The following is a 57671-nucleotide window of genomic DNA, read 5'->3' as shown; positions in this document are numbered from 1 at the left end:
GGCTTGCTTTCTGGCTTAAAAGCTCAAGGTCGTTTGGTGGGGATTTTAAATGGTGTGGACGAAAATATTTGGCATCCGAACGTGGATCAATACATTCCGCACCATTACAAGCTGAAATATATGGCAGGTAAAAAGAAAAACAAAGCTGAACTGCAAGCCTATTTCAATTTGCCACAAGATGAATCTGCTTTGGCATTTGTGATGGTTACCCGTTTAACCGAGCAAAAAGGTGTTGATTTATTAATCGAAAGTGCAGACGAAATCGTCAAACAAGGCGGGCAGTTGATGATTTTAGGCTCTGGTGCACCGCACTTGGAACAAGGTATTCGTGAGCTTGCCGCCCAATATCCAGAAAATATTGCAGTAAAAATCGGCTATGATGAAGCCCTTTCGCATTTAATGGTGGCAGGTGGTGATGTGATTTTAGTGCCAAGCCGTTTTGAGCCTTGTGGCTTAACCCAACTTTATGGTTTGCAATATGGCACTCTGCCACTAGTTCGTAAAACGGGTGGTTTGGCGGATACGGTGGTGGATAGCGCTTCAGAAAGCATCAAAGCTCGCACCGCAACAGGTTTTGTGTTTGAAAATGCAACGCCTGAAGCTCTCCGCCATTGCTTGCAACGTGCCTTTGCCTTATGGCAAAAACCGCGTGCATGGACGATGGTTCGCACCGATGCAATGGAACAAGACTTCAGCTGGCGTAAGGCTGCAGAGCAATATAGAACACTTTATGAACGCTTGTAGTTTTATTCGTAAACTTTCTTAACAATCACACCGCTTGTGAAAGAATATTTTGCAAGCGGTGTGATTGTGCTTGTTTTTTACAAAGATAAGCATAAAATTCGAACTACTTTTGTCGGCTGTGTAAACAACATTCACGCACTCAAAGAGCGGTCAAATTTTGATTGATTTTTGCAAACGTGCGTGAATTTTGCAAATTCACACACCCTACGTTAATCATTTCTTAGCATTCTAATAGAGGTTTTACCTATGATAATGGATAACTTTGATTCTCCATTCCAATATAATCGTCCTGAAATGACCGTTGAAGCGATTAAAAAATCAATCGTTTACAAACTCATTTTCTTAATCGGTCGCTCTCCACGTGAAGCCAGCCAACGCGATTGGCTCAATGCAACACTTCACGCTGTGCGTGATTTAGTAACAGAGGGTTGGATCACTACTGCTCGCCAAACTCGATCAGAAGATTCTCGCCGTGTTTACTATCTTTCAATGGAATTTTTAATCGGGCGTACCCTTTCTAATGCGATGATTGCAGAAGGCATTTATGGATTAGCACAGGAAGCACTTTCTGAATTAAATGTGGATTTAGAAGAGGTTTTAGAAAAAGAAGTTGATCCTGGCTTGGGTAATGGTGGTTTAGGTCGTTTAGCCGCTTGTTTTATGGATTCTATTGCGACCCTTGGTTTACCGGGTATGGGCTACGGTATTCGTTATGAATATGGTATGTTCCGCCAAAAAATTGAAAATGGTCAGCAAGTCGAGCGTCCTGATGCATGGCTTGAAAAAGGGGCACCTTGGGAGTTCATTCGTCCATCTAAACGCTTTACCGTAGAATTTGGTGGAAACATTCATTTCGAGGGTAAAAAATGCATTTGGCAAGATACCGAAAAAGTGACCGCACTTGCTTACGACCAAATGATCCCGGGTTATCAAAATAATTCTGCTGCGACATTACGTTTATGGTCGGCACACGCAGGCGAAGTGTTTAACCTTGCTGACTTCAACCGTGGCGAACATTTAGCCGCATTAGAAGAGCACTCCGCAAATAAAAATTTATCACGTGTACTTTACCCTGATGATTCTACTTGGAATGGTCGCGAATTGCGTTTACGTCAAGAGTATTTCTTAGTCTCTGCATCGCTTCAAGATATTTTACGCCGTCACAAACGCACCCACGACAGCCTTGAAAACTTGGCGGATAAAGTGGCGATCCACTTAAATGATACCCACCCAGCGTTAGCGATTCCTGAATTAATGCGTATTTTAGTGGACGATGAAGGTTTCGAGTGGAAAAAAGCGTGGGAGATGACGCGTAACATTTTCTCTTACACCTGCCATACTTTAATGTCCGAAGCGTTAGAAACTTGGCCTGTGGAAATGATGGCAAAAATCTTGCCACGTCATTTACAGATGATTTTTGAAATTAACGATCACTTCTTAGAATATGTCCGCACTTATGTAACGACTGACAACAATTTTATCCGCCGTGTTTCTCTTATCGAAGAAGGCTACCAACGCAAAGTGCGTATGGGATGGCTATCCGTAGTAGGTTCACACAAAATCAACGGGGTTGCCGAAATTCATTCCGATTTAATGGTAACTTCAACCTTTGCAGATTTTGCTCGTATTTTCCCAGAACGCTTTACCAACGTAACAAACGGTATTACACCTCGTCGTTGGTTAGCCGTTGCGAATCCACAATTAGCAGACTTATTCGATAAATACATTGGCTCAGAATGGCGTTGCGATTTAAGCCAAATCGCAAAACTCAAACCGTTCGCACAAGAAAAAGCATTTAAAGAGGCTGTTGCTGACATTAAATTTGCTAATAAAGTGAAATTAGCGGAATACGTAAAACGCGAGTTAGGGGTAGAGCTTGATCCGCACGCCTTATTTGACGTGCAAGTAAAACGTATTCACGAATACAAACGCCAAATGTTAAACGTATTACATATTATCGCTCGCTACAATGAAATGCTTGCCAACCCTGAAAAAGATTGGCAACCTCGCGTATTTATTTTAGCAGGTAAAGCGGCTTCGGCTTACTATGCTGCGAAACAAACCCTTCACTTAATCAATGATGTGGCAAATGTAATCAACAATGATGAGCGTTTGAAAGACCGTTTAAAAGTTGTATTTATTCCAAATTACAGCGTGAGCCTTGCACAGCTTATCATCCCAGCAGCAGATATTTCTGAGCAAATATCCCTTGCCGGCACAGAGGCTTCTGGAACTAGTAATATGAAATTTGCCCTTAACGGTGCATTGACACTCGGTACACTTGACGGTGCGAATGTGGAGATCTTGGAAAACGTGGGAGAAGATAACATCTTTATTTTCGGCAATACTGTGGAACAAGTTGAGCAACTTCGTCGCGACGGATACCGATCATTTGAATACTATCAAAATGATGCTCAATTACGCACAGTCGTGGATCAAATTATTGAGGGTAAATTCTCACCAGAAGATCCTCAACGTTATCATCAACTATTACAAGGCTTGCAATATCACGATTATTATCAAGCTTTTGCTGATTTCCGCAGTTATGTAGAAACTCAAAAAGCCGTAGATGAAAAATACAAACAACGCGACCAATGGATTGCAAGTACTATTCAAAATATCGTGAATATGGGCTTCTTCTCATCTGACCGCACAATTAAAGAGTATGCGGAGAGAATTTGGAAAGTTGAGCCTGTTCAATTAGGTGATTAATAATAAAATTAAAAGCACCACAAGTTTTTTACTTGTGGTGTTTTTTTATGGAAAGTGCGGTACATTTTTGAGATGTTTTTATGTGGGATTTTTCGTGATCCCTATCACAATATCTTGTAAAACCACTTAAAAACGTTACCTATTTTCATTCAATTAATGATACATTTGCATCCGTTTGACTTTTTGTCATTTTAACGATGAATAGGCGAAGGTTTGTTCATTAATTTCATTAACCCAATCATCAATCAGAGGGAAACAGTATGTTAATTGGTGTACCTAGAGAGCTGCTTGAGAATGAGAGCCGTGTGGCGGCAACGCCGAAAACGGTTCAGCAAATATTGAAATTGGGCTTTGACGTGATCGTGGAACACGATGCAGGTTTTAAAGCTAGTTTTGAAGATCAAGCATTTTTAGAGGCAGGCGCGAAGATCGGTACGTCGGCTGAAATTTGGCAATCGGATATTATCTTCAAAGTAAATGCACCGACAGATGAAGAAATCGCTCAAATGAAGGAAGGGGCAACTCTCGTGAGCTTTATTTGGCGCATGCAAAATCCTGAGTTAATGAAAAAACTCACCGCGAAAAAAATTAATGTGTTAGCAATGGATGCGGTGCCTCGTATTTCTCGTGCGCAAGCATTGGATGCGCTTTCTTCTATGGCGAATATTTCTGGTTATCGTGCTGTCATTGAAGCTGCGCATGAATTCGGTAGCTTCTTTACTGGGCAAATTACTGCAGCAGGTAAAGTTCCACCAGCAAAAGTGTTGGTTATTGGTGCGGGTGTGGCTGGTTTGGCGGCAATTGGTGCAGCAAATAGCCTTGGGGCGATTGTTCGTGCTTTTGACTCTCGTCCTGAAGTGAAAGAGCAAGTTCAAAGTATGGGTGCGAGCTTCTTAGAAATTGATTTCAAAGAAGAAGGTGGCAGTGGCGATGGTTATGCGAAAGTGATGTCGGAAGAATTTAACCGTCGTGCGATGGAGCTTTACGCAGAACAAGCTAAAGAAGTCGATATTATTATTACTACGGCAGCCATTCCAGGTAAACCAGCGCCTCGTTTAATCACCAAAGAAATGGTAGATTCAATGAAACCAGGTTCGGTGATTGTGGATTTAGCCGCTGCAACTGGCGGTAACTGTGAATATACGCAAGCAGGGAAAGTTGTTACAACTGAAAACCAAGTGAAAGTGATTGGTTATACGGATTTCCCAAGCCGTTTACCAACGCAATCTTCTCAACTTTATGGCACAAACTTAGTCAATTTATTAAAACTTTTGTGCAAAGAGAAAGATGGCAATATCAATATTGATTTTGAAGATGTGGTTCTTCGTGGTGTAACCGTTGTTCGTGATGGGGAAGAAATTCCACCAGCACAAATTCAAGTGTCTGCACAACCAAAACAAGAAACCAAAGCTGCACCAGTGGCAGAGAAAAAAGAATCTAAACCAACAGATCCTCGTGTGAAATACGGTGTGATGGCTGGTGTTGGCGTGTTATTCCTTTGGTTAGCTTCTGTGGCGCCAGCTGCATTTTTATCACATTTCACCGTATTTGTTTTAGCTTGTGTGGTGGGTTATTACGTGGTTTGGAATGTTAGCCATGCACTTCACACACCATTAATGGCGGTAACAAATGCAATTTCAGGCATTATTATTGTAGGTGCGTTATTACAAATTCGTCAGCCAACAGGCAATCTATTTATTGATGCGTTAGCTTTTGTGGCGATTTTGGTGGCAAGCATCAATATTTTTGGTGGTTTCCGTGTCACACAACGTATGTTAGCAATGTTTAGAAAAGGTTAAGGAGCGCACAATGTCTGAAGGTTTAGTACAGGCTGCGTATATTTTAGCAGCATTACTTTTCATTATGAGCTTGGCAGGACTTTCTAAACATGAAACTGCTAAAGCAGGTTGTTGGTTTGGTATTGTTGGTATGACAATTGCCCTTATCGCAACAATTTTTGGCCCTCATTCTGAAGGAACATTTTGGATCATTATTGCGATGATCATTGGTGGAGCAATCGGTGTTCAACGTGCATTAAAAGTAGAAATGACTGAAATGCCAGAACTTGTGGCGATTCTTCACAGTTTTGTCGGTTTAGCAGCTGTACTCGTTGGCTTTAATAGCTATGGTTTACACCATGAGGCGTTAATGCCAGAAGGATTAGATGCAGCAGCACAAGCCGCATTTGTAGCAGAGCAAGCAGTATTAACGAATATTCATAATGTTGAAGTATTTTTAGGTATTTTTATCGGTGCCGTAACTTTCACTGGTTCTGTTGTTGCATTTGGTAAATTAAGCGGAAAAATTAATTCAAAAGCATTAATGTTACCGCATCGCCATAAATTAAATTTAGCCGCACTTGTGGTATCTGCATTATTGATGGTTGCATTCTTGAATAATCCAGAAAGCATTTTCCCTGTGTTATTAATGACAGCGATTGCGCTTGCATTTGGATGGCACTTAGTGGCTTCAATCGGTGGAGCAGATATGCCAGTTGTAGTATCAATGCTTAACTCTTATTCAGGTTGGGCTGCAGCTGCAGCAGGTTTTATGTTGAATAATGACTTGCTCATCGTAACTGGCGCACTTGTTGGTTCTTCTGGTGCAATCCTTTCTTACATTATGTGTAAAGCGATGAACCGTTCATTTGTGAGCGTCATTGCGGGTGGTTTTGGTAACGATGTTCAAGTTTCTTCAAGCGAAGAACAAGGCGAACACCGTGAAACTACAGCAGAAGAAGTGGCTGAATTGTTGAAAAATGCAAGTTCTGTGATTATCACGCCGGGATATGGTATGGCTGTTGCACAAGCACAATATCCAGTCGCTGATATTACGGCAAAATTGCGTGAACGTGGTGTGAACGTTCGTTTTGGTATTCACCCTGTTGCAGGACGTTTACCGGGCCACATGAACGTGCTTTTAGCTGAAGCGAAAGTACCTTACGATGTCGTACTTGAAATGGATGAAATCAATGATGATTTTGCTGATACCGATGTGGTATTGGTTATAGGTGCGAACGATACGGTAAACCCAGCGGCGATGGAAGATCCAAATAGCCCAATCGCGGGAATGCCTGTGTTAGAAGTATGGAAAGCACAAAATGTGATTGTGTTCAAACGTTCAATGGCAGTGGGTTACGCTGGCGTACAAAATCCATTATTCTTCAAAGAGAATACGCAAATGCTCTTTGGTGATGCAAAAGATCGCGTTGAAGATATCTTAAAAGCATTATAAAAAACACGTATAAAAATAACCGCACTTGGGGTTGCTTAAGTGCGGTATTTTTATTTATAGCATTTAAATATTATCTTCATGATTTTCCAAAATTTCTGAACACAAGCCTAAGCCAGATAAAAATTCAATAAATGCCCGTACTTTTATTGGTAAATGTCTTCTGTTTGGATAGACCACATGAATTTCTAATTTTTGTTGTTTATATTCTGGTAATATTTCAATAAGCTCGCCTTTTTCAAAGGCTCTACCTAAAATAAATTTTGGTAAATTAGCAATACCTAGTCCCGTTTTTGCCATATTTAATAAGGCAAAACCGCTATTGCTTACCACTTTGGATTGGATTTTGAAACGTTGGGTTTGATTTATACGTGAACCAACCCAATTTACCTGATTCATTGCATTTTTATAAAGTAAGCCATTGTGATGTTCTAAATCATCAGGCGTTTGTGGAATACCATTCGTTTCAAGATAATTAGGCGACGCTGCAAAATGAACAGTAGTAGTTCCTATTTTACGTGAAACTAACGAGCTATCTTCCATATAACCAATACGAAGAGCAAGATCATAGCCTTCGGATAATAAATCGATTTTCTTATCATTAAATTCAACTTCAATATGCAAATGAGGATGCTTAGCCATAAAAGTGGGTAAATTTGGTGCAATAAAAAGTAAACCAAAATCACGAGGAACGGAAATCAGTAAATTTCCTTGTAATGAACTGGTAAGGTGGGTGATGCTGGAATCTGCTTCATCTAAATCAAGTAAAATTCCTTGGCAGCGTTGATAATACATTATTCCAGCTTCAGTAGGCATAATTTTTCTGGTGGTACGTTGTAACAATCGTGTTTTTAAATGTTCTTCTAATTGTGAAACTAATTTGCTTGCCATCGCCACAGAAATATTTTGTTGCTTTGCTGCCAATGTAAAACTTTGGGTTTCAATGACTTTGCAGAAAATAGAAATCGCGTTGAGTTTATCCATTTATAGACCTTTTTTGAAAAAATGCTTGATTTTGCCAACATAACTTTGCACTATACCGCCAATTTTACAAAATTCTAGTGATATTAGGTAATCAAATGAGTAAATCCTTGGTGATTGTGGAGTCGCCAGCAAAAGCAAAAACTATTAATAAGTATTTAGGTAGCCAATATGTCGTGAAATCGAGCGTTGGACATATTCGTGATTTGCCGACGGTTGGTTCTAGTACAGGTGAAAAAGCTAAACCAATTTCAACCAAAGGTATGGATGCCGAAGAAAAAGCAAAAATTAAGGCAGAAAAGGAACGTAACGCCTTAGTTAAACGTATGGGGATTGATCCTTATCACGATTGGAAAGCAAATTATCAGATTTTGCCTGGTAAAGAAAAAGTGGTTTCCGAGTTAAAGTCGCTTGCTAAAAAAGCAGATCACATTTATCTCGCAACCGACTTGGATAGAGAAGGGGAAGCGATTGCATGGCATTTACGTGAAGTGATTGGTGGTAACAATGATCGTTTTAGTCGCGTGGTGTTTAACGAAATCACTAAAAATGCCATTAAACAGGCTTTTGAAAAGCCTGAACAATTAAATATGGATCGTGTTAATGCTCAACAAACTCGTCGTTTTTTAGATAGAGTAGTGGGCTTTATGGTGTCGCCATTACTTTGGAAAAAAGTGGCACGCGGGCTTTCTGCTGGTCGAGTTCAATCGGTTGCGGTTAAATTATTAGTAGAACGCGAACGTGAAATTAAAGCGTTCCAGCCTGAAGAATATTGGGAAGTTGCCGTCCTTACGAATAATCAAAATAAACAAGCTATACGCTTGGATGTTACGGATTATAAAGGCAAGAAATTTGATCCAAAAAATCAAAAAGAAGCACAAAGTGCGGTAGATTTTCTGAATGTTTCAGATTACGTTGTCACAGATTTGGAAACTAAGCCAACAAGTTCTCGCCCTCGAGCACCATTTATTACATCAACACTTCAACAAACGGCAAGTACTCGCTTGGGATTTGGCGTTAAGAAGACAATGATGTTAGCCCAACGTTTATATGAAGCGGGTTACATTACTTATATGCGTACGGATTCAACCAATTTGAGTCAAGATGCGCTGAATATGGCGCGTAGCTATATTGAAAATCATTTTGGTGCACAATATTTACCAGAAAAACCAAATTTTTATTCTAGTAAAGAAAATGCACAAGAGGCACATGAGGCTATTCGTCCATCGGATATTCGAGCATTGCCTGAATCCTTAGAGGGAATGGAAAAAGATGCGGTGCGCCTTTATGATTTAATTTGGCGTCAATTTTTAGCATGTCAAATGCCACCTGCACAATATGATAGTAGCACGCTGACCGTTTCCGCAGGCGATTATACCTTGAAAGCAAAAGGCAGAATTTTACGTTTTGATGGTTGGACAAAAGTATTGCCACAGATAGGTAAAAATCCTGAAGATCAAGAATTGCCTTCAGTTACTGTGTCAGAAAAACTTGCTTTAAAAGAAGTGCAACCAACACAACACTTTACCAAACCACCTGCTCGTTTTACTGAAGCGGCTTTAGTAAAAGAATTGGAAAAACGTGGTATTGGCAGACCTTCCACTTATGCGGCAATTATTTCCACTATTCAAGAACGTGGTTATGTTCGCACTGAAAATCGTCGTTTCTATGCAGAAAAGATGGGCGAAATTGTGACTGATCGCCTCAATGAGTCTTTTGGCGAATTAATGAATTACGATTTCACCGCGAATATGGAAGATACCTTAGATAAAATTGCCTCTGGTTCAGTAAATTGGAAAACTGAATTGAATCAATTCTTTAAGGATTTTTCTAGCCAGCTTTCTAAAGCTGAATTAGATGAACTTGAAGGTGGTATGCGCCCGAATAATCTCGTGGAAACCGATATTAAATGCCCAACCTGTGACAGAAATATGGCCATTCGCACGGCAAGTACGGGGGTATTTTTAGGATGCACGGGTTATGCATTGCCGCCAAAAGAGCGGTGTAAAACGACGATTAATTTAATTCCTGAAGCAGAATTATTGAATGTTTTAGATGAATCTTCAGAAACTAAAGCATTAATGGATCGTAAACGTTGCACAAAATGTGGAACGGCAATGGACAGCTATGTAATCGATGCCCATCGTAAAATCCATATTTGCGGTAATAATCCAAATTGTGATGGGTATTTAATTGAAGAAGGCTCATTCAAAATTAAAGGTTATGATGGCCCTGTTGTTGAGTGTGATAAATGCGGTGCCGATATGCATCTAAAACTTGGTCGTTTTGGCAAGTATATGGGATGTACAAATTGTGATAACACGCGCAAAATTTTGAAAAATGGCGAGGTCGCACCACCGAAAGAAGAGCCAGTACATTTCCCTGAGTTAAAATGCGAAAAATCTGATGCATATTTTGTATTGCGTGATGGTGCGAGTGGTGTATTTATGTCAGCCCATAACTTCCCTAAATCACGCGAAACACGCCCAGTTAAAATCGCTGAACTAGTGCAATATCGCGAGCGTTTACCTGAAAAATTAGCTTATTTAGCCGATGCTCCACAAAAAGACCCAGAAGAGAATGAAGCGATTGTTCGTTTTAGTCGCAAAGAGAAAAAACAATATGTCACTTCTGAAAAAGAGGGAAAAGCGACTAAATGGATTGTTGATTTCACCAATGGAAAATGGGTTGAACGAAAGAAATAAGAAGAAAAGTGCGGTAAAATTACCGCACTTTTTTGTTTTTAATACATTTTCTTATGTTTTGTAGATTATCTGAGGATTAAAGGTTTGCTACAATTTCATTAATTTTATTTTTTGCGGACGCTTGGGCTTTTTCAATCGCCTCTGGCCCGAATCCAATGCCTTGTGCATAAACAAATTGCACATCTGTGATACCGATAAAACCTAAAATTGATTTCATATATTGTGTCACTAGATTTTCTTCATCATACAATCCACCAAATGCACATAACACAATGGCTTTTTTGCCTTTTAATAAACCCTCAGAGCCGTTTGCTGTATATTGGAAAGTAACGCGCGGACGTGCGATAAAATCAAAATAGCTTTTTAATTGTGTTGGAACGTTTAAATTATACATCGGCGCACCAATTATCAATGTTTGTGCGTTTTTTAATTCTTCGATTAGTTTATCAGACAACGCTAGAAGTTGTTTTTCTTCTGTTGTTTTTGGTTCTCCACGCACAGCAATTGCGGCTGCGGTATCAAAATATGGAAGAGGTTGTTGGGATAAATCGCGTACTACAATGTTATTACCTTGTAATTTTTCGATAACATAATCAGCTAATTGATTAGTTTGCGAGTTATTTCCTGAAATGCTAGATTTTAATACTAATACGTTGTTCATTTTTATTCCTTGCTACCTAGTTAAAAGTGCGGTTATTCTAGTCTTTATTTTTAAGAGATAAAGCCTTTAGTCAGAAAAACATTATTTCCTTTTTGTAAAATATGGGCATTTATTTAACAATACCTTAAGAAAGTGATAGAATTCGCCACGCATTTTTTGCCTAATTTCGCTCGTTCAATGGTAGGAATGAAGCCAAGTTGGGCAAAAGTGCGGTTAATTTTTATAGAATTTTAAATGAACACGTCACCTTTCGTATGGGTGACCACTGTATAAGGAAAAAACAATGCCAATTATTACTTTACCTGACGGTTCCCAACGTCAATTCGATCGTCCTGTTTCTGTTCTTGAAGTCGCACAAGATATTGGTGCGGGTCTTGCTAAAGCCACTATCGCAGGCCGTGTAAACGGAGAACGTCGCAATGCGTGCGATGTTATTGAGCAAGATGCAACATTAGAAATTATTACTGCAAAAGATGAAGACGGTTTAGAGATTATCCGCCATTCTTGTGCTCACTTGCTCGGACACGCTATTAAACAATTATTCCCAGATGTAAAAATGGCAATTGGTCCAACTATTGAAAACGGCTTCTATTATGATGTAGATTTAGATCGCTCTTTAACCCAAGAAGATATTGATGCAATCGAAAAACGTATGTTGGAATTGGCAAAAACAAATTATGACGTCGTGAAAAAACGTGTTACTTGGCAAGAAGCGCGTGATACCTTTGAAAAACGCGGCGAGCCATACAAAATGGCAATTTTAGATGAAAACATTGAACGTACTGCAACGCCTGCGTTATATCATCACTTAGAATATATTGATATGTGCCGTGGACCACACGTGCCAAATATGCGTTTCTGTCAGCATTTCAAATTACAAAAAGTCGCTGGTGCGTACTGGCGTGGCGACAGCAAAAACAAAATGTTACAACGTATCTATGGTACAGCTTGGGCGGATAAAAAACAACTTGCTGAATATTTAACACGCTTAGAAGAAGCGGCAAAACGCGATCACCGTAAAATTGGTAAAGCATTAGATTTATATCATATGCAAGAAGAAGCACCAGGTATGGTGTTCTGGCACAATGATGGCTGGACAATTTTCCGTGAACTTGAAACCTTCGTGCGTACTAAATTAAAACAATACGATTACCAAGAAGTGAAAGGCCCATTTATGATGGATCGCGTATTATGGGAAAAAACAGGTCACTGGCAAAATTACGCAGATTTAATGTTTACCACTCAATCTGAAAACCGTGAATATGCAATTAAACCGATGAACTGCCCAGGTCACGTTCAAATTTTTAATCAAGGTTTAAAATCTTACCGTGATTTACCAATCCGTATGGCGGAATTTGGTTCTTGCCATCGTAATGAACCATCAGGTTCTTTGCACGGTTTAATGCGTGTTCGTGGCTTTACTCAAGATGATGCTCACATTTTCTGTACTGAAGATCAAATTGAGAGTGAAGTAACTAGCTGTATCAAAATGGTGTACGACATTTATAGCACCTTTGGTTTCACTAATATCGCAGTAAAACTTTCTACTCGCCCTGAAAATCGTATCGGTTCAGATGAAATGTGGGATCGTGCGGAAGCAGGTCTTGCAGCAGCATTAGCGCACAACGGTCTTGAATATGAAATTCAAGAAGGTGAAGGCGCATTCTATGGTCCGAAAATTGAGTTTGCACTACGAGATTGTTTAGGTCGTGAATGGCAATGTGGTACCGTTCAATTAGACTTCGCATTACCAGGCCGTTTAGATGCAACTTATGTGGCAGAAGATAATAGCCGTAAAACCCCTGTCATGATTCACCGTGCGATTTTAGGTTCTATTGAGCGTTTCATTGGTATCATTACTGAAGAATATGCAGGTTTCTTCCCTGCATGGTTAGCCCCAACCCAAGCAGTTGTAATGAATATCACTGATAGCCAAGCTGACTATGTACAAAAAGTCGCGAAACAACTTTCTGATGTAGGTTTACGCGTGAAAACCGATTTACGTAACGAAAAAGTGGGCTTTAAAATTCGTGAGCATACTTTACGCCGTGTGCCTTATATGCTCGTTTGTGGCGATAAAGAAATCGCAGAAGGCAAAGTTGCTGTACGTACCCGTAAAGGTGCTGATTTAGGCACATTTACAGTGGAAGAATTTGCGGAAATCTTGAAAAATCAAGTAAGAAGCCGTGAATTAAAGTTATTGAATGAAGAGTAATACTTTTCGAAAATAACCAATATAATTTATTGTTTCAACAGTGATTTTAATTTAACGGTGATCGTTTAAGCGATCACCGTTTTTTTATCTATTTCATATCTATTGAGATTTAATTTATTTTCTAATAAGAAGATGCTTTTAATATGCTGACAAATCTGCCTGATTTTTTTAGGGCTTTTTGCGCCAACGCATCTATTGTGGCTTTTGTCGCTAACTGATCTAAATGTTGATAGGTATAAATGGCATCTGGATTATCTTGTTGCCAGTAACTTTCTTCAATAATTGAAGCAATTGAAACTAAAGAATCAAATTCACGTCGAATCTGAGTATGTTGTTCCGCTAGTTTTTTACGTAATAAGTTTTCATCAATGCCATTTTTTACAATGTCATCTAGTACCTGATTTGTAAGATGCGTAAGTTCCTCTATGCGCTTAGGGTCGCAACTAAATTCAATTTTTCCCTCAATTTGTGGTGCATAAACATCTTGCATAAACCAACTATTTACAGAATAAATACCAGAAACTTTTTCACGTAGAATTAAGCGTAATTTTTCTTGCACAATATCCGCAAGAATATTGAATAAATATTTTTGTTCCGCTCGCCAAGTATTATCTGCGGTAAGGTATATTTCTACATCAGCTCTCGGTTCTTTCAAACCATTCATCATAAATGATTGAGTTGGTGTATGAATAATAGTCGGGACAAAATGGCGGATCTGAGTTTTTGATTCAATAGAAGCTAAATAACGTTCTGCCAATTTCTTTACTTGATTAAGTTCAATATCGCCAATAATAAAATAGGTAAAATCTGTTTTATCTAAAATATAACGTTGATAAGCGTTATTTAATTGGTTTTTATTAAATGCTAATTGCTGTGCTTGTTTTTGAGTATAGACGGTTTCAATATTTGGAAAACGTAGTTTTGAAACGGCTTGCATAAATTGTGTTTCTAAATCAATCTGTTTGAAATAATCACGGGTTTCACGTCGATATTTTTCTAAGGCAAGATCAGATATGGGGGATGAACGTAATTTTAAGCGGAACAATGTCAGTAAATTTTCCAAATCCTTAGGTTTAGATACACCAGTAAAGCCTTGTTTATCATCATCAATCACAGTTGCAATTACCAATGGATCGCGCGAAAAAATTTGATTAACCGCAGAAAGAGAAAGTTCTCCAACACCTGTTTCATCAACTACACTAACGGCAGCACGTAATAAGTGATAGTCCTTATTTGGGATAGAACGTAAACCACCTTGAGTAACAGCACGAAAATGTACTTGATTTGGAGTTTTGTCACTATAGTGATAGATCAATTTACTTCCATTACTTAAACGAAATTCATAAATATCGCCACGATCCCAATATTTTTCTTGAGAAAGTGAGCCTGTGTTAAATGTTAAGTGCGGTAATTTTTCGATTTGTTTTTTTTCATCCCATTGGTGTTGTTGCATTTCCATTGCATTGTTCCAACGAGTTTCTATTTCTGCAACATCAAAAGGCAAGGCTTTTTGTGGCAAAGGTTGAGTGATTAATAATAATTTTGCTTTTAATGCTAAGGTTTGATTTAACGTGCGTTGTAAATCAGCTAATGTAATTTGAGATAAAAAATGTTTATTGAGTTCATAACGATCATTTACGCTCAATACCACTTGCTTATTTGCCACAGAAGTAATGAGATCATCGGCAATTTTTAAGCTACCAGAACGAATATTTAATTGTTTTTCATTGAGTTGAGTTAAGCGTTTAATTTCGCCGTTTAATTCATTTTGAGTAAAACCTTGTTGTTTTATACTGGCAATAAAGGCAAATAATTTATCTATCGTTTTTGAATATTGTGTATCTATAAGCTGGAGAGAAAAAATGCTTTGTAGTGTTTCTTTACCTAAATGAGTGCGATAAAAATTTGCAGAATCTACGCCATTTTCTGTTTCCTTTTCCCATTGCTGTAAACGTAAGTTAAGCAATCGAGTGGTAATTTGCTGAATTAATTCCTGTTTATAACTCGCTAATGTATTGGTTTCAATTGTATTTTCAAAAAAACTTAATTCAATACTCGGAATTGTTGTGCCTTGTTCAGAAATAGAATCTAATCGCCATTTGTTGATAAGAGGAATATTAAAATCAATTTTTTCCAATGTTGTTTTAGTAATTGGGTTTTCTTGAGATAGGTTTTGTTTTAATAGTTTTACTACTTGTTTTGTATCAATATCGCCTACAATAATTACTGACATATTATCTGGTCGATACCATTTGTGGTAAAAATCAGCGACGCGTTTAGCTGAAATTGTTTTAATAATATCCATATCTCCAATAGGATCACGCAACACATAACGAGAACCCGCCATTTCAATAGCACTTTTCTTATTGCCAATACGTAGCATTGGGCTTAAACGTCTCCGCCATTCTTCTTGTACTACGCCACGTTCGCCATCCACATCTTTAGGCAAAAAAGTAATATTATTCATCCATTCATTGATGACATCAAACGCCAATTCTAATTTTTGCTGATTGTTGCTATCTAAATTTAAAGTATAGACTGTATTTTCAAAATCGGTGAAAGCATTAATATCTCGCGCAAATTTCATTCCAAGTTTTTCTAACGCATTAATAATTTGATTTTCTGGATATTTCTTTGAGCCATTAAATGCCATATGTTCAACTAAATGAGCAATGCCTTTTTGATCGTCATCTTCGTGCATAGATCCAGCATTGATCACTAATCGAATATAAACGCGTTCTTTAGGTTCAGTATTTTTTAATACAAAATATTGCAGACCATTTGATAGTTTACCGTGCTGAATATTTGGATCAAAAGGTAAATTATTATTGGGCGATAGTTCCAATGATTGACAAGCAATTAGTGAAAAGATAAGTAAAAAAAGTGCGGTTGTTTTTTTCATTATTTTACCTAGAAAAAAAGAAAACTCTACGCTAAGTAAAAATAAGCGTAGAGTAGGGCTGGAGGATGTTTCAAAAGCCCACAAGCCCTATACATTGAAGATAATTAGAATTGATAGCCAACTTCTAGCCAAAATTCACGCCCAGGCGTATAAACACCATATTCATCGCTAGTGGAAATAGTAGTGACTTTATTTTTACGTGTTTTATTGAGCACATTTAAAATATCTACTTGCAAATAGACACTATGTTTACCGCGAATGGTGGGTTGCCAACGGATACTACTGTCCCATTGTGTATGTCTGCCATAGTGATAGCTACGATAGCGTGGGGTGTCATCATCGTTATCGCTGTTAATCAAATCATAACGACGAATTGGTGCTTTCATATACACTTTATTTGACCAAGTAATATCGTAATCTGGTATCGTCATATCAATACCTAAACGAGCAATCCAATCTTCAGTGTTACTATTAACTTGTCGTAACATTTCACGATAAGTCATTAATTTACCATCTAAAGAAACAAGTTTATTTAGATCAAATTCTTCGCCATCGGCTCGTTTTGTATTTAACCAATCAAAACCGAGTGACGTAGTCCAATAAGTTTTACCTAATTTCCAAGGTTCAATATTATTAAGTTGGAAAGTATAAATATCAACACCAAAGTTATGACCATTAATATAGAAACTTTTTGTGCTTTCTTTCTTCAACATAATGCGATTCTTATTATCACGATGAATATAACCGAGTTTAAGTGCTAAATTACCCATATTTTGATCAAAACTTAAACTTAATTCATCTGCATAAGGGCTTTTTAGGGATGAAAAATTTTGATGCTGACGTGTTGAATCATCGTTAATCTTTAAGATTCTATTGGCTAATTTTAAAGAAGCAAAAGAACGACCGTAATAACGATTTAAACCTAGTGTAAATCCTGTATTATCCCAAGGGTGATAACGTGCAACAAAACGCGGAGCAATATTATTGTTTTTTAAATAATCATCACGTTCAATACGAATACCAGGACGCAATTCAAATTTATTCCATTTTATTAAATCTTCAGCATAAATAGCGATATTTTGATAACTGGTTTTAACACGACCTTTTGATGTTGTACTTTCTATCGGATTGAGACTCTCCATAGTCCCATCACTTTGCAAAGTAGATAATATTATTTTTGAATGAACATCTTGTGGACGATAGAATTGATATTTAGTTGCCTGATAAATTCCACCAATAGAAATAGAATGCTCCGTAGAAGCTAAATAAAAAGGATCCATTACATATTCAGTAGAAAAATGTAAATTATCCTGAATTAATTGACTATTGCCATATCCACCTTTTTCGAAATTATAAAGTGGATCATCATTTTCATCTGACACTGATGTTGTTTCAACACTATTCGAGGATGATTTACGTTTATCCTGAAAACGATCGTATGCTAAGGTATTTGTCCAAACGCCAGAGTTGAATGAATGTACCCAAGCAAGTGTTGATCCCAATGCTTGATGATAATCGCTTACGTTGTTATTTATATTTTCCTTGAAATATTTCAATTCCTTATAATTTGAATAACGTAAACCAAATTCAATACGTTCTTTTTCTTGCGGTGTCCAATTGAAATTTAATAAAAGATTATCGGAAAGTCGTTGATGATTTTGTTTGTCTAGTTGTGCTTTATTATTGGCATCTTTATCAAAGCCAATTAAACGATTTTGTTCAATAGATGATGTTCTACGGCTATAGCCAAAAACCATTCCTAAATTATCATTTAGCCTTTTTTCAGCCAAAATATTGAATGTTTGTTTATTGTATTTAGGTTGTAACTCTGCCACTCCGACATCATCTGGACGTACCAACTTCAGTATTTTTTGTACTGAGTCTCCAGCTTCCATTTTTGCCCAAGAGGAATTTGTCGTGCGATATTTAAGTTTTATGCTATCAGTGCCGCTATATTGTTTTGTTTTAGCGATAACGGCACCACCCATAAATCCCCCTAAGCTAGCAGAAATATTACTATCTTGTACTTCCACTTTAGAAAGCATAGTCGCATCAAAAAAATAAGCTTGAGTGTGACTAATTCCTGGCACAACTTGCATAGAACCGTCAAAAACACTGCTATCAATAGCAAGATCATTATTTATATTGACATTATCAACAAAGTAGGCGGTTTGATTTGGATCGGCGCCGTTAATTGAAATATTTTCAGGCTTGATTTCACCACGTTGAAAACCATTTTGGTCGCTATTTTCATAACGAATATGGGGATTGGAACGAAGATAATCAGTGATGTTACCGTTTGATGTAGGCGTTTTACTTATCTCGTCAGAAGAGAGTGTTTTAACGGAAGAAAGCGATTTATTATTGTCGCCATAAACAACGATTTCGGGCAATATATTTTTATTGGTTGTTTCAATAGTTTTCCCCATAACAAATGGACTGACAAATGTTGAGCAGAATAACAACATTAATGGCTTTTTTTGATACATAGTATAGTTCCCTAAAATAAAAATACAAATAAGAATGATTATCATTGTATTTTTAAAATTTATGAATGCAAGGGGAATTCGACTTAAAATAGGTATCAAATAAATAAAAACCGCACTTTAAAAGTGCGGTTATATTCAATTCTGTTTGTATGGAAGAAATTATTCTACGCCAACCATTACAGAAGTTGCTTTGATGATTGCGTATGCTTCTTTACCAACTTCTAAGTTTAATTCTTTAACTGCTGCTAAAGATACAGTAGAAGAAAGCACGTTACCGCCACCGATATCGATGTGAACGATTGCATTTACTGAACCGTTTTCGATTGAAACAACTTTACCTTTTAATTGGTTTCTAGCACTAATTTTCATAATATTTCCTTGTTAGTTAGGGTTTAAAAGAGCCTGTATTTTATCTTACAAAAACAAGTCGTAAATAAACCCAGAGTTTAAAACTTTCAGAAAATTGACCGCACTTTTATAGGCATTTTGCAGGTTTCGGCAAGCCTGCTAATTTTGTGGCTTGTTTTGCTGGGCCTTCAGGAAATAAGCGTTGCAAATAACGGCTGTTACCTTTATCCGCACCAAGCTTTTCCGCCATGGCTTTTACCAACATACGGATGGCTGGGGAGGTGTTATATTCTTGATAAAAGTTTCGCACAAAATAAATTACTTCCCAATGTGCATCAGTTAATTCAATATTTTCTAACTGTGCAATAGCTTGAGCGACATCTTCGTTCCATTGTTGGCTATGGAGCAAATAACCGTCTTTGTCAGTTTCAACTTCAATTCCAATTCCATTGATATTCAACATATTAATTTACTTCTTTAAAGTTAATCATTTCCTTGTTTGAAAAATCGGTTTGATCTTCGTCCTCAAATTGCATTGGCGTGATTCGTTCTTCATCAAATGCGGTATCGCCTTCAATGCCATCAATTAGTTGCCCATGTTTGATGCCTTTGAAATCAAATAATTTCGGATCACACATATGTGACAATGTAATGTTTTGCATTGCGCTAAACATAGTTTCTAAACGTCCTGGATATTGACGATCCCAAGTATTAAGCATTTCTTTTACGACTTGGCGTTGAAGATTTGGTTGTGAGCCACATAGGTTACAAGGAATAATCGGAAATTCTTTCGCGATGGCATATTTTTCAATATCTTTTTCTTTGCAATAAGCAAGCGGACGAATCACAATTTGTTTACCATCGTCAGAAATCAATTTAGGTGGCATGGATTTCATTTTGCCGCCATAAAACATATTTAAAAATAGTGTCGCTAACATATCGTCTCGGTGGTGCCCTAAAGCGATTTTGGTCGCCCCCAGTTCTGTGGCGGTACGATATAAAATTCCACGGCGTAGACGAGAGCAGAGTGAACAAGTGGTTTTTCCTTCTGGAATTTTTTCTTTCACAATTCCGTAAGTATTTTCTTGTACGATTTTGTAATCTACGCCAATGCTTTCTAAATATTCAGGTAATACGTGTTCTGGAAACCCTGGTTGTTTTTGATCAAGATTCACCGCAACAATATCAAATTTAATTGGTGCACTTTGCTGTAAATTCAATAAAATATCGAGAAGCGTATAACTGTCTTTGCCTCCAGATAAACACACCATGACTTTATCGCCATCTTCAATCATACCACAATCTGCAATGGCGTTGCCTACATTACGGCGAAGACGTTTTTGTAATTTATTGAAATTATAGGTTTGTTTTTTTTCTTGTTGGGCTAACTGGGTTAATTCGCTCATTCTGTTATCTTTAGTTATTCATGAAAGGCGCACATTATACGTGAAAAATAGGAAAAGTGCGGTCAATTCAAAAGAAGATTTTTAAGATCCGCAAAAAATCCTGTATAATCTTTCCAATTTTTTGTTCAATTTTAACGCTTTGCAATTCAATGATTGAAACATCCCAAACTATTCCTGAACTCGTCTCTTGGGCAAAAGATCGCGAGTTTTCTTTGAATTTACCCACCGAGCGCTTGGTTTTTCTACTGGCGATTGCAATTTATAACAACGAACGTTTAGACGGCGAAATGTTAGAAGCTGATCTTGTGGATATTTTCCGCCACACGATGAATGCTTTTGAGCAATCCACGGATGCCATTGCAACACGAGCGAATAATGCAATTAATGAATTAGTGAAACAACGTTTGTTAAATCGTTTTAGTAGCGAATTTACTGAGGGTTTGGCGATTTATCGTTTAACGCCATTAGGTGTTGGCGTGTCTGATTATTACATTCGTCAGCGTGAATTTTCCGCATTGCGTCTTTCTGTACAGCTTTCCATTGTGGCAGATGAAATTCAACGTGCTTCTGATTCAGCAGAAGAGGGCGTGGAGAATAACGAAAACGAACATTATTGGCGTCGTAATGTGTTTGCGCCATTAAAATATTCCGTGGCAGAAATTTTTGATAGCATCGATCTTTCACAACGCATTATGGATGAAAACCAGCAAAGTATTAAAGATGAAATTGCAGAGCTTCTTACTAAAGATTGGCAAGCGGCAATTTCAAGCTGTGAACGTTTATTAGATGAAACATCAGGTAATTTACGCGAATTGCAAGATACGCTAAACGCCGCAGGCGATAAATTGCAAGCACAATTATTACGTATTCAAGATTGTGTGATTGGACGAGATGATTTGTATTTTATCGATCAATTAATTACCGATTTACAATCTAAACTTGACCGAATTATTAGCTGGGGACAACAAGCCATAGACTTATGGATTGGTTATGACCGCCATGTGCATAAATTTATTCGTACAGCCATTGATATGGATAAAAATCGCGTGTTTTCACAACGTTTACGTAATTCTATTCATCATTATTTTGAGCATCCTTGGTTCTTATGGACAGCGCAAGCCGAGCGTTTAGTCGATCTACGCGATGAAGAAATGGTGTTGCGTGAAGATGATGCTTTAGGTGAATTGCCAGAAGAATTGCAATACGAATCCCTTTCTGATTTACACGATCAAATTGTAGAGCATATGCAAGGCTTACTGATTGCTTATCGTGAAAATAACCGTCCGATTGATTTGAGTTTAGTGTTAAAAGAACAACTGGAAAATTATCCACTTTCTCGTCATTTTGATGTGGCTAGAATCATTGTTGATCAAGCAGTGCGTCTTGGTATGGCGAATGATGATTTATCGGGTATTTATCCAGATTGGCAAGCAATTAATAAACGTGGCGCAGAAGTGCAAGCGCATGTGATTGATAAGTATTGATTTCGTGGCTTATTAAAAAACGAATTTATAAAATGAGAAATTAACCATGACAGATATTCAAGATGTAATTTCCCCAAAACTCGCTGTGGCGATTGCAAATCCAATATTTCCAGCGGTAGATAGTCTATTGCGCTCGGGTCGCCATATCAGCACGGAGCATTTAGATAATCACGCATTTTTAATGGATTTCCAAAATGAATTAGACGGATTTTATCGTCGCTATAACGTGGAACTAATTCGTGCGCCAGAAGGATTTTTCTATCTCCGCCCGAAAGCAACGACATTAATTGCGCGTTCAGTACTTTCTGAGTTGGAAATGCTTGTTGGTAAAGTGCTTTGTTATCTTTATTTAAGCCCAGAACGTTTAGCTCAACAGGGCATTTTTAGTACGCAAGAAGTGTATGATGAATTATTAAATCTTGCTGATGAAGGAAAATTATTAAAAGCAGTTAATCAGCGTTCAAGTGGTTCTGACTTAGATAAACAAAAATTGGCAGAAAAAGTGCGGGCAGCAATTGGTCGTTTACGTCGTTTAGGTATGATTCAAACCGTTGGCGAACAAAATAGTGGGAAATTTACGATTTCTGAATCTGTATTTCGTTTTGGTGCAGAAGTGCGTAGCGGAGATGATCCATTAGAGGCGCAAGCTCGACTGATTCGTGATGGGGAAGCGGCAACACCAGAATCCTTAGCGTTGGAAAAACAAGTGCGATTAATGGAAAACGATACGGAAAGTGCGGATGAAATTGACGAAGAATTTGACGGAGAACAAGAATAATGTCTGATGTTTTTGAATTAGAAAATGAAATCGAATTAGAGAGCGATGAAGTCATTATGGAAAATGAAAACGTCGAAGAAATCGTTGAAACCCTAATGCCTTTTAGCATGACGGCAAACGATGGTGTAGAGCGTGGTAAATTCCGTTCTTTAACCTTAATTAACTGGAATGGTTTTTTTGCGCGTACTTTCGATTTAGATGAATTAGTTACCACACTTTCTGGGGGTAACGGTGCTGGTAAATCAACCACAATGGCTGGATTTGTGACCGCATTAATTCCAGATTTAACCCTTTTACATTTCCGTAATACAACAGAAGCTGGCTCTACAGGCGGTTCTCGAGATAAAGGTTTACATGGTAAATTGCGTCCAGGTGTTTGTTACGCGGTATTAGACACCATTAACTCACGTCATCAACGTATTCTTGTCGGTGTGCGTCTGCAGCAAATTGCGGGTCGTGATAAAAAGGTTGATTTAAAAACGTTTTCAATTCAAGGCGTCGAATTATCTCAAAATCCAACCGCACTTTTCACAGAAACCGTGGGCGAACGTCAAGCACGCGTCCTTAATTTAAACGAACTCAAAGATAAAATTGAAAATATCGGTGCGCAATTTAAACAATATCATTCCATCACCGATTATCACGGTATGATGTTCGATTTAGGTATTATTCCGAAACGTTTACGTTCAGCATCAGATCGAAGCAAATTCTATAAACTTATCGAAGCGTCTTTATACGGCGGTATTTCCAGTGCAATCACACGCTCTTTACGTGACTATTTATTGCCAGAAAATTTAGGTGTGCGCAAAGCTTTCCAAGATATGGAAAGTGCATTGCGTGAGAACCGTATGACTTTAGAGGCGATTAAGGTCACGCAATCAGATCGCGATTTATTCAAACATTTAATTACTGAAACCACCAATTATGTTGCTTCGGATTATATGCGTAATGCGAATGAACGCCGTGGCAATATTGAGGCTGCATTAGAATCTCGTCGTGAGTGGTATAAAGCAAAAGCAGAGCAGAATTTATCCCAACATCGTTTAGTTAATTTAAGTCGAGAAGCGGCTGAATTGGCAGAAAGTGAACGGACTTTAGAAGTTGATCACCAAAGTGCGGTTGATCATCTTAATTTAGTGTTAAATGCTTTGCGTCACCAAGAAAAAATTATGCGTTATCAAGAAGATATTACAGAACTCACCGAGCGTTTAGAAGAACAAAAAATGGTGGTTGAAGATGCGAATGATGCATTAGAAGAAAGCCAAGCCCAATTTGAGCAAACTGAAATTGAAATTGACGCTGTACGATCCCAATTAGCTGACTATCAACAAGCATTAGATGCCCAACAAACTCGCGCACTTCAATATCAACAAGCTATTGCAGCCCTTGAAAAAGCGAAAACATTATGCGGTTTAGCGGATTTAAGTGTTAAAAATGTAGAAGATTATCACGCAGAATTTGAAGCTCACGCTGAAAGTTTAACGGAAACTGTGCTTGAACTCGAGCACAAAATGTCTATTTCTGAAGCGGCAAAATCTCAGTTCGATAAAGCGTATCAATTAGTATGCAAAATTGCGGGTGAAATACCTCGTTCTTCAGCCTGGGAAAGTGCCAAAGAATTATTACGTGAATATCCAAGCCAAAAATTGCAGGCACAACAAACGCCACAACTTCGCACAAAATTACATGAACTTGAGCAACGTTATGCACAACAACAAAGTGCGGTCAAATTACTTAATGATTTTAATCAACGTGCTAATTTAAGTTTACAAACAGCAGAAGAATTAGAGGATTATCACGCCGAGCAAGAAGCGTTAATTGAAGATATTTCAGCAAGACTTTCAGAACAAGTGGAGAACCGTTCTACGCTTCGTCAAAAACGTGAAAATTTAACCGCACTTTATGATGAAAATGCGCGTAAAGCCCCAGCATGGCTGACGGCTCAAGCTGCATTAGAACGTTTAGAGCAACAAAGTGGCGAGAGGTTTGAACATAGCCAAGATGTGATGAACTTTATGCAATCACAACTTGTGAAAGAACGTGAACTCACGATGCAACGTGATCAACTTGAACAAAAACGTTTGCAATTAGATGAACAAATTTCTCGTTTAAGTCAGCCAGATGGTTCAGAAGATCCACGATTAAATATGCTGGCAGAACGTTTTGGTGGAGTACTGCTTTCAGAGCTTTACGATGATGTAACCATTGAAGATGCGCCTTATTTCTCCGCACTTTACGGGCCTGCGTGTCATGCTATTGTTGTGCGTGATCTCAATGCCGTGCGTGAACAACTTGCGCAATTAGAAGATTGCCCCGATGATTTGTATTTAATTGAAGGCGATCCTACCGCATTTGACGATAGCGTATTATCCGCACAAGAACTTGAGCTGGGTGTTGTCGTGCAAGTTTCAGATCGTGAATTACGCTATTCAAGATTCCCTGAAATCCCGTTATTTGGGCGTGCAGCACGTGAAAAACGTTTAGAAGAATTGCAAATTGAACGTGATGAAGTGGCAGAACAACATGCCCAAATTGCGTTTGATGTACAAAAATGCCAACGTTTACACGAACATTTCAGCCAATTTGTTGGGCTGCATTTGGCGTTAGCGTTCCAGCCAAATCCAGAAGAGTTAATGTCTGAAATTAATCGCGAACGCAATGAAATTGATCGTGAATTAAACCAATTTAATAGCGGCGAACAACAATTACGCATTCAATTAGATAATGCAAAAGAAAAACTGCAGTTACTCAACAAGTTAATTCCGCAACTCAATGTATTAGCTGATGAAGATTTAATTGATCGTATTGAAGAATGTCGTGAGCAATTAGATATTGCAGAGCAAGATGAATATTTTATTCGTCAGTATGGCGTAACGTTGTCACAATTAGAGTCGATTGCAAATAGTTTACAAAGTGATCCAGAAAATTACGAAGGCTTAAAAAATGAATTAACTCAAGCGATTGAGCGTCAAAAACAAGTTCAACAACGTGTATTTGCATTAGCTGATGTTGTACAACGTAAACAGCATTTTGGTTATGAAGATGCAGGGCAGGCTGAAACTTCTGAACTAAACGAAAAACTTCGTCAACGTTTAGAACAAATGCAAGCACAGCGAGATACGCAACGTGAGCAAGTTCGTCAAAAACAAAGTCAATTTGCTGAATATAATCGCGTATTGATTCAGTTACAAAGTTCTTACGATAGTAAATATCAACTCTTAAATGAATTGATTGGTGAAATTAGCGAGCTTGGCGTAAGAGCTGATGATGGTGCTGAAGAACGCGCGCGTATCCGTCGTGATGAATTACATCAACAACTTTCAACGAGCCGTCAGCGTCGTTCTTATGTAGAAAAACAACTCACATTAATTGAAAGCGAAGCGGACAACTTAAATCGTCTAATCCGCAAAACTGAACGTGATTACAAAACTCAACGTGAATTAGTTGTAGCAGCGAAAGTGAGTTGGTGTGTGGTTTTACGTTTATCACGTAATTCTGATATGGAAAAACGCCTCAATCGCCGAGAGCTCGCTTATTTATCTGCAGATGAGTTACGTTCAATGTCAGATAAAGCATTAGGTGCATTGCGTACAGCAGTGGCGGATAATGAATATTTACGTGATAGCCTAAGAGTGTCTGAAGATAGTCGCAAACCTGAAAATAAAGTGCGGTTCTTTATTGCGGTATATCAGCATCTACGTGAACGTATTCGCCAAGACATTATTAAAACGGATGATCCAATTGATGCCATTGAACAAATGGAAATTGAGCTTTCTCGTTTAACGGCTGAATTAACTGGCCGTGAGAAAAAATTGGCAATCAGCTCTGAAAGTGTTGCAAATATTATGCGTAAAACGATTCAGCGTGAACAAAATCGTATTCGTATGCTTAACCAAGGCTTACAAAACATTGCGTTTGGTCAGGTAAAATCTGTTCGTTTAGTAGTGAATATTCGTGATACCCATGCCATGTTGCTGGATGCACTTTCTGGTCAGCAAAATGAATATCAAGATTTATTCAACGATAATCGCATCACTTTTTCTGAAGCTATGGCGAAGCTCTATCAACGCATTAATCCACATATTGATATGGGACAACGCACAGCGCAAACAATTGGTGAAGAATTGTTAGATTACCGTAATTATCTTGAGCTTGAAGTGGAAGTATTCCGTGGTGCTGATGGCTGGTTACGTGCAGAAAGTGGCGCACTTTCTACTGGTGAAGCTATCGGTACAGGTATGTCAATTCTCTTAATGGTTGTTCAAAGTTGGGAAGAAGAAAGCCGTCGAATTCGTGGTAAAGATATTGTGCCTTGTCGCTTGTTGTTCTTAGATGAAGCGGCGCGTTTAGATGGTAAATCTATTTCTACCTTATTCGAACTTTGCGAACGTTTAGATATGCAGTTGCTTATCGCTGCACCTGAAAATATCAGCCCGGAAAAAGGCACCACTTATAAACTCGTGCGTAAAATCGCAGGCAACCAAGAGCACGTACACGTTGTTGGTTTACGCGGATTCGGTGCGACAGATTAAAAAATAGAAGGGAAGTGCGGTTGAAAATTTCGGTGTTTTTGACCGCACTTAAGCCTTTAAGGAAGGAATAATGAAAATCTTTACATCAAAAAAAGGACAATTATCACAGCTGAAGCAGCAAAAATTTAAGCTGGAAAAGGATATTCAGCGTTTATTTGAAGAAAATCTTACCTTATTAAGTGGCTATATTTTTATTCGTTCGGAATTTCCTATTAAAAATTCACGTATTGATACCTTAGCTTTTGATCCTGAAACTCAAGCCTTTGTCATTATTGAATATAAAAGACAACAAAATTCTAGTGTGGTTGATCAAGGGATTTCTTATCTTAATTTGATGCTTGAATATAAAGCTGATTTTATTGTGGAATATAATGAAAAGCAAAAATTCCCACTTAAAAGAAATGATGTGGATTGGTCACAATCTAAGGTGATTTTTGTTTCACCTGCTTTTAATGATTTCCAAATTCAAGCCACGAATTTTAAAGATTTACCTATTGAATTATGGGAAGTTAATCGCTTTGATAATGATATTATTACGCTCAATATTATTAATAAATTAAAATCAGCACCTAATATTAAAGCAGTTTCTAATGAAAAGAGAGAGGAGCTCTCAATATTAAAAGAAATAAAAGTTTATCAAGAATCTGATCACTTAGCTGATAAAACTGATTTTATTCAGGAATTATATGAGTCATTTAGGCAAGCAATTTTAAACTTAGATCAAAATATAGAAATTAATGTACGTAAACTTTACATTGCATTTAAAAAAGATCGAAATATTGCAGATATTCGTATTCAACAAAAGAATTTAAAAATTTGGATTAATCTTCCTTATGGAGAATTAGATGATCCTAAAAATTTAGCCAAAAATGTATCTAATACTGGTCACTGGGGAAATGGAGATTATGAAATTGCTGTTGAAAGTACCCAATATCTTGAATACGTTATGAGTTTAATTAAACAAGCTATTAAGGATTAAAAATGCACAATCTTATTCTTGCCATTCTTTGCAGCGTAGCAGTTTCAGTTTTACTGAAAATTGCCCGTAAAAAAAATATCATTATTGAACAAGCTATCGCATTCAACTACATTACAGCCATCACTTTCAGTTATTTCTTACTTAAACCTGATTTTAAAGGCTTAGAGTTTACTGATTACATTGCACAAAGCGAAAATTCACCCATTTTTTTAGCACTAGGTTTATTGCTACCTAGCGTATTTATTATTATGTCAAAAGCAGTGGAGTTTGCTGGAATTGTACGTTCAGATGCAGCGCAACGTCTTTCGTTATTTCTTCCCATTTTAGCAGCGTTTTTAATTTTTCATGAAACACTAAGCCAATCTAAAATCATTGGCGTTGTATTAGCCTTTATTGGTTTGTTTTGTTTATTAACTAAGCCAACTCAAGGGCAAAGTGCGGTGAATTTTAAAGGTTTTTTAGGATTAATCGGCGTCTGGTTTGGTTACGGCATCATTGATATTTTATTCAAACAAGTGGCGAAAAGCGGCGGCGCATTCCCTGCAACATTGTTTATTTCTTTCTCGCTGGCAGCCTGCGTTATGTTTATCTATTTATTCTTAAAACGTGCCCAATGGACATCATCAAGTGTAATTGGCGGCATCGTTTTAGGTGTATTGAATTTCTTTAATATTTTATTCTATATAAAAGCACATCAAAGTTTTGCTGGAAATCCAACGCTTGTTTTCGCTGGAATGAACATTGGCGTGATTTGTTTAGGCACGATAACTGGCGCATTAGTTTTTAAAGAAAGAATTAGCAAGCTAAATTGGCTAGGCATTATTTTCAGTTTATCAGCTATTTTTTGCCTATATTATTTAGATAAAATTATTGCGTAAAAGAGAGTAGTCATGGCAAAAGATTTCAGCTTTTTTATTTACGATTATGAAAGTTTTGGTGTAAATCCAGCAACAGATCGTCCTGCGCAATTTGCGGGTATTCGTACAGATGCTGATTTTAATATCATTGGTAAACCAATAATGTTTTATTGTAAACAAACCAACGATTATTTACCGGCTCCTGAAGCGGTAATGGTAACAGGAATTACACCACAAGAATGTAATGAAAAGGGGCTTTCAGAGCCTGAATTCGCCGCAAATATCTTAGCAGAATTTTCCCAACCCAATACTTGTGTCATGGGTTATAACAATATTCGCTATGATGATGAAATGACGCGTTATACGTTTTATCGTAATTTCATTGATCCTTATGAATACAGCTGGAAAAATGGGAATTCACGCTGGGATTTGTTAGATTTAGTACGAGCTTGTTATGCCCTGCGTCCAGAAGGAATTAATTGGGCTTATGACGATGATGGAATGCCAAGTTTCCGCTTAGAAAAACTCACTAAAGCAAATGGTATTGAGCATGAAAATGCTCACGATGCCATGGCGGATGTATATGCAACTATTGCTATGGCGAAATTAATTAAAGAAAAACAACCTAAATTATTCCAATATTTCTTTGAAAATCGCGGTAAAAAAGAAATCGAAAAATTAGTTGATATAGGAGCGATGACACCTTTAGTGCATGTTTCTGGAATGCTAGGGAATTATCGTGGAAATTGCACTTGGGTTGCACCTTTATCTTGGCATCCGACAAATCAAAATGCATTAATTGTGTGTGATTTAACTGGCGATATCGATAATTTATTAGCCAAAAGTGCGGATGAATTACGGACAGATTTATATACCAAAAAATCTGAATTAGAAGAAAGAGGAGTTTCATCCGTTCCGTTAAAACTTGTGCATATTAATAAATGTCCTATTTTAGCACCAGCTAAAACTTTGTTACCAGAAACAGCAAATCGATTGGGTATTGATCGACAATTATGCTTGGATAATCTTGCAAAATTACGAGCATCTTTTGATATTCGTGAAAAAGTGGCGGATATTTTTAATGAAGAACGTCAATTTGCATCGAATGATAATGTAGAAACTGAGTTATACAATGGCTTTTTTAGCAATGCTGATAAAAATAATATGGCTATTTTACGTAGTTTACCTGCAGAAAAATTATCTGAACATGGTTTAGCTTTTGAAGATAAACGTATCCTTGAATTATTGTTCCATTATCGTGCTCGCCACTTTTATAAAACCCTCACACGCGCTGAACAAATTAAATGGCAAAAATACCGACAGAATAAACTTGAAAAAAGTGCGGTAGAGTTTCAATCAGGTTTACAACGTTTAGCCGAGGAACATTCAGATAATTCTGAAAAACTATCTTTGCTACAACAAGTATATGAATATGGTATAAAATTACTAGGTTAGTCGATACGTTGTCACATTTTTTAGAAGAGCACGTTTTAATAAAAACGTGCTTTTTTTTGTTGTTTTTCAGGGAAGAAAATATCCAAGAAATTCTCCAGATTTTACGTAGCGTAATCACATAGATTTAAGCTTATTTCACTTTACATTTCCTTTACATTTCAATTCATCCGTTCAATAACTCTATAAAATGACGCGTTACAACGTGTTATCTAGCCTTATTTTGTCTTGTTTTGCTAGTACCTGTGACTTGTGCATAACTGTGTGATTTATTTAATCCGTAGTTTCCGCTAACCTGATAACTGATTTCGCATAATGTATATTATGTTAAATTATAAAAATACAAAGTAACTTTAATTATAGGTTATAAAGAGATTATTTCTCCTCTCTTAATTAGTTATACTTAATCAAATAAGATGAACGAGTAAATTAATTTAGAGCCATACTATGACGTTTATTTACAGTGTTCGATTCATGGGTGTGAAAGTACTGCAGCATTTAAAGATTTATACTTGATTGATAAAGATTTAGGTGATTTAGCAACTGCTACATAATCTAAATAATAAGTTTAGATGGGTGAAAAACTACCAAGCTGTGTTTTTTATGTATCTAAGCTCTCCACTAGCCCACCATTTTCGATTTTCTGATGTGTTATTTACTACCGTGTCAGTTACTTGCAACGTGTACTTATCATTGAATTTCTTTATTATTTTTTGATATGACAAAGCGTTTAGGTATGATAAACGAAAAACTACTCCCCTTCGTTTCAGTACTTTCAATATTTAAATGAGAATGATATTGTAATAAAGTATGCTTCACAATAGCTAGTCCTAAACCACTTCCACCAGTTAAATGGCTACGAGATTCATCAACTCTATAAAAACGTTCTGTTAAATGTGGAATATGCTGTGGTGATATGCCAACACCATTATCTATCACGTTAAATTTAATACCCTGTTCACAAGTTTCCCATTGAATTTGAATATGACACTGTTTACCAGAATGCTTAATAGCATTATAAATTAAATTTGAAACGGCACTTCTTAGTTGAGATTCATTTCCAAAAATAATGATATTAGGCTGAATAATAAATTCAATGTGATGATTATAAGTATTTAATATATCTGTATCTTTTCTTAAAGAATTTATCATGGCTGACATATCAAATGTACGAAAATCCTTATCTGAAGTTGTTTCTATTTTTGCTAAAAAATTAAATTGTTGTAATAGATGTTCCATTCGTTGGCTTTGCTCTTGCATTGCAAAAATAGCCTTTTTTTGTAGAGGGTTCTGAATATTATTATCTGCAAGAATTTCTAAGTAACCTTGTAATACGGTTAATGGAGTACGTAGCTCGTGATTAATATTACTCAAGAATTTTTGGCGTGAATTAAGTAAATGAATCATATCTGTAATATCTCGAGCGATAACTAAAATCATATGAGAATTATAAGCGTGCGACTGCACCTCAATATAACGTTGATTATAAGTTAATAGTACTAACGGTCGTCTTTTTTTTTGACTGAAAAAATAATGTTTAAATTGTTCATAAAAAATAACATCAAAAATATTTTTCTGGACTTTTTTATTCCAACAAAAATCAAACATCTGTTGTGCAATTGAATTACACCAAGAAATATTACCATTATGCTGACAGATAATAATTGCATCTGGTAAATACTTAATATTTTTATTTATTTGAGATAACAAACGTAAACTTGCACATTTTTCTTTGTAAATTTGATGACGATGGTAGGCTTCAGTTTGAGAGAATGTTCCTAATTGTAATAAAGAGAATTTATTATCTTGCTTTAAATTGAGATATTTGAGTAAACGATATTCATTAATATGATGCCAAGCTAAAATTAATAAAAGTATTATTGCAAACCAAAGAATAAAATCAGAAGTAAATAAGGAAATAATGATTGCCAAATTTATTTCAACAATAAAATTCAATATTTTTTTCATTGTTTATCTCGTAAATAACTAGAAAATCGATAACCAGATCCTCTAACTGTTTGGATGTAATGTTCACATTGAAAAGGGGCTAAATTACGGCGTAAACGGCGAATATAGCTATCAACAGTGCGATATTCAACTTCTAGATCATTATGCCAAATACGATTTAACAATTGTTCTCTAGAATAAACTTTTTCAGGGTGCCTCATAAAAAAATGTAACAATTTAAATTCTGTACTACTTAAATTAATTTCCTGCTGTTGGAAAAACACTCTCTGAGCATTTTCATCAATGGAAAGTTCATCGATTTGTATAAATTGACTTTGTTGTTCATAAATTCTCCTCCATACTGCCTCAATGCGAGCTAATAAAATTTGAGGTGAAAAGGGTTTAGTGATGTAGTCATCAGCCCCTGCATTTAAACAGGCAATACAATCTTCTTCTGTACTTTTAGCTGTGAGCATAATAATGGGAATCGCAGCATAGCTTTCTTGCTTTTTAATATACTGTATAAATTGTATACCTGAACGACCAGGTAGCATCCAATCCAATAATATTAGTTTAGGATTTTCTTTTATCTTGTTTATCGCTGTTTTGAAATCGCTCGCTTCAATCACATCATAGTATTTTTGAGATAAAAACAGTGTGATCATTTCACGGATTGCACATTCATCTTCAACTATCAGAATTTTTCTCGTCATAATACTCCTTCATTTGATTTATGGCATAAAAGTGAAGTGAGAAATAATACATTCTCACCAAACTTTTACTTTTTAATAAGAGAGAGCTCAAAATAACTACCCCATTTTACCACGAATATAATCTTCTGTACGTTGTATCTTGGGTCTATCAAAAATTTGTTGTGTTTGACCAAATTCAACTAATTCACCCAAATACATAAATGCCGTATAGTCGGAGCAACGTGTAGCTTGTTGCATATTATGAGTTACTATAACCACAGTATAATCTTGTTTTAACTCCGTAATGAGTTCTTCAATTTTCATAGTCGAAATAGGATCTAATGCCGAACAAGGTTCATCTAACAACAACACACTAGGTTTAATAGCAATCCCTCGAGCAATGCACAAGCGTTGCTGTTGTCCGCCAGATAAACTATCTCCGCTTTTATGTAATTTATCTTTCACTTCATTCCAAAGAGCGGCCTTAGTCAATGCCCATTCTACTCGTTCATTCATCTTTTCTTTTGATAATTTTTCAAACAAACGAACACCGAATGCAATATTATCATAAATCGACATTGGAAATGGCGTTGGTTTTTGGAAAACCATACCAACTTTAGCACGAATCAGAGAAATATCCATCTTTGTTGTGAGTAAATTTTCACCGTCTAAATTAATTTCACCAGTAGCTTTTTGATTTGGATATAGTTCAAACATCCGATTAAAACTCCGCAATAAAGTAGATTTACCGCAACCTGAAGGACCAATAAAGGCGGTCACTTTATTCTTAGCGATACGTAAATTAATGTTTTTTAATGCATGAAAATCCTCATAGTAGAAATTTAGATTTTGCACAGCTATTTTGGTTTCTTGTAGACTAATCATATTGCCTCATTATTTTTTATGTTGAAAGAAGAGTCGAGTGAAAATGTTTAAGCAAAGCACAAATAATGTTATTAGAGCTGCACCTGCCCAAGCTAGATTATTCCAATCTGTAAAAGGACTTGCTGCATATTGATAAATAACTACAGGTAAATTTGCGATAGGTTCATTCATATTCCAAGATAGAAATTGATTAGACAGAGCGGTAAATAATAGCGGTGCAGTTTCTCCTGAAATTCGGGCAACTGCTAATAGCACGCCAGTTAAAATCCCTGATTTAGCTGCTCGATAACAAATCATCATAATAACTTGCCATTGAGAGCAACCAAGAGCTGCCGCTGCTTCACGTAAATTATTTGGTACAAGTAATAACATATTGTCCGTGGTGCGTACCACGATAGGAATAAGCAATAAAGCTAATGCGAATGCTCCAGCCCACCCTGAAAAATGCTCGATTTTTGATACATATAAGCTGTAAACAAACAAACCAATAATAATAGAAGGGGCAGAAAGAAGAATATCATTAAGAAAACGGGTAATTTGTGCGAAACGGCTATAACGACCATATTCTGCCAAATACGTTCCTGCCAATACCCCTATAGGCGTGCCTATCAATGTACCCGCACCGACAATAAAAAACGAACCAATCAGTGCATTTAACAATCCCCCTTTTTCATTAGGGGCAGGGGTAGATTGTGTGAATAAATCAATTGATAAAGCTGGAATGCCTTTGGTAATTAGAGTGAATAATATCCAACACAACCAAAATAAGCCGATAATTACTGAAATATAGGAAAGCCCTAACATTAATTTATTGTGTGTTTTACGCCAATAAAAACGCAAGTTTTGATTAGTTTTCATCTTATTTCCCTTTTGTTTGTTGCATTTTTGTAATCATTAATCTTGATAAAATCAATACCATAGTTGTGATAACAAAGAGAAGTAATCCTAATTCCATCAATGCAGATTTTTGTAATCCACCTGCTTCATTAAATTCGTTAGCAATAGCAGATGCGATTGAGGTAGAAGGTGAAAATAAGGAATTAGGCAATTGAAACGAATTACCTATAATAAAAGTGATAGCCATTGTTTCGCCCAATGCTCTTCCCAATCCTAGCATCACACTCCCAACAAGCCCTATTCTAGTGTGTGGTACAATCACTTGTCGAACCACTTCCCAAGTGGTTGCACCTAATCCATAAGCACCTTCTTTTAACATTGGTGGTACTATACTAAAGACATCCCGCATTACGGATGCAATAAAAGGAATGATCATTATGGCAAGCACTAATCCTGCCGTAAATAAACCAACACCAAAAGGTACGCCAGAAAAAAATAATTCTAATCCAGGTAAACTACCCAAATTGTCAATTAGTACTGGCTGAATATGTTCTTGAAATAATGGAACGAAAACAAACAACCCCCACATTCCGTAAATAATAGAAGGAATTGCAGCTAGCATTTCAATTGCAATGCTTATAGGACGTTTTAGCCAATTGGGAGCTAGCTCCGTTAAAAAAATAGCAATACCAAATGAAATGGGTACTGCGATAAATAATGCGATACCCGCCGTAATAAGCGTACCTAAAATAGGAATAATTGCCCCATATTGTTCTTGTACAGGATCCCAATATGTTTCTAATAGAAAACTCCCACCAAAACGTTTAATACTTTCCCAGCTTCCTATGACTAAAGAAATTAAAATAGCAGCAAGTAAAATAAACACAAGCAAAGCAAACAATGCCGTAGTCTGTTTGAATAATGATTCAATCCATGTTTGATTAAAATATTTCCGACTTTTTGTGAGCATAAGTATTTTCCAAAATTATTTAAGATAACCGCACTTTATTAATGTTAAGTGCTAGGTTTTGTATAAAGTGCGGTATAAAATAAAGAGATTTTTATTGTTTTAGCTCTGTTTTCCATTGACTTTTAATGGTAGATACCACATCAGCTGGAATTGGCACATAATCTAATTCAGTTGCCGCATCTTGCCCTCTTGAGAATGCCCAATCAAAAAAGGCTAATACATTTTTAGTTGTTTCAGGATTGTCAGAATATTTATTTAATAAAATAAAACTCGCTGCCGTAATTGGCCAAGATTTTTCCCCCGTTTCATTGGTTAATATAACACCCATTCCCGCCTTTTCGTGCCATTTTGCGTGACTTGCAGCTGCCATGAAACTTTCATTAGAAGGCTGTACAAATTGCCCTGCTTGATTTTGTAATGAAATCCAAGCAAGCTGATTTTGTTTGGCATAGGCATACTCTACATAACCAATGGTGTATTTCATTTGGCGAACATAAGAAGCAATTCCCTCATTCCCCTTTCCACCTTGACCTGTTAACCACTTCACTGATTTACCTTCACCAACTTGATTTTTCCAATCGTTCGAAACTTTAGATAGATAATTAGTGAAGCCAAATGTTGTTCCAGAGCCGTCTGAACGATGAATCACAATAATGTTTTTATTTGGTAAAGGAAGCGTTGGATTTAATGCAACTAAGTCAGGATCGTTCCATTTTTTAATCTTACCAAGGAAGATTTCTGCTAACAGCTTACCTGATAACTTTAATTTACCAGGTTTAATTTCAGGCAAATTAACAACAGGCACTATACCACCGATAACCGCAGGGAATTGGACTAGTTGGTGTTGTTGTAATAATTCGGATTTCATCGGATCGTCAGAGGCACCAAAATCAACCGTTTTTGCAATAATTTGCTGTTGTCCGCCGCCCGAACCGATGGATTGATAATTAACTTTATTCCCAGTTTCTTTCTCATATAAAGATGCCCACTTCGCATAAATTGGATAAGGGAAAGACGCTCCAGCACCAGTGATGCTATTAGCTTGAGCAAAAGGTAACGTACCTAAGGTTAAAACGATAATAAGATTTTTTTTCATTTTATGCATAAACATAACAAATTCTCCTTGAGTGTTATTTAGATTGCGTAGCGAAGTGTAGAAAATAATTGTGACAGTTTGATGACAATATGAAAAATTTTAAATGGATAATCAAAAGAAAGTAGTTATAAGAAAAGTACAGGTAAATTTGTACCGTGTTTTTCTAGCAGAATGATATTACATTTGTCAATTAATTGATAACGATCTTTAGGTTTAATAAAAGTTGGTAAGTTTTCATGTTTACTCGATAATCTAAATTTTCATCCAAATCTAAGGAGGAAAATAAAGACATATCTAATACTAATTTAAAATTTGTTAGTTTTATTGTGACAACGTCATATTTAATTTATATAGAATTATGTAAATGATAATAATTGTTTTTTATTTTTCTTTTTAAAATTAATTAGTTATATCAAAATTTTTGATAAAAAAACTTGCAATTATCATTTGTGAATTTAAAATGATTGTCGCAAATTACGCTTTATTGCATTTTATCAATCAAAATGGAAAGGAATTAGTTATGCTTAATCAAATAATCATAAACAAGCTGAACGACCAAATTAACTTAGAGTTCTACTCTTCTAATGTTTATTTACAAATGAGTGCATGGTGTTCAAAACACGGTTATGAGGGGGCTGCTACCTTCTTACTTCGTCATGCTGATGAAGAATTAGAACATATGCAAAAACTGTTTAATTATGTAAGTGAAACTAGTGGTATGCCTATTTTAGGAAAAATTGATGCTCCTAAACATGATTATTCTTCATTAAGAGAAGTTTTTGAAATAACTTTAGAACATGAAAAATTAGTCACGTCAAAAATCAATGAATTAGTTGAAGTTACTTTTGAAAGCAAAGACTACTCTACTTTTAACTTCCTGCAGTGGTATGTAGCAGAACAGCATGAAGAAGAAAAATTATTTAGTGGAATTATTGATAGATTTAATCTTGTTGGCGAAGATGGTAAAGGATTATTCTTTATTGATCGTGAACTCGCAACTTTGGAATAGATAGATAGGAGAAAATAGTATGTTATCAGAAAATGTAGTAAAACTATTAAACGATCAAATGAATTTAGAGTTTTATTCTTCTAATTTATATTTACAAATGAGTGCTTGGTGCGATCAGCAAGGCTTTGAAGGCACTGCAAAATTTTTATCAGTTCATGCTGCTGAAGAAATGCAACATATGCGTAAATTATTTACTTATTTAAATGAAACTGGCTCACTTGCTGTAATTTCTGCAATTGAAGCACCTACACATGAATATAAATCATTAAAAGAAATAATTGAAACTACCTATGAGCATGAAAAATTAATTACCAGTAAAATCAATGAATTAGTAGGTAAAACCTTTGAAGAAAAAGACTACTCTGCATTTAATTTCTTACAATGGTATGTGGAAGAACAACATGAAGAAGAAAAATTATTTAGCAGTATTTTAGATAAATTAAATTTTCTTGGAGAAGATGGCAAAGGCTTGTTCCTAATCGATAAGGATTTAGGTAATCTCTCTACTAAAGCCTAATTATAGATTATCAAATCTGGCAGATCTTTTATTTAAAATAATGTGTCTGCCAGATTATTTTATTCTAAATTTTCCAAAATATTTTCTATTGCATATTTTGAGTTAATCAAGGTATTATAAAAATGAAAAGGATTTATACTGATGAACCAACCAACCAACCAACCAACCAACCAACCAAAATAATAAAACCGTTGCGGTAGTAACTTCAACAATAGGTCGTCCAGAATTATCTTTGGCTATTAAAAGCGTACAAAATCAAACTTATCCATGTAAGCATTATGTATTTGTTGATGGCAATATTTTCTGGGATAAAGCCAAATCTATATTGGAACAATTTCCTGATGTAATTCCTATTTATTTGCCAATGAATACAGGAAAAAATGGAATACTTAACGGAGCCATTAACGCAGCAGCGACTTTTCTTGTGGAAGAAGATATTATTTGTTACTTAGATGATGACAATCAGCTACGAGAAGATCACGTGGAAAGCTTAGTAAACGTGATTGAGCAAGGTGCTGATTTTGCTTATTCCTTGCGATCTTTTTACGATTCAAATCATCAATTTATTTGCAATGATGATTTTGACTCTCTCGGAAATTGGAATACAAAAAGCGATATTTTCGTAGATGTTAAAATAGAAGATATTCAGAAACAAATACATTTTACTTTTAATGAAGTTAATGGACATATTGATACTAATTGTTACGCCGTACCTCGTGAGATTGCACAAAAAACTTCATATAGTTGGAACACACCATTAATTGGTGATCGCAGCTTTTTATCTGCCTTAAAAAGTTTGGGGTTAATAGGTCAAACTTCAGGAAAATATACCGTTAAATACAGAGCTGATTTCAATAAACTAATTGCTGTTCGTCGTGTTTTTCCTCAATTATCCTTGTCAGATGAAGATAACAATAATCTTTCTGCACAAATATTAGAAGTGATAAATCAGCAAAATATAGAATATTATGGAGGTCGCCCTTGGGCAAAGGAATAAAAAATACAATTTTTAATCAAAAAGTATAAAAAATAAAAATCAGGCTTGACTTATTTTTTTTGCACTAGTTTAATAGTACAAAATTTTCCAAAAGGATAAATAAATATGAACATTCAAACTCAAGCCTTTATTGCGGTGACAGCTCAATCAATTCCCTATTATGCTGATACCACCGCTATTTTTAATACACTTTGCCAACCTAATTCAAATTCTCTTCTACTCGACTCTGCCGAAATCGGGAGTAAAAATAGTTTACAAAGTCTTATTTTAGTTAATGCTGCAGTTAAGATAACTTGTTTAGGTCACAACGTCACATTTAAAGCTTTAAATAAGAATGGAAAACAAGTTTTAAAAGAAATTCATCCAAAATTAACCGCACTTGGAAAAATAAGTGCGGTCAATTTTGAAGACGAATTTTCTGTACAATTTTCGCCACTTGATAATCAACTCGATGAAGATAGTAAATTACAGTCTGCAACTATTTTTGATGGACTGCGTGTTATTTCTAGTCTTTATCAACATAGCCAAACGCCTATTTTCTTAGGCGGATTATTTGCTTACGATCTCGTCGCAAATTTCATTCCAATGGATGGCATTACATTAAAAAATGATGGTATCAACTGCCCTGATTACAGTTTCTATCTTGCCGAACACCTCATTACTATCGACCATCAAAATCAACAAGCAACACTTAAAAGTTTCTGTTTTGCTCAAGAAGAACAAGTCAATATTGCGAAAACTTCCCTTTCTATCGCACAAAAACTAAAAAATATTGATCACGTTCTTTCTATTAAAGCGGCAAGTGATGAAGTTAAAACAAACTTTGACGATCCTGAATTTACTGGCATAGTGAAAGCCTTAAAACACCATATTAACATTGGTGATGTATTCCAAATTGTGCCTTCTCGTCGTTTTTCCCTTGCTTGCCCGAATACATTAGCCAGTTATGCCCAACTCAAACAAAATAATCCAAGCCCTTATATGTTCTATATGAATGATGAAGACTTTATTTTGTTTGGTGCATCGCCAGAAAGTGCGCTGAAATATGCACCAGAAAATCGTCAGTTAGAAATTTACCCAATCGCAGGTTCACGCCCTCGTGGTTTTGATGCTCACGGCAATATCGATCCTGAATTAGATGCACGTTTAGAACTAGAACTTCGCCTTGATCACAAAGAACAAGCGGAACATTTAATGTTGGTTGATTTAGCACGTAACGACATTGCTCGAGTTTGCCAAAGCGGTACGCGTAAAGTAGCTGAATTAATGCAGGTGGATCGCTATTCTCACATCATGCATTTGGTCTCTCGCGTAGTGGGTAAATTACGCCCTGAGTTAGATGCGCTTCACGCCTATCAAGCCTGTATGAATATGGGCACATTAACTGGTGCGCCAAAAATCAAAGCAATGCAGCTTATTTATCAATTTGAGCAGCAAAAACGCCATAGTTACGGTGGTGCGGTGGGTTATCTCACTTCCGATGGACATTTTGATACCTGTATCGTAATTCGTTCTGCTTTTGTACAAAATGGCATAGCTCATGTACAGGCAGGTTGCGGAGAAGTATTGGATTCTGATCCACAAATGGAAGCTGATGAAACACGCCACAAAGCTGCGGCTGTCTTAAAAGCAATTCGTCAAGTTAATACACAAGCAAAATAAGGAAGAATTATTATGGCTAATATTTTATTTTTAGATAACTTCGATTCCTTCACTTACAATCTTGTGGATCAATTTCGTGTATTAGGTCACAACGTCACAATTTATCGTAATGACTGTGATTTAGAAAAACTGGTAGAAACCGCACTCAATACACCTGATACCATTCTTGCACTTTCTCCAGGGCCAGGAACGCCATCAGAAGCTGGGATTTTACTGCCATTGATCGAACGCTTAAAAAATCAAGTGCCGATTATTGGAATTTGTTTAGGTCATCAAGCGTTGATTCAAGCCTTTGGTGGTAAGGTTGTTCACGCTGGCGAAGTGTTGCATGGTAAAGTTTCTCGTATATCCCATGATAACGAAGCGATGTTTAAAGATCTTGCAAATCCAATGCCTGTGGCGCGTTATCATTCTTTAATGGGACAAGATTTACCAAAAGAATTTATCGTCAATGCGGAATATAATGGCATTATCATGGCAATTCGTCATCGTGATTTACCCATTTGCGCATTCCAATTTCACCCTGAAAGTATTTTAACTGTGCAAGGTTCGCAATTATTACAACAATCAATTGAATGGTTGTTAAATAGATAAGACAGAAAAAAGTGCGGTGATTTTTAACCGCACTTTAAAGGAGAAAAAATGATCACTGTATTCGGACTTAAATCCAAACTCGCACCACGTCGTGAACAACTCGCGGAAGTAATTTATAACAGTCTTCATCTCGGATTAGACATTCCAAAAGGCAAGCACGCGATTCGCTTTTTGTGTTTAGAAAAAGAAGATTTTTACTACCCTTTTGATCGTAGCGATGATTACACCGTCATCGAAATTAACCTGATGGCTGGTCGTATGGAAGGCACAAAAAAACGCTTGATAAAAATGCTATTTAGCGAATTAGAGTACAAACTCGGTATTCGAGCTCACGATGTGGAAATTACGATTAAAGAACAACCGGCACATTGCTGGGGTTTCCGAGGAATGACAGGCGATGAGGCGCGCGATTTAGATTACGATATTTATGTTTAATAAAATATAGAAAATTAACAAATCCATATACAAAGAAAAACAGGAATAGACTATGCAACACAACCAATTATTAGAACAACTTTATAGCGGACATTCACTTTCAACCTCAGAAAGCACTGCTCTTTTTAATGCAGTCATCCAAGGTGAGCTTTCCAATGAACAAATTGCTGCAATGCTTATTGCTTTAAAAGTGCGGGGAGCAAATACTGAGGAAATTTCGGGTGCGGTTGCCGCCTCATTACAAAATGCCAAAGCATTTCCACGTCCAGATTATCCTTTTGCGGATATTGTAGGAACAGGAGGCGATGGTCAAAACACTATTAATATTTCCACTACCAGTGCGATTGTTGCGGCATCAATGGGAGCAAAAGTGGCAAAACATGGCAATCGTAGCGTGTCGAGTAAATCAGGTGCTAGCGATGTGCTTACCGCACTTGGCGTTAATGTGAACGTCACACCAGAGCAAGCTCGACAAGCATTAGATGAAATTGGTGTCTGTTTTTTATTTGCTCAACAATATCATTCTAGTTTCCGTCATGTTGCGCCAGTCCGTACCGCTTTAAAAACGCACACTATATTTAATATTTTAGGGCCGCTTATCAATCCTGCTCGCCCAACTTATCATTTACTTGGCGTATATGTGCCTGAATTAGTAAAAACCTATGCTGAAACCGCAGTTGCCTTAGAACATCAACATTCCTTTGTTGTACATGGTTCTGGCTTAGATGAAGTCGCATTGCACGGCGAAACACAAGTGGCAGAAATTAAAAATGGCAAAATTGAATATTTCACTTTAACGCCTGAAGATTTTGGCTTAAAAACGCAATCCCTCGAAAGTCTTCGCGGTGGTGAACCACAAGAAAATACCCAATATCTGACCGCACTTTTACAAGGTAAAGGAAAAGCTGAACACGCTAATGCGGTGGCTGCAAATACGGCATTATTATTGAAATTATTCGGGCATGATGACTTAAAACAAAATGTGCAAAATGTATTGGCACATCTTGTATCAGGCAACGCCTTTAAAACATTACAGAAATTAACCACATATTAATAAAAAGCTAATTTGATACACCACAATAAGAAGAAAAATGATGATCACTCAAGATTTTACCAAACCCATTGATTCCGCTACGGTGCTACAAAAAATCGTGCTTGATAAAGCGCAATGGGTTAAAGCAAAAGAAAAGGAATTTCCCCTTTCACAATTTAAACAAAACATTCAAAACTCTGACCGCTCTTTTTATGATGCGTTAGCAAAAGGTACGCATCAAAAGCCCGCTTACATTTTGGAATGTAAAAAAGCCTCTCCTTCTAAGGGATTAATTCGTGCTGAATTTAATTTGGAAGAAATCGCCAATGTCTATAAACATTATGCCTCTGCTGTATCTGTTCTGACAGATGAAAAATACTTCCAAGGCAATTTTGAGTTCTTGCCGTTAGTTCGCGGTATCGTAAGCCAACCTGTGCTTTGCAAAGATTTTATGATTAGCGAATATCAAGTTTACCTTGCTCGCTACTATCAAGCGGATGCGATTTTATTAATGCTTTCTGTGGTAAACGATGAGACTTATCGTGTGCTGGCAGAGCTTGCGCATTCTCTTGGCATGGGCGTATTGACAGAAACCAGTAATGAAGAAGAATTTGAACGTGCCCTTGCGCTTGGTGCGAAAATCATTGGTGTTAATAATCGTAACTTGCACGATTTAACTGTGGATTTAAATCGTGTTGTTGAACTCACTGAAAAATACGCCGACTGTATTCCTGCTGATATACGTATTATTAGCGAATCAGGCATTTACAATCACAAGCAAATTCGTCAATTACAAAAAGTGGCGCATGGTTTCTTAATTGGGAGCAGCTTAATGGGCAACCAAGATTTGAATAATGCGGTTCGCTCGGTAATTTTTGGAGAAAATAAAGTATGCGGTTTAACGCGCGCGCAAGATGTCAAAATCGTTTACGAAAACGGCGCACTCTACGGCGGATTAATCTTCGCAGAACATTCAAAACGCTGTGTGAGTTTACGCCAAGCGCAAGAATTAGTAACCGCTGCGCCACTTCGATTTGTTGGTGTTTTTCAGAATCAAGAAATTGACTTTATCGTCAAAATAGCCAACCAGTTACAGCTTTATGCGGTGCAATTACATGGTGCAGAAACTGAAGCATTTATTACCGCACTTCGCCAGCAACTACCAAAAAACACGCAAATTTGGAAAGCTATTTCGGTCAATACTGAAGCCCAAAGTGCGGTCGATTTTACCGATAATTTAAATGTAGAACGTTATATTTTTGATAGCCAAACATCGAACCAGCAAGGTGGCACGGGGAAAACTTTTGATTGGTCATTAATTCCTGAAAATCTTAAACACAAGATTATTTTAGCTGGCGGCATTTCACCAAATAATGTGGAACAAGCCATTCAACAAAATTGCTTAGGCTTGGATATTAATTCTGGGGTGGAAAGTTCTGCGGGCGTAAAAGATCAAGAAAAAGTGCGGTTAGTTTTTAATAATATTTATTAATTTTAATAACATAGAAATCACTAAATAACCAGAAATGTGCAACTATTGATCTAGATCCTAATAGTAAAATAAACCTATATTTCAGCTTAAATACCAATAGGAGTAAAAATATTATGTGTTTAGGCGTTCTGGTCAAATTGTCAAAATTGATGAAAATTCTCTTCAACTTGCCACAGTAGATGTATGTGGCGTACAACGTGAAGTAAATATTTCACTAATCTGCACGAGAAATCCAGCCGATTTACTTGGCAAATGGGTGCTTGTTCATGTGGGCTTTGCAATGAGTGTTATTGATGAAGATGAAGCTAAGAAAACCCAAGAGGCTCTGATCACAATGAGCCAACTCGAACATGAAGTTGGGGATTTTTTAGGACTAAATCAAAAATAAAAAGTAGGCATAATGCCTACTCTTTATGTTTTTACAACGCTTCAATCGCCTTATACTGCTCTTGGATTTTTTCTAATCCAGATTGGTATTCTGCTTGTTTTTCACGTTCTTTCGCAATCACCGCTTCAGGTGCTTTAGCCACGAAAGCTTCATTGCTAAGTTTGTTTTCGATACGTTTAACTTCGTTTTGATATTTTTCAATCTCTTTGGTTAAACGGGCAAGCTCAGCTTCTTTATTGATAAAGCCTGCCATTGGCACGAGCAATTCAGCATTGCCCACGAGTTTCGCTACGGCAAGTGGTGCGGTTTCGTTTGCGGCTAACACTTGAACGTTGTCTAATTTCGCCATGGCTTTTAAAAGAGCGGTCTGTTTTTCGAGAATTTTTGCATTTTCTGTGCTTAAATTACGGAATAACAGATCTAAACCTTTACTTGGTGCGATGTTGCTTTCTGCACGAATATTACGCACCGCAACGATCACTTCTTTTAACCACTCAATTTCAGCTTCTGCTTCTGGATCAAAGCCGTTTTCTTCCACTTGTGGGAAAGGTTGCAACATAATGCTGTCAGCCGTAATGCCGACAAATCCTTTCACTTTTTGCCAAATTTCTTCAGTAATAAATGGAATAAGCGGATGTGCTAAACGTAATAATTTTTCTAACACGTGAACCAAGGTTTGGCTTGCTGCACGGATTTGTGCTGCGTTGCCGTTGGCAAATACTGGTTTAGTCAATTCTAAATACCAGTCGCAGAATTGGTTCCAGGTAAATTCATAAATTGCATTAGCACAAAGGTCGAAACGATATTGGCTTAATGAGTTACGGAAAGTTTCTACTGTGCGATTGAATTCCGATTGAATCCAACGATCGGCTAATGAAAACTCGATCTCGCCTTCACTTAAATCTAATTTGTCATTCGTTAATACGAAACGGCTTGCATTCCATAATTTATTACAGAAGTTGCGGTAGCCTTCTAAACGTTTCATATCCCAGTTGATATCACGACCATTTGAAGCCAACGCAGCTAATGTAAAACGCAATGCGTCTGTACCGTGAGCAGCAATTCCGTCCGCAAATTCTTTGCGAGTTGCTTTGGCGATTTTCTCTGCTAATTGCGGCTGCATCATGTTGCCAGTGCGTTTTTCAAGTAAATCGTCAAGGCTGATACCGTCAATCATATCGATTGGATCAAGTACGTTACCTTTTGATTTCGACATTTTTTGACCTTGCTCATCACGGATTAATCCCGTTACGTACACGGTTTTGAATGGTACTTGTGGTTTGCCATTTTCATCTTTCACAAAGTGCATCGTAAACATAATCATACGCGCAACCCAGAAGAAGATGATATCAAAACCAGTGATTAACACATCCGTTGGGTGGAACATTTTGAGCTCTTTAGTTTGCTCTGGCCAACCTAAAGTGGAGAACGTCCACAAGCCTGAGGAGAACCACGTATCCAGCACGTCTTCATCTTGTTTAAGTTCAACCGCAAAATCTAAGTTGTATTTTGACCGCACTTCTGTTTCGTTACGCGCAACATAAACGTTGCCTTCCGTGTCATACCACGCTGGAATACGGTGTCCCCACCAAAGTTGGCGAGAAATACACCAATCTTGAATATCACGCATCCAAGAGAAATAAAGGTTTTCATATTGTTTTGGCACGAATTGGATTTCGCAGTCTTCCACCGCTTTAATTGCTACATCGGCAAGCGGTTTCACGCTAACATACCATTGGTCAGTTAGCATCGGCTCAATCGGCACGCCACCACGGTCGCCATAAGGCACTTTCAAATCGTGTGGTTTAATTTCGTCTAATAAACCTAGCGATTCAAAATCTGCCACGATTTTTTTACGTGCAGCAAAACGCTCTAAGCCTCGGTAATCCGCAGGAATAGTCGCCTCATAACCCGCAAGTGGTTTGCCGTCAGTACCGATAATTTCCGCTTCATCACGAATATCTGCATTTAAAGTTAATACATTAACCATTGGCAAGCCGTGACGTTTACCCACTTCGTAGTCATTGAAGTCATGAGCTGGGGTAATTTTCACTACACCAGTACCGAATTCACGATCCACATATTCATCGGCAATAATCGGAATTTCGCGATTAGCCAATGGCAGAACCACGGTTTTACCGATTAAAGATTGATAACGTTCATCTTCAGGATGCACCGCCACCGCTGTATCGCCCAACATAGTTTCTGGACGTGTAGTTGCCACCACTAAATAATCTTTACCATCTGCCGTTTTTGCACCATTTGCTAATGGATAACGGAAATGCCAAAGAGAACCTTTGCTCTCTTTATTTTCCACTTCTAAATCAGAAATCGCGGTGTGAAGTTTTGGATCCCAGTTTACTAAGCGTTTACCACGGTAAATCAAGCCCTCTTCGTGCAAACGAACAAATACTTCTTTTACTGCATTCGATAAACCATCGTCCATAGTGAAACGCTCACGTTCCCAGTCGATAGAGTTTCCTAAACGACGCATTTGTTGGCTGATTGTGCCGCCTGAATAAGCTTTCCAATCCCAAATTTTGTTGATGAACGCTTCACGTCCATAATCGTGGCGTGTTTTACCTTCTTCAGCCCCGATTTTACGCTCCACCACCATTTGGGTTGCGATACCGGCGTGGTCTGTCCCCGCTTGCCATAAGGTGTTATGCCCTTCCATACGGTTAAAACGGATTAAGGTATCCATTAAGGTTTGTTGGAAAGCATGTCCCATGTGTAGAGAACCTGTTACATTCGGTGGAGGAATCGCAATGCAATAGCTCGGCGCATTTTCATTTCCAGACGGTTTAAAATAACCGCTCTCTTCCCAATGTTGATAAAGGGCTTGTTCTACCGCAGACGGATTAAAACGATCTGCCATTTCGAATTTTTGTGTCATTGTTTTTCTCTTTTTGTAAAACTTATACTGTTATATATTTGTAATAACTATACAGGATATATATCAGCATTATTTTTCATTAAATTTTCTAATTCATTAATTTTATCTAAACAAGATATATCAGATGCAATATAAGTTTGATCATAATTAGATATATAAATAAAACTTTTTAATTCACTTGGAATATTTTCTAGCATATTTTCTATGATTTTCTTACTTGAAGAATCACTATCGTCCCAAATTACAACATCGCACTCTTGATTCCATCTTTCCTTGCTAGTTCTATCTGCAAATGCTCCAGCACTTAAATTACTACTACCAATTATTGAAATTAAAGGAAGATTTTGTTTTCTTGCTATAAAAATTTTTGCATGGGAATTTGGCTTAAATTTATAAAAATTAGTTGAACAACTTGAGTTCTGATAATAGTTTTTCAGATTACTACAGAACTGGTTAAATTGTTTATTCCATGTTCCTCTATATAAACCATATATATCTATGTTAACTGTTCGAGTAGAATTAAGTGCACTTATTATCTCTGAACTAGTACTAAATTTATTTTCCTGAAAAAATGCACTACATAAGACATATTTATCAAAATAACTATTGTTCAATGTAGATAAAATAATGTTTCTAAAAAAATTCGGTTGTGCATCCTTTCTTAAAAAAATAGCAAATTTATACATTATAATCTCATCGTTACTTATTTTAGTTTACTAACCTAATTTCAATCACCCAAAACTCACTTTCATTGGGATAAATTGTTTTAATCACTTCTCGCAATTCAGCCAAACCCATATTCTCCTGCTTCGCATGTTGCTCCGTCAGTTCATCAAGGGTAATCGGTGAAACACTTAACACTTCAATGGTGCAGAAATATTGATTATCTTCAAATCGACCAACACGCAAAATATCACCCGCTTTAAAATAGCTTTCGGATTTATCCCGAATGGTGATGGTTTTACGCCCCGCGAGAATATCCGCTTCAAAACGTTGGTAAAAAGTGATGTCGTTTGGTTGCATTTTGATCCTTAAAGAGCGGTTATATTTTAGAAAATTTTTTCAAATCCTAGATTTCTCAAATTATTCAATATTTTTTCACACCAACTTGGTAAAAATTCACTAAATTGAGTAATACAGTTATCTTTTAGTTGAAAAATCAATTCAGGCGCAATGCTAGAATTATCATAAATAAAAATTTCATCACAATATGGCAAAACAAGAAATAAATTATCTAAACTAATTTGGTAACGATTTCTTACAACATCTTCAGCAATAAAATGCCCGCCAGATTTTACTCTTGCCTTAACACGTGCAAGATTTATTTCAACGCTATTAACGCCAATATAATTTAAATGCACATAAAAGCCATTTTCTTTCGCCGTTTTCATTCTTTGAATAATTGAATTGCCCGAAAGCGTTGATTCCATAGAAAAATCAATATGTAGCTTAATAGCAAAACGAAATAGCCCTATCGCTTTTCTGCCTGCATCAATATCAGCAAGTCTTGGATTTTGAGGATTAATCTGCATTGCAATATGATCAGAATCAATCACAATTTGCACAGCATCTTGGTTAAAAGAACGTAAAGTACTTTTTCCCGAACCATTTTTCCACAATAAAAAATCGCTTTATTTTGCATAACCCACAATTTTTTCCGAACCATCCAGATAATGCTCGACTATCTTGCCATCAGTTTTTTGAAAGATAACCACCTCGTGATTCATTTTCTCTTTCATCCAAACTGAAAATAACGCTTTAAGTTGTTTCTGTTGTTGAATAATTTTCTCACGTTCAGTCATCAATTATCCTCTTTAATTAATTCAAAACCTACTGCTCAATACTCAAAATTGAAAGCGTTGATAAAAGGCAATATCGTTCATTTATTAACCCACGTTTTCAGTAGAAAGATTCCAACCTTGCAGACGTAATTGTTTATAACGTTCTCGAGCTTGTGTTTTTAACGCATCATCTTTCGGCACAAAATCAATAATTTGGGTAAAACTATGGCTAAAATCTGGGATTTCTTGTTGCAAATTGATTAACAAATCGCGGTGTTGTAAATTTCGTTTTCCAAGCCACGAAATCTCAATCGGTGTGGGATATTGTGTTGCCTCACCTGATAAATTATGCGGAACAAATTCATTGGGATCTCGTTGCCACAAAAGTTCATCAATTTCTAATGCTTGGCTCTCACTTTCGCAACTAATTAGTACTTTTTTCCCTGAACGCCATATTGAAGCAGCAAGATTACAGGCTATTTCTTCGACAGTTAAAGTACAATTTTCCGTAAGAATATAAAATTGTGCAGTTTTTGCCATTTTAGCCCCGTTATTTTCTCAATCTTGCCCCATATAAAACTGAGAATTTTAACGAAAAAACCTTAGAAGATAAATAATTAAATAGATATTATTAAAAATAATTCATTGTAATTGATTAGATAAACAGGGTGTTTGATGCGGATAGACATCAAATGCAAAGCGAGTATCTTCTTCGTCTAATGGAATACTGTTTAATAAATGGGCTGTTTGTCCAGCAAGTTTAGTTACGGTTTCCACACCTGTATAAGACGCTGGCAATAAAGAGGTAACAAACATTTGATTAAGATTAGTCCCTTGTAAAATAGGGGCAAGGGTTAAAGCAAGTTGGCTTATTTATGGATAAGGCAAACTAACAATGTTACGTTGTCTTAGTTCTAAAAGCTGTGATTCATTTACCGTTGGGACAACAACTGGCATATCCGAAAGCGCACTACAAACGCCTAACACATAAATGACAATTCTACTGATATCACAAATAAGGTTACTTTATTTTCTCTATGCTATAAAATAACCTGCATTATTTTGTTTTAACCAAAACCAAGAACGAAATAATTACACCAGCAATTATTGATTTACTGAAAAAACAAAAGATTGCTTTTACTTGTATACTTATAATCACGATCCGAATAATCAACATTAAAATTGAGGAGTAATAATGAACATTGTATTTACACTAGATTGTAATTTTGCTAGTCACTTAGACACCGTACTAAAATCCCTTTGCTACCATCATAATAACATCAATATTTATGTAATACACGATGGTATTCCTGCTGAAAGTTTAGAAAAATTAAAAATGCATTGTGCTAAATTTGATAACACACTGTACGATATTCAATTTAATATTAATCAATTCTCATTTCCAACTGTAATATCTCCTGCTCACATCCAAAGCACTGCTTCATTATTCCGTTTATATCTTCATCAAATTTTACCTCAGCATATTGAACGAGTTATTTATCTTGATATGGATCTTATTATTCATCAGGCTATAGACGAATTATGGGATATTAATTTAGAAGATAGCTTAATTGCGGGTGTGAGTGACTTTTTTTCTGAATATTTATGGGAACATCCATTTTATGAAAAACAGCAATATATTAATACGGGAGTGATGTTAATTAATCTAAATAAATGGCGAGAAAATAACATTGAGCAGTATTTTATTGAGTACGCTGCCAAATATGGTGAATTTTTTGTGTATGGAGATCAAGATGTTATTAATTTTAGCATACCTACGAATTTGATTAAATTATTACCTGTAAAATTTAATATTCAGGTTAAATTTATTGAATATTTATGGATGGAACATAAAGAGAAAATAAAATTTACTCCGCATATTATTCACTACATTGGTAGCAACAAACCTTGGTTAAAGGAACATTCAGCTAACTCTCCTCGTTTTTATAATGAAGAATACTTGTTTTATCATCATCTTTCTTGGGATAATCTTAGACAGACAGACAGACAGACAGACAGACAGAAAAATATAACCCAATTGCCTTGTATGTCAAAGTGCGGTTAATTTTGACCGCATTTTTTCTTTTGGAAGGAAAATTACATTGAGTTTATTTTATATTTAATCCATATCTTACCTAGCATTTTGTGATCTACATCATAAAACCAACATAAAATTATCGCTTGAACAAAACAAAATCGCTACTATATACCCTAAATTTTGTTATTCCACCTTTTCAAAACTAACGGAGTATTTTATGGCATTTCGTATTGAAAAAGACACAATGGGTGAAGTTCAAGTTCCAGCAGATAAATACTGGGCTGCACAAACTGAACGTTCACGCAATAACTTTAAAATTGGCCCAGCCGCATCAATGCCACATGAAATTATCGAAGCTTTTGGCTATTTGAAAAAAGCAGCCGCATTTGCTAATCATGATTTAGGTGTATTACCTCTTGAAAAACGTGATTTAATTGCTCTGGCTTGTGACGAAATTTTAGCAAATAAATTAGATGATCAATTCCCACTTGTTATTTGGCAAACTGGTTCTGGTACACAATCTAATATGAATGTGAACGAAGTAGTTGCCAATCGTGCACATGTGATAAACGGTGGAAAATTAGGTGAAAAATCTATTATTCACCCAAATGACGATGTGAACAAATCACAATCTTCAAATGATACTTTCCCAACGGCAATGCACATTGCGGCATATAAAAAAGTAGTTGAGCACACCATTCCTTGTGTTGAACGTTTACAAAAAACTTTTGCGGCAAAATCTGAAGCCTTCAAAAACGTGGTAAAAATTGGCCGCACTCACTTAATGGATGCAACGCCACTCACATTAGGTCAAGAATTTTCGGCTTATGCAGCTCAATTAGATTTCGGCTTAAAAGCATTAAAAAATACGCTGCCACATTTAAGCCAATTAGCATTGGGTGGAACTGCGGTTGGCACAGGTTTGAATACGCCGAAAGGCTATGATGTGAAAGTGGCAGATTACATTGCAAAATTCACCGCACTTCCGTTTGTCACAGCAGATAATAAATTTGAAGCATTAGCCGCTCATGATGCGATTGTTGAAACTCACGGTGCATTACGTCAATTAGCAATGAGTTTATTTAAAATTGCGAACGATATTCGTCTATTAGCATCAGGCCCTCGTTCGGGAATTGGCGAAATTTTAATTCCTGAAAATGAACCAGGTTCTTCAATTATGCCAGGTAAAGTAAACCCAACTCAATGCGAAGCGATGACAATGGTCTGTGCACAAGTATTTGGTAACGACACCACCATCGCATTTGTGGGTTCACAAGGTCACTTCCAATTAAATGTGTTCAACCCTGTGATGATTGCAAACTTCTTACAATCTGCTCAATTATTGGGCGATGCCTGTGTATCTTTCGATGAACACTGTGCAGTGGGTATTGAACCAAACTATCCACGCATTAAACAACAACTTGAAAATTCATTGATGCTGGTGACCGCACTTAATACGCATATCGGTTATGAAAATGCAGCTAAAATTGCAAAAACCGCACATAAAAATGGCACCACATTACGTGAAGAAGCGATTAATTTAGGTTTAGTGTCTGCCGAAGATTTTGATAAATGGGTTCGCCCAGAAGATATGGTGGGTAGCTTAAAATAATTCATCGCACAAATTAACATTACAACGATCAAAGGCGAGTAAAATTACTCGCCTTTTTACTGATTTCTAATTTGCTTTTTGATGCGGTTTGTTATAATCAACACAATTTTATTCACGGCAATTTATTATGAAAATGAAATCCCTTTTTGTGGCAATGATAACGTTTTTTTCTGCCACACCTTTTGCCCATTGGCAACCCATCGGAAATGCCGAATATACTTGGGGGCCGTTCCATGTTTATACCATTGGTTTGTTTTCTGAAACGGGCACTTATCAAGAAAATGAACGTCCATTAATGCTCTCTTTCAAATATGAAAAACCCATTGAAGGAAAAAATTTTGCGATTACGCTCATTAAAGAAATCGAAACCTTAAAACTTAATGATGGCGATACTCAAAGCTGGCTTAAAGAAATGCAATCCACATTTCCTGATTTTTCCCCAAACGATATTTTGAACTATATTGCCTTACCAGATAGAGGCTACTTCGTCTTAAATGATACAGTTTTAGAACACGATTTTGATGCTAAATTTAATCAGGCATTTATCGGCATCTGGCTTGCACCGAATAGTACTTTTGTAAAACTTCAGCCACAATTATTAGGCAAAACGAAAAGCAATCATGAAGCGGCTGAATTTTATCTCAAACCTGAAATTGAATCCTTTGATGAACAAGATTCTACACCTGAATTACCGCCAAATTATTTATTAGATAGTCAGAAAAAATCTCAAGGATAAATTCAGTTTTTTATATTTTGTGCCATAAAAAATACCTGTTTCCCAATAAATTATTATCAAGGAAACCGGTATTTATTATTTGAACATTCTCTATCTGACTAAAATTTTTCCCAAACTGGGATAACGCTATCAACTAAATCTAAATTTTTTCCTAACTCAATCCAGCCACAAGGGAAATGAAAATCGGAGCCAACGGATCCCAGCAGATTAAATTCTTTTGCCCAACGAGCAAGCATTTGACGCTGATCTTTTGTTTGACCACAATCCGCCATTTCCATTCCATCACCGCCCCAAGCCTTAAAATCGACTATCAGCTTACGCACCCATTTCCCCGTCATGTTATAACGTAATGGATGCGCAATAACGGCTACACCGCCTGCGGCATGGATTGTCTCAATCGCTGTGGGAATATCAGCCCATTCAGCTTTAACAAATGCCGATTTTCCTTGCCCTAAATAGCGTTTAAAAGCCTGACCATCATTAGATACCTTACCAATCTGCACCAAATAACGTGCGTAATGAGCACGCGTAACTTCACCATCAGCTAAGGCTTTTGCCCCGTCATAAGCATTAGGAATCCCTGCTTTTTCTAATTTATCGCCAATTTCCACCGCTCTTTTTTCCCGTAATGCTTTTTGACTTTGCAAAAGTGCGGTCATTTTGGGATGAGTTTTATCGAAGTTTAATCCTACAATATGGATCCCTCGCCCTTCCCAATTTGTGGAGATTTCTACTCCAGTAATTAATTCAATGCCTACTTCTTTCGCTGCAATCTCAGCCTCATCAATACCTGCAATCGTATCATGATCGCATAATGCCAACACATTCACGCCTTGCGCATAAGCACGATACACTAATTCCGTTGGACTCAACACTCCATCTGATGCGGTGCTGTGGCAATGTAAATCGTATTTTTTTGTCATTATTTAATATTTTTTACTAATTCTTTTACTAATTTTGGACCGTGATAAATCAATCCTGAATAAACTTGTAACAACTCGGCACCAGCCTCAATTTTCTCTTGTGCATTTTGCAAACCATCAATGCCACCGCTACCAATAATGGGAATCTGACCTTTCAGTTCTTGATGTAATCGCTTAATAATCTCCGTGCTTTTATGCTGCAACGGCTTTCCACTTAATCCGCCTTGCTGTTCGGCATTTTTCATCCCCGTAACCGTATCACGAGAAATTGTAGTATTCGTTGCAATAACGCCATCCATTTTATGACGAACCAATGTATCCGCAATTTGCACTAATTCACTTTCCGTTAAATCTGGTGCAATTTTTACCGCAATCGGCACATATTTATTGTATTGGTTTGCCAAAATAGCCTGACGATCCTTAATGCTTCGCAATAAATCATCGAAATAATCACCATATTGTAATTGACGCAAATCTGGTGTATTGGGAGATGAAATATTCACCGTAATATAACCTGCGTAGTTATAGGCTTTGTTTAAACAGAAAATATAATCATCTTTGCCTTGTTCCAAAAATGTAAATTTATTCTTACCAATATTGATGCCTATCACACCTTTATAACGGGCGTTTTTCACATTTTCTATAAGATAGTCAATACCATTATTATTAAAACCATTACGGTTAATAATGCCTTCAGCTTCAATCAAACGAAACTGACGTGGCTTTGCATTCCCATCTTGTGCAACGGGCGTGACTGTTCCTACCTCGAGAAAACCGAAACCCAATGTACCAAAGCCGTCAATCGCATCGCCATTTTTGTCTGCCCCTGCCGCCAATCCAATGGGATTAGGAAAATTTACACCCATTACCGTTTTCGGAAAGCCTTTGGGAGCATGAATAAGAGATTTTAAGATCGGTTGAAATAAAGGATTACTGGCTAATTTCAAGCATTGAATCGTGAAATCATGAGCCTTTTCAGCATCCATTTGGAAAATGCCGTGACGGAATAATTGATACATACTCGTTTATCTCTCAGGATAGTTTACTGTAAGAAAAGTACGGTCAATTTTCACCGCACTTTAAAGGTAAGGTTGCTCGTATTCTACGAGGAACAAAAACCGCTATGCTATCGGGTGCGGACTTCCGCTTTGGACTAAGGTTTTGACACTTTGAATAAAATAGTAGAGGAAAATTTGGAGAATGTAAAGAAGAATAATGTAATAAATACGATAAAAACTTGCGTTAATTTGTAATTAATACTACAATAACAACATCTAAGGCAAGGTGCTTTAGATACAGCAAACCCCACGCTGTCTAGAGTGGGGCTTACTTAAGGGATTAGATAATGAAACCCTATCAAATCATTATCTTAATCATCGTTTTAATGCTAACTTGCTGTAGTGGTACAGTAATTAGCTAGATGAACAAAGGGGGAAGGTCAGATGTCCCCCGATGTCCCTCACTATAATCAAACAAAAAACAAAATGCAAGGACTTTTCTATGGCAATGACTCGCGCAGAAATTAACGCCAAAAGCGATAAAAAACGTGGTGTACGCCTACAATCTTACAAACTACACGAAGATATTATCAAATTGCTTGCTGAACTTTCCGAGAAAACAGGCAAATCTAAAACGGCGATTGTAACGGAAGGGATTTTAGCGATGGAGAAAAACTATAAATAAAGAACTACCCTTGAAATAGGAGATTGTCAAGGGTAGTCAGAGATTACATTTCTTTATCTGAATGCGCATGCAATTCGCGGTGCGCCGCATTTGCTAAGAAATGGCTACGATCTTTATAGTAGTTACCCATTGCTGCAACACGGCGATCAATGCGCGTTAATAAATATTCAGGTAAAGATACATTAATACGCTGTTTCTTACCTAAGTATTCTGAAATATCGACATCAACTAAAAGCCAAGTATCAAAATCAGCATATTCAGGATCGGCTTTATAGTGTGTTACGCCTTTATCCTTTAGCGTGGTAAGATCAAAACCATCTTCAACCATCGCTTCAAGCATCATTGTAATGGCTTCTGTTACCATTGGTAATAAATCATCGACATCATCAGCACCGCTAAAACAACCATAATCTAATTGGCAAAGTGCAGGGACAATCATTCCGTATGCTTGGTTTTCATTTTCTGGGGTCTCAACACCTACGGTAAAAATCATTTAATACTCCTCCTACTAAGCTCGGCAGAGCTTAAAGCCCTGCCGATTTTTTAATGGATTTTAAAGTTCCGATTGCTAAATCTTGTTTTGGGTGCGGAACTGGAAATCGTTTTCCAGTTTTCGGCGAGAACCAAATTTGATGATCACCTTTTCCATGCCTAACAAAATAACAACCATTTGCTTTAAGTTCCTTGATTAAGTCACCTGAGTGCATGCATCCTCCTTTGTCTTAATCAAAATGAATTATAATACACAAATACACACAAATCAAGAATGGATGTAAGAAAAATGCGGTCAAAATAGACCGCACTTCCCTACCCTAAAAACATGAACTTAATCTTCGCCCCAGTAAATGCACCTTTTAGGAATCTTACGCCCTTAGCACGCTCAATTCAATGCCTTTGCTTGTTATACGCGTCTGAGTGTAATTGTGACCGTGTTCAGCGGTGCCTGTTTTAACCGTAAAAAGATCTTTGGTG

At 36.7% G+C, this 57671-nt stretch carries 47 protein-coding genes and 2 pseudogenes (1 of these 49 running past the window's edge); 25 read left to right on the top strand and 24 right to left on the bottom strand.

Going from position 1 to position 57671, the window contains the following annotated elements; translation table 11 throughout:
- The 4 genes from glgA to pntB form a co-directional block, all read left to right on the top strand.
- Positions 1-744, top strand: partial view of a glycogen synthase GlgA gene (glgA, locus tag HMPREF2813_RS08090; RefSeq protein WP_011961918.1) — the 3' portion only. 687 nt of this gene lie to the left of the window's left edge; only the last 744 of its 1431 coding nucleotides appear in the window; its start codon lies off the left edge, out of view; it ends in the stop codon at positions 742-744.
- 246 nt (positions 745-990) lie between these two features.
- Positions 991-3456, top strand: a complete 2466-nt coding sequence (locus HMPREF2813_RS08085) for a glycogen/starch/alpha-glucan phosphorylase (protein WP_014550733.1) — start codon at positions 991-993, stop codon at positions 3454-3456.
- Between the two features lie 260 nt (positions 3457-3716).
- On the top strand, positions 3717-5255 hold the full coding sequence (gene pntA / locus HMPREF2813_RS08080) for a Re/Si-specific NAD(P)(+) transhydrogenase subunit alpha (RefSeq protein ID WP_005631652.1): 1539 nt from the start codon (positions 3717-3719) through the stop codon (positions 5253-5255).
- A 10-nt stretch (positions 5256-5265) separates the two neighbouring features.
- The gene (pntB, locus tag HMPREF2813_RS08075) at positions 5266-6690 is read left to right on the top strand and encodes a Re/Si-specific NAD(P)(+) transhydrogenase subunit beta (protein WP_005637794.1); all 1425 of its coding nucleotides are present in this window, start codon (positions 5266-5268) and stop codon (positions 6688-6690) included.
- 63 nt (positions 6691-6753) lie between these two features.
- Here the strand turns inward: pntB and HMPREF2813_RS08070 are convergent, their stop codons facing one another.
- A complete protein-coding gene (locus HMPREF2813_RS08070; protein ID WP_014550734.1) occupies positions 6754-7671 on the bottom strand; it encodes a LysR family transcriptional regulator in 918 nt (305 codons plus the stop codon).
- A 95-nt stretch (positions 7672-7766) separates the two neighbouring features.
- Between HMPREF2813_RS08070 and topA the strand changes: the two genes are divergently transcribed.
- Positions 7767-10373, top strand: a complete 2607-nt coding sequence (topA, locus tag HMPREF2813_RS08065) for a type I DNA topoisomerase (RefSeq protein ID WP_005687215.1) — start codon at positions 7767-7769, stop codon at positions 10371-10373.
- Positions 10374-10449: 76 nt separating this feature from the next.
- On the opposite strand, the gene HMPREF2813_RS08060 is transcribed toward topA, so the two are convergent.
- A complete protein-coding gene (locus tag HMPREF2813_RS08060; RefSeq protein WP_005656769.1) occupies positions 10450-11034 on the bottom strand; it encodes an FMN-dependent NADH-azoreductase in 585 nt (194 codons plus the stop codon).
- Between the two features lie 283 nt (positions 11035-11317).
- Here HMPREF2813_RS08060 and thrS point away from each other — a divergent pair, with 283 nt between their 5' ends.
- Positions 11318-13249 carry a threonine--tRNA ligase gene (gene thrS / locus HMPREF2813_RS08055; protein ID WP_014550735.1) on the top strand — a complete coding sequence of 644 codons (1932 nt, stop codon included), beginning with the start codon at positions 11318-11320 and terminating at the stop codon, positions 13247-13249.
- Positions 13250-13370: 121 nt separating this feature from the next.
- Here the strand turns inward: thrS and HMPREF2813_RS08050 are convergent, their stop codons facing one another.
- The 5 genes from HMPREF2813_RS08050 to ttcA form a co-directional block, all read right to left on the bottom strand.
- On the bottom strand, positions 13371-16151 hold the full coding sequence (locus tag HMPREF2813_RS08050; RefSeq protein ID WP_070647043.1) for a M16 family metallopeptidase: 2781 nt from the start codon (positions 16149-16151) through the stop codon (positions 13371-13373).
- Between the two features lie 104 nt (positions 16152-16255).
- Positions 16256-18580, bottom strand: coding sequence for a TonB-dependent receptor plug domain-containing protein (locus tag HMPREF2813_RS08045; protein WP_228840872.1), 2325 nt, complete (start codon positions 18578-18580; stop codon positions 16256-16258).
- Positions 18581-18799: 219 nt separating this feature from the next.
- A complete protein-coding gene (locus HMPREF2813_RS08040) occupies positions 18800-19009 on the bottom strand; it encodes a TOBE domain-containing protein (RefSeq protein WP_005631673.1) in 210 nt (69 codons plus the stop codon).
- 106 nt (positions 19010-19115) lie between these two features.
- The gene (locus HMPREF2813_RS08035; RefSeq protein WP_014550738.1) at positions 19116-19451 is read right to left on the bottom strand and encodes a TusE/DsrC/DsvC family sulfur relay protein; all 336 of its coding nucleotides are present in this window, start codon (positions 19449-19451) and stop codon (positions 19116-19118) included.
- A 1-nt stretch (position 19452) separates the two neighbouring features.
- Positions 19453-20394: a tRNA 2-thiocytidine(32) synthetase TtcA gene (ttcA, locus tag HMPREF2813_RS08030; protein ID WP_014550739.1), complete on the bottom strand. Its 942-nt coding sequence runs from the start codon at positions 20392-20394 to the stop codon at positions 19453-19455.
- Positions 20395-20543: 149 nt separating this feature from the next.
- Here ttcA and mukF point away from each other — a divergent pair, with 149 nt between their 5' ends.
- The 6 genes from mukF to sbcB all read left to right on the top strand — a co-directional run bounded on the left by mukF (position 20544) and on the right by sbcB (position 30479).
- Positions 20544-21878: a chromosome partition protein MukF gene (gene mukF / locus HMPREF2813_RS08025; protein WP_014550740.1), complete on the top strand. Its 1335-nt coding sequence runs from the start codon at positions 20544-20546 to the stop codon at positions 21876-21878.
- A gap of 46 nt (positions 21879-21924) precedes the next feature.
- The gene (gene mukE / locus HMPREF2813_RS08020) at positions 21925-22656 is read left to right on the top strand and encodes a chromosome partition protein MukE (RefSeq protein ID WP_014550741.1); all 732 of its coding nucleotides are present in this window, start codon (positions 21925-21927) and stop codon (positions 22654-22656) included.
- Positions 22656-27188 carry a chromosome partition protein MukB gene (gene mukB, locus HMPREF2813_RS08015; protein WP_014550742.1) on the top strand — a complete coding sequence of 1511 codons (4533 nt, stop codon included), beginning with the start codon at positions 22656-22658 and terminating at the stop codon, positions 27186-27188. Before mukE ends, mukB begins: the two co-directional genes overlap by 1 nt.
- A gap of 70 nt (positions 27189-27258) precedes the next feature.
- The gene (locus HMPREF2813_RS08010; protein ID WP_014550743.1) at positions 27259-28167 is read left to right on the top strand and encodes a DUF5655 domain-containing protein; all 909 of its coding nucleotides are present in this window, start codon (positions 27259-27261) and stop codon (positions 28165-28167) included.
- 2 nt (positions 28168-28169) lie between these two features.
- A complete protein-coding gene (locus tag HMPREF2813_RS08005) occupies positions 28170-29045 on the top strand; it encodes a hypothetical protein (protein ID WP_014550744.1) in 876 nt (291 codons plus the stop codon).
- A 12-nt stretch (positions 29046-29057) separates the two neighbouring features.
- On the top strand, positions 29058-30479 hold the full coding sequence (sbcB, locus tag HMPREF2813_RS08000) for an exodeoxyribonuclease I (RefSeq protein WP_014550745.1): 1422 nt from the start codon (positions 29058-29060) through the stop codon (positions 30477-30479).
- Between the two features lie 687 nt (positions 30480-31166).
- Here the strand turns inward: sbcB and phoR are convergent.
- The 6 genes from phoR to pstS all read right to left on the bottom strand — a co-directional run bounded on the left by phoR (position 31167) and on the right by pstS (position 36903).
- Positions 31167-32444, bottom strand: a complete 1278-nt coding sequence (phoR, locus tag HMPREF2813_RS07995) for a phosphate regulon sensor histidine kinase PhoR (protein ID WP_011961930.1) — start codon at positions 32442-32444, stop codon at positions 31167-31169.
- Positions 32441-33136, bottom strand: coding sequence for a phosphate regulon transcriptional regulator PhoB (gene phoB / locus HMPREF2813_RS07990; RefSeq protein WP_006996031.1), 696 nt, complete (start codon positions 33134-33136; stop codon positions 32441-32443). Before phoB ends, phoR begins: the two co-directional genes overlap by 4 nt.
- A 96-nt stretch (positions 33137-33232) precedes the next feature.
- Entirely contained in the window at positions 33233-34000 is a 768-nt protein-coding gene (pstB, locus tag HMPREF2813_RS07985) for a phosphate ABC transporter ATP-binding protein PstB (protein WP_005650603.1), read from the bottom strand.
- 9 nt (positions 34001-34009) lie between these two features.
- Complete coding sequence (gene pstA, locus HMPREF2813_RS07980) at positions 34010-34858, bottom strand: phosphate ABC transporter permease PstA (protein ID WP_005650601.1); 849 nt, start codon at positions 34856-34858, stop codon at positions 34010-34012.
- Between the two features lies 1 nt (position 34859).
- On the bottom strand, positions 34860-35807 hold the full coding sequence (gene pstC / locus HMPREF2813_RS07975) for a phosphate ABC transporter permease subunit PstC (RefSeq protein ID WP_005666943.1): 948 nt from the start codon (positions 35805-35807) through the stop codon (positions 34860-34862).
- A gap of 91 nt (positions 35808-35898) precedes the next feature.
- Positions 35899-36903, bottom strand: coding sequence for a phosphate ABC transporter substrate-binding protein PstS (pstS, locus tag HMPREF2813_RS07970; protein WP_014550746.1), 1005 nt, complete (start codon positions 36901-36903; stop codon positions 35899-35901).
- 520 nt (positions 36904-37423) lie between these two features.
- Here pstS and ftnA (HMPREF2813_RS07965) point away from each other — a divergent pair.
- From ftnA (HMPREF2813_RS07965) to hybG, 9 genes and pseudogenes are all read left to right on the top strand, one after another.
- Positions 37424-37912, top strand: coding sequence for a non-heme ferritin (gene ftnA / locus HMPREF2813_RS07965; protein WP_005650594.1), 489 nt, complete (start codon positions 37424-37426; stop codon positions 37910-37912).
- A 19-nt stretch (positions 37913-37931) separates the two neighbouring features.
- A complete protein-coding gene (gene ftnA / locus HMPREF2813_RS07960; protein WP_070647041.1) occupies positions 37932-38429 on the top strand; it encodes a non-heme ferritin in 498 nt (165 codons plus the stop codon).
- Between the two features lie 232 nt (positions 38430-38661).
- A complete protein-coding gene (locus HMPREF2813_RS07955; protein WP_041174663.1) occupies positions 38662-39426 on the top strand; it encodes a glycosyltransferase family 2 protein in 765 nt (254 codons plus the stop codon).
- 105 nt (positions 39427-39531) lie between these two features.
- Positions 39532-41088, top strand: a complete 1557-nt coding sequence (gene trpE, locus HMPREF2813_RS07950) for an anthranilate synthase component I (protein ID WP_014550748.1) — start codon at positions 39532-39534, stop codon at positions 41086-41088.
- A gap of 12 nt (positions 41089-41100) precedes the next feature.
- A complete protein-coding gene (locus HMPREF2813_RS07945) occupies positions 41101-41682 on the top strand; it encodes an aminodeoxychorismate/anthranilate synthase component II (RefSeq protein WP_005688458.1) in 582 nt (193 codons plus the stop codon).
- A gap of 48 nt (positions 41683-41730) precedes the next feature.
- Positions 41731-42117, top strand: coding sequence for a tautomerase family protein (locus HMPREF2813_RS07940; RefSeq protein WP_005662273.1), 387 nt, complete (start codon positions 41731-41733; stop codon positions 42115-42117).
- A 52-nt stretch (positions 42118-42169) separates the two neighbouring features.
- The gene (gene trpD, locus HMPREF2813_RS07935) at positions 42170-43171 is read left to right on the top strand and encodes an anthranilate phosphoribosyltransferase (protein ID WP_014550749.1); all 1002 of its coding nucleotides are present in this window, start codon (positions 42170-42172) and stop codon (positions 43169-43171) included.
- A 40-nt stretch (positions 43172-43211) separates the two neighbouring features.
- On the top strand, positions 43212-44642 hold the full coding sequence (gene trpCF / locus HMPREF2813_RS07930) for a bifunctional indole-3-glycerol-phosphate synthase TrpC/phosphoribosylanthranilate isomerase TrpF (protein WP_011961934.1): 1431 nt from the start codon (positions 43212-43214) through the stop codon (positions 44640-44642).
- Between the two features lie 113 nt (positions 44643-44755).
- A pseudogene (gene hybG, locus HMPREF2813_RS07925) lies at positions 44756-45030 on the top strand (hydrogenase maturation factor HybG).
- Between the two features lie 31 nt (positions 45031-45061).
- Here the strand turns inward: hybG and valS are convergent.
- The 7 genes and pseudogenes from valS to HMPREF2813_RS10030 form a co-directional block, all read right to left on the bottom strand.
- The gene (valS, locus tag HMPREF2813_RS07920; RefSeq protein WP_014550751.1) at positions 45062-47926 is read right to left on the bottom strand and encodes a valine--tRNA ligase; all 2865 of its coding nucleotides are present in this window, start codon (positions 47924-47926) and stop codon (positions 45062-45064) included.
- A gap of 47 nt (positions 47927-47973) precedes the next feature.
- Positions 47974-48612 carry a phospholipase D-like domain-containing protein gene (locus HMPREF2813_RS07915; protein ID WP_005621317.1) on the bottom strand — a complete coding sequence of 213 codons (639 nt, stop codon included), beginning with the start codon at positions 48610-48612 and terminating at the stop codon, positions 47974-47976.
- 22 nt (positions 48613-48634) lie between these two features.
- Positions 48635-48949 (bottom strand): N(4)-acetylcytidine aminohydrolase, encoded by a 315-nt coding sequence (gene yqfB, locus HMPREF2813_RS07910; protein WP_011961936.1) that lies wholly within the window; start codon positions 48947-48949, stop codon positions 48635-48637.
- Positions 48950-48975: 26 nt separating this feature from the next.
- Positions 48976-49545, bottom strand: coding sequence for an ATPase (locus HMPREF2813_RS09920; RefSeq protein WP_261673696.1), 570 nt, complete (start codon positions 49543-49545; stop codon positions 48976-48978).
- Positions 49546-49557: 12 nt separating this feature from the next.
- Positions 49558-49728 (bottom strand): hypothetical protein, encoded by a 171-nt coding sequence (locus HMPREF2813_RS09915; protein WP_005656709.1) that lies wholly within the window; start codon positions 49726-49728, stop codon positions 49558-49560.
- An 84-nt stretch (positions 49729-49812) separates the two neighbouring features.
- The gene (locus HMPREF2813_RS07900; RefSeq protein ID WP_005656707.1) at positions 49813-50247 is read right to left on the bottom strand and encodes a DNA polymerase III subunit chi; all 435 of its coding nucleotides are present in this window, start codon (positions 50245-50247) and stop codon (positions 49813-49815) included.
- Positions 50248-50352: 105 nt separating this feature from the next.
- Positions 50353-50706: pseudogene (locus tag HMPREF2813_RS10030) on the bottom strand (oxidoreductase); the annotation flags it as partial.
- Between the two features lie 196 nt (positions 50707-50902).
- Here HMPREF2813_RS10030 and HMPREF2813_RS07890 point away from each other — a divergent pair.
- From HMPREF2813_RS07890 to HMPREF2813_RS07880, 3 genes are all read left to right on the top strand, one after another.
- A complete protein-coding gene (locus HMPREF2813_RS07890) occupies positions 50903-51772 on the top strand; it encodes a glycosyltransferase family 8 protein (protein ID WP_105887562.1) in 870 nt (289 codons plus the stop codon).
- A gap of 190 nt (positions 51773-51962) precedes the next feature.
- Positions 51963-53357, top strand: coding sequence for a class II fumarate hydratase (gene fumC, locus HMPREF2813_RS07885; protein ID WP_005653919.1), 1395 nt, complete (start codon positions 51963-51965; stop codon positions 53355-53357).
- A 127-nt stretch (positions 53358-53484) separates the two neighbouring features.
- Positions 53485-54093, top strand: coding sequence for a chalcone isomerase family protein (locus HMPREF2813_RS07880; RefSeq protein ID WP_044330124.1), 609 nt, complete (start codon positions 53485-53487; stop codon positions 54091-54093).
- Between the two features lie 98 nt (positions 54094-54191).
- Here the strand turns inward: HMPREF2813_RS07880 and rnm are convergent, their stop codons facing one another.
- The gene (gene rnm, locus HMPREF2813_RS07875; protein ID WP_044330120.1) at positions 54192-55016 is read right to left on the bottom strand and encodes an RNase RNM; all 825 of its coding nucleotides are present in this window, start codon (positions 55014-55016) and stop codon (positions 54192-54194) included.
- Positions 55016-56035: a quinone-dependent dihydroorotate dehydrogenase gene (gene pyrD / locus HMPREF2813_RS07870; protein WP_070647039.1), complete on the bottom strand. Its 1020-nt coding sequence runs from the start codon at positions 56033-56035 to the stop codon at positions 55016-55018. Before pyrD ends, rnm begins: the two co-directional genes overlap by 1 nt.
- A gap of 481 nt (positions 56036-56516) precedes the next feature.
- Between pyrD and HMPREF2813_RS07865 the strand changes: the two genes are divergently transcribed.
- Positions 56517-56699 (top strand): hypothetical protein, encoded by a 183-nt coding sequence (locus HMPREF2813_RS07865; protein ID WP_005687174.1) that lies wholly within the window; start codon positions 56517-56519, stop codon positions 56697-56699.
- Positions 56700-56742: 43 nt separating this feature from the next.
- Here the strand turns inward: HMPREF2813_RS07865 and HMPREF2813_RS07860 are convergent, their stop codons facing one another.
- Positions 56743-57192 carry a type II toxin-antitoxin system HicB family antitoxin gene (locus HMPREF2813_RS07860; RefSeq protein ID WP_005653910.1) on the bottom strand — a complete coding sequence of 150 codons (450 nt, stop codon included), beginning with the start codon at positions 57190-57192 and terminating at the stop codon, positions 56743-56745.
- A 31-nt stretch (positions 57193-57223) separates the two neighbouring features.
- Complete coding sequence (locus HMPREF2813_RS07855; RefSeq protein WP_005653907.1) at positions 57224-57406, bottom strand: type II toxin-antitoxin system HicA family toxin; 183 nt, start codon at positions 57404-57406, stop codon at positions 57224-57226.
- Positions 57407-57671 lie beyond the last annotated feature (265 nt).

It is taken from the genome of Haemophilus sp. HMSC066A11 (genome assembly GCF_001811665.1).
Lineage (GTDB): Bacteria > Pseudomonadota > Gammaproteobacteria > Enterobacterales > Pasteurellaceae > Haemophilus > Haemophilus influenzae.
Note: the sequence above shows the minus strand (reverse complement) of the source record. Positions and strands in the feature narration are given on the sequence as shown.

What these genes read in the sequence shown, in the direction of transcription:
- HMPREF2813_RS08085 (WP_014550733.1), top strand. Translation starts at nt 991, where the DNA reads ATGATAATGGATAACTTTGATTCTCCATTCCAATATAATCGTCCTGAA.
- pntA (WP_005631652.1), top strand. Translation starts at nt 3,717, where the DNA reads ATGTTAATTGGTGTACCTAGAGAGCTGCTTGAGAATGAGAGCCGTGTG.
- pntB (WP_005637794.1), top strand. Translation starts at nt 5,266, where the DNA reads ATGTCTGAAGGTTTAGTACAGGCTGCGTATATTTTAGCAGCATTACTT.
- HMPREF2813_RS08070 (WP_014550734.1), bottom strand. Translation starts at nt 7,671, where the DNA reads ATGGATAAACTCAACGCGATTTCTATTTTCTGCAAAGTCATTGAAACC.
- topA (WP_005687215.1), top strand. Translation starts at nt 7,767, where the DNA reads ATGAGTAAATCCTTGGTGATTGTGGAGTCGCCAGCAAAAGCAAAAACT.
- HMPREF2813_RS08060 (WP_005656769.1), bottom strand. Translation starts at nt 11,034, where the DNA reads ATGAACAACGTATTAGTATTAAAATCTAGCATTTCAGGAAATAACTCG.
- thrS (WP_014550735.1), top strand. Translation starts at nt 11,318, where the DNA reads ATGCCAATTATTACTTTACCTGACGGTTCCCAACGTCAATTCGATCGT.
- HMPREF2813_RS08050 (WP_070647043.1), bottom strand. Translation starts at nt 16,151, where the DNA reads ATGAAAAAAACAACCGCACTTTTTTTACTTATCTTTTCACTAATTGCT.
- HMPREF2813_RS08045 (WP_228840872.1), bottom strand. Translation starts at nt 18,580, where the DNA reads ATGGGGAAAACTATTGAAACAACCAATAAAAATATATTGCCCGAAATC.
- HMPREF2813_RS08040 (WP_005631673.1), bottom strand. Translation starts at nt 19,009, where the DNA reads ATGAAAATTAGTGCTAGAAACCAATTAAAAGGTAAAGTTGTTTCAATC.
- HMPREF2813_RS08035 (WP_014550738.1), bottom strand. Translation starts at nt 19,451, where the DNA reads ATGTTGAATATCAATGGAATTGGAATTGAAGTTGAAACTGACAAAGAC.
- ttcA (WP_014550739.1), bottom strand. Translation starts at nt 20,394, where the DNA reads ATGAGCGAATTAACCCAGTTAGCCCAACAAGAAAAAAAACAAACCTAT.
- mukF (WP_014550740.1), top strand. Translation starts at nt 20,544, where the DNA reads ATGATTGAAACATCCCAAACTATTCCTGAACTCGTCTCTTGGGCAAAA.
- mukE (WP_014550741.1), top strand. Translation starts at nt 21,925, where the DNA reads ATGACAGATATTCAAGATGTAATTTCCCCAAAACTCGCTGTGGCGATT.
- mukB (WP_014550742.1), top strand. Translation starts at nt 22,656, where the DNA reads ATGTCTGATGTTTTTGAATTAGAAAATGAAATCGAATTAGAGAGCGAT.
- HMPREF2813_RS08010 (WP_014550743.1), top strand. Translation starts at nt 27,259, where the DNA reads ATGAAAATCTTTACATCAAAAAAAGGACAATTATCACAGCTGAAGCAG.
- HMPREF2813_RS08005 (WP_014550744.1), top strand. Translation starts at nt 28,170, where the DNA reads ATGCACAATCTTATTCTTGCCATTCTTTGCAGCGTAGCAGTTTCAGTT.
- sbcB (WP_014550745.1), top strand. Translation starts at nt 29,058, where the DNA reads ATGGCAAAAGATTTCAGCTTTTTTATTTACGATTATGAAAGTTTTGGT.
- phoR (WP_011961930.1), bottom strand. Translation starts at nt 32,444, where the DNA reads ATGAAAAAAATATTGAATTTTATTGTTGAAATAAATTTGGCAATCATT.
- phoB (WP_006996031.1), bottom strand. Translation starts at nt 33,136, where the DNA reads ATGACGAGAAAAATTCTGATAGTTGAAGATGAATGTGCAATCCGTGAA.
- pstB (WP_005650603.1), bottom strand. Translation starts at nt 34,000, where the DNA reads ATGATTAGTCTACAAGAAACCAAAATAGCTGTGCAAAATCTAAATTTC.
- pstA (WP_005650601.1), bottom strand. Translation starts at nt 34,858, where the DNA reads ATGAAAACTAATCAAAACTTGCGTTTTTATTGGCGTAAAACACACAAT.
- pstC (WP_005666943.1), bottom strand. Translation starts at nt 35,807, where the DNA reads ATGCTCACAAAAAGTCGGAAATATTTTAATCAAACATGGATTGAATCA.
- pstS (WP_014550746.1), bottom strand. Translation starts at nt 36,903, where the DNA reads ATGAAAAAAAATCTTATTATCGTTTTAACCTTAGGTACGTTACCTTTT.
- ftnA (WP_005650594.1), top strand. Translation starts at nt 37,424, where the DNA reads ATGCTTAATCAAATAATCATAAACAAGCTGAACGACCAAATTAACTTA.
- ftnA (WP_070647041.1), top strand. Translation starts at nt 37,932, where the DNA reads ATGTTATCAGAAAATGTAGTAAAACTATTAAACGATCAAATGAATTTA.
- trpE (WP_014550748.1), top strand. Translation starts at nt 39,532, where the DNA reads ATGAACATTCAAACTCAAGCCTTTATTGCGGTGACAGCTCAATCAATT.
- HMPREF2813_RS07945 (WP_005688458.1), top strand. Translation starts at nt 41,101, where the DNA reads ATGGCTAATATTTTATTTTTAGATAACTTCGATTCCTTCACTTACAAT.
- HMPREF2813_RS07940 (WP_005662273.1), top strand. Translation starts at nt 41,731, where the DNA reads ATGATCACTGTATTCGGACTTAAATCCAAACTCGCACCACGTCGTGAA.
- trpD (WP_014550749.1), top strand. Translation starts at nt 42,170, where the DNA reads ATGCAACACAACCAATTATTAGAACAACTTTATAGCGGACATTCACTT.
- trpCF (WP_011961934.1), top strand. Translation starts at nt 43,212, where the DNA reads ATGATCACTCAAGATTTTACCAAACCCATTGATTCCGCTACGGTGCTA.
- valS (WP_014550751.1), bottom strand. Translation starts at nt 47,926, where the DNA reads ATGACACAAAAATTCGAAATGGCAGATCGTTTTAATCCGTCTGCGGTA.
- HMPREF2813_RS07915 (WP_005621317.1), bottom strand. Translation starts at nt 48,612, where the DNA reads ATGTATAAATTTGCTATTTTTTTAAGAAAGGATGCACAACCGAATTTT.
- yqfB (WP_011961936.1), bottom strand. Translation starts at nt 48,949, where the DNA reads ATGCAACCAAACGACATCACTTTTTACCAACGTTTTGAAGCGGATATT.
- HMPREF2813_RS09915 (WP_005656709.1), bottom strand. Translation starts at nt 49,728, where the DNA reads ATGACTGAACGTGAGAAAATTATTCAACAACAGAAACAACTTAAAGCG.
- HMPREF2813_RS07900 (WP_005656707.1), bottom strand. Translation starts at nt 50,247, where the DNA reads ATGGCAAAAACTGCACAATTTTATATTCTTACGGAAAATTGTACTTTA.
- HMPREF2813_RS07890 (WP_105887562.1), top strand. Translation starts at nt 50,903, where the DNA reads ATGAACATTGTATTTACACTAGATTGTAATTTTGCTAGTCACTTAGAC.
- fumC (WP_005653919.1), top strand. Translation starts at nt 51,963, where the DNA reads ATGGCATTTCGTATTGAAAAAGACACAATGGGTGAAGTTCAAGTTCCA.
- HMPREF2813_RS07880 (WP_044330124.1), top strand. Translation starts at nt 53,485, where the DNA reads ATGAAAATGAAATCCCTTTTTGTGGCAATGATAACGTTTTTTTCTGCC.
- rnm (WP_044330120.1), bottom strand. Translation starts at nt 55,016, where the DNA reads ATGACAAAAAAATACGATTTACATTGCCACAGCACCGCATCAGATGGA.
- pyrD (WP_070647039.1), bottom strand. Translation starts at nt 56,035, where the DNA reads ATGTATCAATTATTCCGTCACGGCATTTTCCAAATGGATGCTGAAAAG.
- HMPREF2813_RS07865 (WP_005687174.1), top strand. Translation starts at nt 56,517, where the DNA reads ATGGCAATGACTCGCGCAGAAATTAACGCCAAAAGCGATAAAAAACGT.
- HMPREF2813_RS07860 (WP_005653910.1), bottom strand. Translation starts at nt 57,192, where the DNA reads ATGATTTTTACCGTAGGTGTTGAGACCCCAGAAAATGAAAACCAAGCA.
- HMPREF2813_RS07855 (WP_005653907.1), bottom strand. Translation starts at nt 57,406, where the DNA reads ATGCACTCAGGTGACTTAATCAAGGAACTTAAAGCAAATGGTTGTTAT.